The sequence below is a fragment of the Streptomyces huasconensis genome, assembly GCF_021028635.1.
GTDB lineage: Bacteria > Actinomycetota > Actinomycetes > Streptomycetales > Streptomycetaceae > Streptomyces > Streptomyces huasconensis.
In genome coordinates, this window is sequence record NZ_CP086119.1 from 6,757,888 (window position 1) to 6,815,558 (window position 57,671).

The 57,671-nt window shown below is 69.1% G+C and carries 47 protein-coding genes and 5 pseudogenes; 34 read left to right on the forward strand and 18 right to left on the reverse strand.

Annotated features, from left to right (window positions below; translation table 11 throughout):
• Nucleotides 1–48: 48 nt before the first annotated feature.
• From J2N69_RS30140 to J2N69_RS30150, 4 genes are all read left to right on the forward strand, one after another.
• Entirely contained in the window at nucleotides 49–1,518 is a 1,470-nt protein-coding gene (locus J2N69_RS30140; protein WP_230903507.1) for a PP2C family protein-serine/threonine phosphatase, read from the forward strand.
• Nucleotides 1,515–1,883 (forward strand): STAS domain-containing protein, encoded by a 369-nt coding sequence (locus tag J2N69_RS30145; protein ID WP_230903508.1) that lies wholly within the window; start codon nucleotides 1,515–1,517, stop codon nucleotides 1,881–1,883. Before J2N69_RS30140 ends, J2N69_RS30145 begins: the two co-directional genes overlap by 4 nt.
• 228 nt (nucleotides 1,884–2,111) lie before the next feature.
• A complete protein-coding gene (locus tag J2N69_RS36435; RefSeq protein WP_269075644.1) occupies nucleotides 2,112–2,240 on the forward strand; it encodes a hypothetical protein in 129 nt (42 codons plus the stop codon).
• 151 nt (nucleotides 2,241–2,391) lie between these two features.
• Entirely contained in the window at nucleotides 2,392–2,796 is a 405-nt protein-coding gene (locus J2N69_RS30150; protein WP_230903509.1) for a hypothetical protein, read from the forward strand.
• Here J2N69_RS30150 and J2N69_RS36735 read toward each other — a convergent pair.
• Both J2N69_RS36735 and J2N69_RS36740 read right to left on the reverse strand, forming a co-directional pair.
• Entirely contained in the window at nucleotides 2,737–3,015 is a 279-nt protein-coding gene (locus J2N69_RS36735; RefSeq protein WP_408056924.1) for a CGNR zinc finger domain-containing protein, read from the reverse strand. The two genes, J2N69_RS30150 and J2N69_RS36735, sit on opposite strands and share 60 nt — an antisense overlap.
• A gap of 61 nt (nucleotides 3,016–3,076) precedes the next feature.
• Nucleotides 3,077–3,568, reverse strand: a pseudogene (locus J2N69_RS36740) (helix-turn-helix domain-containing protein); the annotation flags it as partial.
• 168 nt (nucleotides 3,569–3,736) lie between these two features.
• On the opposite strand from J2N69_RS36740, the gene J2N69_RS30160 reads away from it, so the two are divergent.
• On the forward strand, nucleotides 3,737–4,366 hold the full coding sequence (locus J2N69_RS30160; RefSeq protein ID WP_230903511.1) for a hypothetical protein: 630 nt from the start codon (nucleotides 3,737–3,739) through the stop codon (nucleotides 4,364–4,366).
• Nucleotides 4,363–4,740 carry a peptidase inhibitor family I36 protein gene (locus tag J2N69_RS30165; protein WP_230903512.1) on the forward strand — a complete coding sequence of 126 codons (378 nt, stop codon included), beginning with the start codon at nucleotides 4,363–4,365 and terminating at the stop codon, nucleotides 4,738–4,740. Before J2N69_RS30160 ends, J2N69_RS30165 begins: the two co-directional genes overlap by 4 nt.
• Before the next feature lie 130 nt (nucleotides 4,741–4,870).
• Here the strand turns inward: J2N69_RS30165 and J2N69_RS30170 are convergent.
• Both J2N69_RS30170 and J2N69_RS30175 read right to left on the reverse strand, forming a co-directional pair.
• Nucleotides 4,871–5,068: pseudogene (locus J2N69_RS30170) on the reverse strand (CorA family divalent cation transporter); the annotation flags it as partial.
• A 1,621-nt stretch (nucleotides 5,069–6,689) separates the two neighbouring features.
• A pseudogene (locus J2N69_RS30175) lies at nucleotides 6,690–7,243 on the reverse strand (IS701 family transposase); the annotation flags it as partial.
• 452 nt (nucleotides 7,244–7,695) lie between these two features.
• Here J2N69_RS30175 and J2N69_RS30180 point away from each other — a divergent pair.
• The gene (locus tag J2N69_RS30180) at nucleotides 7,696–8,583 is read left to right on the forward strand and encodes an endonuclease NucS domain-containing protein (protein ID WP_230903513.1); all 888 of its coding nucleotides are present in this window, start codon (nucleotides 7,696–7,698) and stop codon (nucleotides 8,581–8,583) included.
• 4 nt (nucleotides 8,584–8,587) lie between these two features.
• Here J2N69_RS30180 and J2N69_RS30185 read toward each other — a convergent pair whose 3' ends face one another.
• On the reverse strand, nucleotides 8,588–8,971 hold the full coding sequence (locus J2N69_RS30185) for a hypothetical protein (RefSeq protein ID WP_230903514.1): 384 nt from the start codon (nucleotides 8,969–8,971) through the stop codon (nucleotides 8,588–8,590).
• Between the two features lie 585 nt (nucleotides 8,972–9,556).
• Between J2N69_RS30185 and J2N69_RS30190 the strand changes: the two genes are divergently transcribed.
• The 3 genes from J2N69_RS30190 (at nucleotide 9,557) to J2N69_RS30200 (ending at nucleotide 12,931) form a co-directional block, all read left to right on the forward strand.
• Entirely contained in the window at nucleotides 9,557–11,095 is a 1,539-nt protein-coding gene (locus J2N69_RS30190) for an alanine/glycine:cation symporter family protein (protein WP_230903515.1), read from the forward strand.
• 260 nt (nucleotides 11,096–11,355) lie between these two features.
• Nucleotides 11,356–12,654 carry a Na+/H+ antiporter NhaA gene (nhaA, locus tag J2N69_RS30195; RefSeq protein ID WP_230903516.1) on the forward strand — a complete coding sequence of 433 codons (1,299 nt, stop codon included), beginning with the start codon at nucleotides 11,356–11,358 and terminating at the stop codon, nucleotides 12,652–12,654.
• A gap of 13 nt (nucleotides 12,655–12,667) precedes the next feature.
• The gene (locus J2N69_RS30200; RefSeq protein ID WP_230903517.1) at nucleotides 12,668–12,931 is read left to right on the forward strand and encodes a hypothetical protein; all 264 of its coding nucleotides are present in this window, start codon (nucleotides 12,668–12,670) and stop codon (nucleotides 12,929–12,931) included.
• Between the two features lie 105 nt (nucleotides 12,932–13,036).
• On the opposite strand, the gene J2N69_RS30205 is transcribed toward J2N69_RS30200, so the two are convergent.
• The 3 genes from J2N69_RS30205 to J2N69_RS30215 all read right to left on the reverse strand — a co-directional run bounded on the left by J2N69_RS30205 (nucleotide 13,037) and on the right by J2N69_RS30215 (nucleotide 16,643).
• Complete coding sequence (locus J2N69_RS30205; protein ID WP_230903518.1) at nucleotides 13,037–14,944, reverse strand: NAD-binding protein; 1,908 nt, start codon at nucleotides 14,942–14,944, stop codon at nucleotides 13,037–13,039.
• Between the two features lie 144 nt (nucleotides 14,945–15,088).
• On the reverse strand, nucleotides 15,089–16,330 hold the full coding sequence (locus J2N69_RS30210; RefSeq protein ID WP_230903519.1) for a cation:proton antiporter: 1,242 nt from the start codon (nucleotides 16,328–16,330) through the stop codon (nucleotides 15,089–15,091).
• 175 nt (nucleotides 16,331–16,505) lie between these two features.
• Nucleotides 16,506–16,643: a hypothetical protein gene (locus J2N69_RS30215; protein ID WP_230903520.1), complete on the reverse strand. Its 138-nt coding sequence runs from the start codon at nucleotides 16,641–16,643 to the stop codon at nucleotides 16,506–16,508.
• 40 nt (nucleotides 16,644–16,683) lie between these two features.
• Between J2N69_RS30215 and J2N69_RS30220 the strand changes: the two genes are divergently transcribed.
• The 4 genes from J2N69_RS30220 to J2N69_RS30235 all read left to right on the forward strand — a co-directional run bounded on the left by J2N69_RS30220 (nucleotide 16,684) and on the right by J2N69_RS30235 (nucleotide 24,904).
• Nucleotides 16,684–16,953 (forward strand): hypothetical protein, encoded by a 270-nt coding sequence (locus J2N69_RS30220; protein WP_230903521.1) that lies wholly within the window; start codon nucleotides 16,684–16,686, stop codon nucleotides 16,951–16,953.
• A gap of 276 nt (nucleotides 16,954–17,229) precedes the next feature.
• Nucleotides 17,230–17,859: a hypothetical protein gene (locus tag J2N69_RS30225; protein ID WP_230903522.1), complete on the forward strand. Its 630-nt coding sequence runs from the start codon at nucleotides 17,230–17,232 to the stop codon at nucleotides 17,857–17,859.
• Between the two features lie 70 nt (nucleotides 17,860–17,929).
• On the forward strand, nucleotides 17,930–19,942 hold the full coding sequence (locus J2N69_RS30230; protein WP_230903523.1) for an SPFH domain-containing protein: 2,013 nt from the start codon (nucleotides 17,930–17,932) through the stop codon (nucleotides 19,940–19,942).
• 111 nt (nucleotides 19,943–20,053) lie between these two features.
• Nucleotides 20,054–24,904 carry a DNA repair ATPase gene (locus J2N69_RS30235; protein ID WP_230903524.1) on the forward strand — a complete coding sequence of 1,617 codons (4,851 nt, stop codon included), beginning with the start codon at nucleotides 20,054–20,056 and terminating at the stop codon, nucleotides 24,902–24,904.
• An 11-nt stretch (nucleotides 24,905–24,915) separates the two neighbouring features.
• On the opposite strand, the pseudogene J2N69_RS30240 reads toward J2N69_RS30235, so the two are convergent.
• Nucleotides 24,916–25,359 (reverse strand): annotated as a pseudogene (locus tag J2N69_RS30240) (PP2C family protein-serine/threonine phosphatase); the annotation flags it as partial.
• A gap of 25 nt (nucleotides 25,360–25,384) precedes the next feature.
• On the reverse strand, nucleotides 25,385–26,845 hold the full coding sequence (locus J2N69_RS30245) for an MFS transporter (protein ID WP_230903525.1): 1,461 nt from the start codon (nucleotides 26,843–26,845) through the stop codon (nucleotides 25,385–25,387).
• Nucleotides 26,846–26,907: 62 nt separating this feature from the next.
• Between J2N69_RS30245 and J2N69_RS30250 the strand changes: the two genes are divergently transcribed.
• Nucleotides 26,908–27,603 carry a TetR/AcrR family transcriptional regulator gene (locus tag J2N69_RS30250; protein ID WP_230903526.1) on the forward strand — a complete coding sequence of 232 codons (696 nt, stop codon included), beginning with the start codon at nucleotides 26,908–26,910 and terminating at the stop codon, nucleotides 27,601–27,603.
• On the opposite strand, the gene J2N69_RS30255 is transcribed toward J2N69_RS30250, so the two are convergent.
• On the reverse strand, nucleotides 27,581–27,985 hold the full coding sequence (locus tag J2N69_RS30255) for a MerR family transcriptional regulator (RefSeq protein ID WP_230903527.1): 405 nt from the start codon (nucleotides 27,983–27,985) through the stop codon (nucleotides 27,581–27,583). The genes J2N69_RS30250 and J2N69_RS30255 overlap by 23 nt on opposite strands.
• Before the next feature lie 416 nt (nucleotides 27,986–28,401).
• Between J2N69_RS30255 and J2N69_RS30260 the strand changes: the two genes are divergently transcribed.
• The 5 genes and pseudogenes from J2N69_RS30260 (at nucleotide 28,402) to J2N69_RS30280 (ending at nucleotide 33,216) form a co-directional block, all read left to right on the forward strand.
• Entirely contained in the window at nucleotides 28,402–29,907 is a 1,506-nt protein-coding gene (locus tag J2N69_RS30260) for a SulP family inorganic anion transporter (protein WP_230903528.1), read from the forward strand.
• A gap of 680 nt (nucleotides 29,908–30,587) precedes the next feature.
• A complete protein-coding gene (locus J2N69_RS30265; RefSeq protein ID WP_230903529.1) occupies nucleotides 30,588–31,040 on the forward strand; it encodes a hypothetical protein in 453 nt (150 codons plus the stop codon).
• Between the two features lie 461 nt (nucleotides 31,041–31,501).
• Nucleotides 31,502–31,862 (forward strand): annotated as a pseudogene (locus J2N69_RS30270) (DUF317 domain-containing protein).
• 99 nt (nucleotides 31,863–31,961) lie between these two features.
• Nucleotides 31,962–32,441, forward strand: a complete 480-nt coding sequence (locus J2N69_RS36745) for a hypothetical protein (RefSeq protein WP_408056832.1) — start codon at nucleotides 31,962–31,964, stop codon at nucleotides 32,439–32,441.
• 106 nt (nucleotides 32,442–32,547) lie between these two features.
• Nucleotides 32,548–33,216, forward strand: coding sequence for an SPDY domain-containing protein (locus J2N69_RS30280; protein ID WP_230903530.1), 669 nt, complete (start codon nucleotides 32,548–32,550; stop codon nucleotides 33,214–33,216).
• 350 nt (nucleotides 33,217–33,566) lie between these two features.
• Here J2N69_RS30280 and J2N69_RS30285 read toward each other — a convergent pair whose 3' ends face one another.
• Nucleotides 33,567–34,904 carry a HEAT repeat domain-containing protein gene (locus J2N69_RS30285; RefSeq protein ID WP_330166840.1) on the reverse strand — a complete coding sequence of 446 codons (1,338 nt, stop codon included), beginning with the start codon at nucleotides 34,902–34,904 and terminating at the stop codon, nucleotides 33,567–33,569.
• Nucleotides 34,905–34,982: 78 nt separating this feature from the next.
• Here J2N69_RS30285 and J2N69_RS30290 point away from each other — a divergent pair, with 78 nt between their 5' ends.
• The 5 genes from J2N69_RS30290 (at nucleotide 34,983) to J2N69_RS30310 (ending at nucleotide 39,085) form a co-directional block, all read left to right on the forward strand.
• Nucleotides 34,983–35,930, forward strand: coding sequence for a GlxA family transcriptional regulator (locus J2N69_RS30290; protein WP_230903532.1), 948 nt, complete (start codon nucleotides 34,983–34,985; stop codon nucleotides 35,928–35,930).
• A gap of 145 nt (nucleotides 35,931–36,075) precedes the next feature.
• The gene (locus J2N69_RS30295) at nucleotides 36,076–36,705 is read left to right on the forward strand and encodes a DJ-1/PfpI family protein (protein WP_269075645.1); all 630 of its coding nucleotides are present in this window, start codon (nucleotides 36,076–36,078) and stop codon (nucleotides 36,703–36,705) included.
• Between the two features lie 85 nt (nucleotides 36,706–36,790).
• Nucleotides 36,791–37,399 carry a DJ-1/PfpI family protein gene (locus J2N69_RS30300; RefSeq protein ID WP_230903534.1) on the forward strand — a complete coding sequence of 203 codons (609 nt, stop codon included), beginning with the start codon at nucleotides 36,791–36,793 and terminating at the stop codon, nucleotides 37,397–37,399.
• Nucleotides 37,400–37,440: 41 nt separating this feature from the next.
• A complete protein-coding gene (locus tag J2N69_RS30305; protein ID WP_230903535.1) occupies nucleotides 37,441–38,181 on the forward strand; it encodes a DJ-1/PfpI family protein in 741 nt (246 codons plus the stop codon).
• A 232-nt stretch (nucleotides 38,182–38,413) separates the two neighbouring features.
• Nucleotides 38,414–39,085 (forward strand): hypothetical protein, encoded by a 672-nt coding sequence (locus tag J2N69_RS30310; protein WP_230903536.1) that lies wholly within the window; start codon nucleotides 38,414–38,416, stop codon nucleotides 39,083–39,085.
• A 233-nt stretch (nucleotides 39,086–39,318) separates the two neighbouring features.
• Here the strand turns inward: J2N69_RS30310 and J2N69_RS30315 are convergent, their stop codons facing one another.
• Nucleotides 39,319–39,849 (reverse strand): hypothetical protein, encoded by a 531-nt coding sequence (locus J2N69_RS30315; RefSeq protein ID WP_230903537.1) that lies wholly within the window; start codon nucleotides 39,847–39,849, stop codon nucleotides 39,319–39,321.
• A 700-nt stretch (nucleotides 39,850–40,549) separates the two neighbouring features.
• Between J2N69_RS30315 and J2N69_RS30320 the strand changes: the two genes are divergently transcribed.
• From J2N69_RS30320 to J2N69_RS36750, 3 genes are all read left to right on the forward strand, one after another.
• Entirely contained in the window at nucleotides 40,550–40,723 is a 174-nt protein-coding gene (locus tag J2N69_RS30320; protein WP_230903538.1) for a hypothetical protein, read from the forward strand.
• A 260-nt stretch (nucleotides 40,724–40,983) separates the two neighbouring features.
• Nucleotides 40,984–42,267 carry a serine/threonine-protein kinase gene (locus tag J2N69_RS30325; protein WP_230903539.1) on the forward strand — a complete coding sequence of 428 codons (1,284 nt, stop codon included), beginning with the start codon at nucleotides 40,984–40,986 and terminating at the stop codon, nucleotides 42,265–42,267.
• 218 nt (nucleotides 42,268–42,485) lie between these two features.
• Nucleotides 42,486–42,656 carry a transposase gene (locus tag J2N69_RS36750; RefSeq protein ID WP_408056833.1) on the forward strand — a complete coding sequence of 57 codons (171 nt, stop codon included), beginning with the start codon at nucleotides 42,486–42,488 and terminating at the stop codon, nucleotides 42,654–42,656.
• On the opposite strand, the gene J2N69_RS30335 is transcribed toward J2N69_RS36750, so the two are convergent.
• From J2N69_RS30335 to J2N69_RS30345, 3 genes are all read right to left on the reverse strand, one after another.
• Complete coding sequence (locus J2N69_RS30335; RefSeq protein WP_230903540.1) at nucleotides 42,591–43,082, reverse strand: GNAT family N-acetyltransferase; 492 nt, start codon at nucleotides 43,080–43,082, stop codon at nucleotides 42,591–42,593. The genes J2N69_RS36750 and J2N69_RS30335 overlap by 66 nt on opposite strands.
• A 344-nt stretch (nucleotides 43,083–43,426) precedes the next feature.
• Complete coding sequence (locus J2N69_RS30340) at nucleotides 43,427–43,813, reverse strand: barstar family protein (RefSeq protein ID WP_230903541.1); 387 nt, start codon at nucleotides 43,811–43,813, stop codon at nucleotides 43,427–43,429.
• 525 nt (nucleotides 43,814–44,338) lie between these two features.
• Nucleotides 44,339–45,502 carry a magnesium and cobalt transport protein CorA gene (locus J2N69_RS30345; RefSeq protein ID WP_230903542.1) on the reverse strand — a complete coding sequence of 388 codons (1,164 nt, stop codon included), beginning with the start codon at nucleotides 45,500–45,502 and terminating at the stop codon, nucleotides 44,339–44,341.
• A 268-nt stretch (nucleotides 45,503–45,770) separates the two neighbouring features.
• Between J2N69_RS30345 and J2N69_RS30350 the strand changes: the two genes are divergently transcribed.
• A complete protein-coding gene (locus tag J2N69_RS30350; RefSeq protein WP_230903543.1) occupies nucleotides 45,771–47,000 on the forward strand; it encodes a winged helix DNA-binding domain-containing protein in 1,230 nt (409 codons plus the stop codon).
• A 40-nt stretch (nucleotides 47,001–47,040) separates the two neighbouring features.
• On the opposite strand, the gene J2N69_RS30355 is transcribed toward J2N69_RS30350, so the two are convergent.
• Entirely contained in the window at nucleotides 47,041–47,877 is an 837-nt protein-coding gene (locus J2N69_RS30355; protein ID WP_230903544.1) for a helix-turn-helix transcriptional regulator, read from the reverse strand.
• A 222-nt stretch (nucleotides 47,878–48,099) separates the two neighbouring features.
• Here J2N69_RS30355 and J2N69_RS30360 point away from each other — a divergent pair, with 222 nt between their 5' ends.
• The 5 genes from J2N69_RS30360 (at nucleotide 48,100) to J2N69_RS30380 (ending at nucleotide 56,472) form a co-directional block, all read left to right on the forward strand.
• Nucleotides 48,100–49,641: an AMP-binding protein gene (locus tag J2N69_RS30360; protein WP_230903545.1), complete on the forward strand. Its 1,542-nt coding sequence runs from the start codon at nucleotides 48,100–48,102 to the stop codon at nucleotides 49,639–49,641.
• 428 nt (nucleotides 49,642–50,069) lie between these two features.
• Complete coding sequence (locus tag J2N69_RS30365) at nucleotides 50,070–50,297, forward strand: type A2 lantipeptide (protein WP_127912470.1); 228 nt, start codon at nucleotides 50,070–50,072, stop codon at nucleotides 50,295–50,297.
• Between the two features lie 151 nt (nucleotides 50,298–50,448).
• Nucleotides 50,449–51,255, forward strand: coding sequence for an HlyD family efflux transporter periplasmic adaptor subunit (locus J2N69_RS30370; protein ID WP_230903546.1), 807 nt, complete (start codon nucleotides 50,449–50,451; stop codon nucleotides 51,253–51,255).
• Complete coding sequence (locus tag J2N69_RS30375; RefSeq protein WP_230903547.1) at nucleotides 51,252–53,561, forward strand: NHLP family bacteriocin export ABC transporter peptidase/permease/ATPase subunit; 2,310 nt, start codon at nucleotides 51,252–51,254, stop codon at nucleotides 53,559–53,561. Before J2N69_RS30370 ends, J2N69_RS30375 begins: the two co-directional genes overlap by 4 nt.
• A 64-nt stretch (nucleotides 53,562–53,625) precedes the next feature.
• On the forward strand, nucleotides 53,626–56,472 hold the full coding sequence (locus tag J2N69_RS30380; protein WP_230904938.1) for an NHLP bacteriocin export ABC transporter permease/ATPase subunit: 2,847 nt from the start codon (nucleotides 53,626–53,628) through the stop codon (nucleotides 56,470–56,472).
• Between the two features lie 91 nt (nucleotides 56,473–56,563).
• Here the strand turns inward: J2N69_RS30380 and J2N69_RS30385 are convergent, their stop codons facing one another.
• Nucleotides 56,564–57,583, reverse strand: coding sequence for a DUF5954 family protein (locus tag J2N69_RS30385; RefSeq protein ID WP_230903548.1), 1,020 nt, complete (start codon nucleotides 57,581–57,583; stop codon nucleotides 56,564–56,566).
• Between the last annotated feature and the right edge of the window lie 88 nt (nucleotides 57,584–57,671).

Consider the following 57,671-nt stretch of genomic DNA (forward strand, 5'->3'; position numbering starts at 1 on the left):
GCTGACTGTCTGGTCGGCGCCTATCGGGGGGAAGACGAAGCGAGGAACATGCCGGAACAAGCGAGTCCGCCTGCCATAACACCGAATGCTCCTCGGGTCGCGGCGGCCGAGGCGGCGCGAATGGCGGCGGTGCGCCGTTACGACATTCTCGACACCCCTCCGGACGGCGCCTATGACCGGGTCGCGGCGCTGGCCGCGCGGCTCTTCCAGGTGCCGGTGGCGACAGTGACGATCGTGGATGAGGACCGCATCTGGTTCAAAGCCACACACGGTTTGGAAGGCGTCACCGAGATCGGCCGCGACCCGGGCCTGTGCGCCTCGGCGGTCCTGACCGATGACACCACCGTCATCCCCGACACCCTGCTCGACCCGGTCGCCTGTTCCAACCCGCTGGTCGCCGGCCCGATGGGGGTGCGGTTCTACGCCGCCGCTCCGATCATCACGGCCGACGGGTACCGGCTGGGCACGGTCAACGTTCTGGACACCCGCCCCCGCGAGATAAGCGAGGCGGATTCGGCCACGCTCGCGGACTTGGCCGCGGTGGTGCGTGACCAGCTGGAGCTGCGGCTGTCAGCACTGCACGTGGTACGCGCCGAGCAGGAGCGCCGCAAAGCAGAGGAAGACAGGCGGCAGGCGGAGGCAGAGGCCCGTCGACGTGCGGAGCGGGACAAGGAGGCCATTGCCACTTTCGCCTCCACTCTGCAGCGCACCCTGGTGCCTCCTGCCCTGCCGGCGGTACCGGGGCTGGAGCTGGCCTGCCACTACAAGACCGCCTCCCCCCAGGAAGTGGGCGGTGACTTCTACGATGTCTTTCCCGTCGGCGGGGGCCGGTGGGCGTTCTTCCTGGGCGATGTGTGCGGCAAGGGCGCCGAAGCCGCCTCCGTCACCTCACTGACCCGCTACACGCTGCGGGCGGCAGCTCTCGTCGACGCGGACCCTACGGCCGCGCTGAAGGCGTTGAACACCGCGCTGCTGCTGGACGCGGCTGTGGGTACCCGATTCTGCACCGCCATCTTCGGCCTTCTCGACCCTGCCCGGGACGGCAGTTTCACGGTCACGCTTGCCACCGGCGGCCACCCGCCCGCCTACCATCTCAGCCCCGCCGAGAACGGCGGCGTACGGGTGGAGGCGGTCCGCGCCAAGGGCGGCATGCTGGTCGGCGCGTTCGCCGAAGCCGCCTTCGCCTCACGCACCCTGCGCCTGGCCCCCGGCCAGGGCCTGCTGCTCTACACCGACGGGCTGACCGAGGCCCGCACCGCCGACGGCCACATGCTCGCCGACACGGGCCTGACCGGCTTCCTGGCCCAGCGCTCGGCGCCGGTCAGCGCCGGCACCCTGATCGAGGACACCGTCGCTCTCCTGGACACCCTCCCCGACACCGAACGCGACGACGTCGCCCTGCTGGCCCTCTCGGTACCCACCGCAGATGCCGCTCCCGCCGGCATCACCACCACCGCTCACAGCGCCGCCGCCCCGATCGCCGACGTGTTTGTCGGACAGGAGAACCGACGCCCATGACCGCTGCCTTCCACATCGATGTTCCGCACACCGACGGTGCCCTGGCCGTGATCGCGCTGTCAGGAGAATTCGACATCGCTGCCGCGCCCGCCGTACGGACCCGCGCCCTCGAACTCATCGCCGACGGACACCCCAACCTAATTGCCGACCTGGCAGGCGTCACCTTCTGCGACTCCTCCGGACTAGGCGCCCTCATCGGCATCTGGCGCTGCGCCAAGGACGCCGATGGCTCCCTCACCCTGGCAGCCATCCCCGACCGATTGGGCCGACTGCTCAACGTCACCGGCATGGACACCATCCTGTCGGCCCACCCCAGCGTCGAAGCCGCGCTCTCCACACGTCAGCACAACCGCACCACCGCCTGACTTGCCCGTCAACCGCTGCCGGAGACGAGCAGGCTGAAGAGCTGTCCCTCAACGCTCCATTTCCCCCGCCCGGCGATGGACGCGGATACGCCGGTGTCGGCACACGTCCCACATGTGAGCGTGTGTCGTACCACTGCATCGCGCATGACGCTGATCCGCGCCACGGACGCCTCCGACACGATGGACACGGCGGCCATGCCGATTGCCGCGTACTAGGAGCGCACCGGCATGGCATCGCCCACGCTGCAGAGCTACCTCCAGGTCGGGCAGCAGGCGATCACCGAGGCGTGCCTGCACGGGCTGAACGCTCGGCTGTGTGACGACGCCGACTCACTGAGTCGGTGTGTCCGCGCATGAGGCCCCGCCCCGTCTGCTCGCGCTCGCCCCCGAGCATGCGCACGGTGACAGCGCCGAACCGGCTCATGTGGCTGGTCCTGCCGTTTTTCCAGGCCTCATTCCGGCGCACAGTGGAGTGGAGCCGGTCGGCTCTTCGGTGAGAGGAGGCACCATGTTCCGCGCCCTGCGGCGCGCACCCAGGACCGCGGCCCCTATTCGCGAGAGCTTCGGGCCGTGCACATATTCGACTCCCGTGGTCTGTGCGTTCATGTTCGCGGGGTCAGCGGGGCTGCTGCCCGTGCTGGGCTTGACCGGCGGCCTGCACCACCCGGCGGCCGCCCTGGCCGCCTACTGCGCACTGACAGCCGTCGTGAGCGTGCACGCGCATCTGCACGCGGTACCGCTCGTAGCCGCCGTGTGCTGGCTGTTCTACGACGGCTTCGTGATTCACCAGCAGGGCGAACTGGCATGGGACGGCCTCGCCGATGTGCACCGGATGGGCTTGCTCATCAGCGCCTCACTCCTCGGAACGACAACTGCCCGCCTCCATCGCGCACTGTGCTGCGGACGCGCATAGCAGAGGGTTCTTCCCGCAGCAGGCCATCGAGCACCAACGACGCGTGCCGTTCTTGGAAACGTCGTAGAAGTGCAGGTTGCACTCGAGGTTGCCGCACGGCCGGATCCGTTCGGGCCGGTCCGCGAGCAGCCGCAGTAGTCTTCGGCCGCACGGCGGCCCGCAGGGTGTGGAGCGGCGGGCAGGAGCGGTGCCCCGGCCGGGTCGCGGACGCGCTTGGATACGGGCCCGCGCCCGCCGGAGACGGCGGACCGGGTCGCAGGCGGCCGACCGGGGCCGGGCGAAACCGGGGGCGGGCGACGCGGGCGGCGACGGCTTCGGCGATGTCGTCGGGGGTGCCCTGGAAGCGGGTGATCTGCCGCATGAGGGTGGTCGCGAACGCCGGTATCTGGAGGAAGCCGGGCGGCACGTTGGACGGGTGGACCCGGCAGTGGCGGGTCTGCTCGTGCAGGGTGAGCCAGCCCTCCTGGGCCTGGCGCATGCCGCCCTGGTGCAGGCGGCGCCGCTCCATGTACCTCGGGTCGGCCGCGCGGGCGGTGGCGATGAGGTCGTCGGCCCGGTCGTCCGCGCCGCACGCCGCACACCAGGTGCGGATGTCCGCGTCCGAGGGCGCGGCCGCGCCCTTTCGGGTACGGGTGGTCTTGGCGGGATGCCAGCCGCACCGGGCGGAGAACCCCTTCCCGGGAAGGCCGGCGTCCTTGCGCAGGTGCGTGAGCCGGACGGCCAGCGCCTCGCGGGCAGCCTGAGCACCGGACGAGGGAGAGGCGGTCGTCATGAGGCGTATCGGCTGGGGGCAGCGTCGCAAACGCTGGACGCGATGACGCGTCCCACCCCAACTGCGGGCCCAGTTGACTGCGCCACGTCAGTGGTCGGCTCTTGCTGGACACCGTGCCCTCGACACCAGGTGATCGTTTGAAACGGTGTGACGATCAACGTTCGTCCGGTGCGCACTGCGGGGCGGGCCGTGGTGGCCGCCGCGCTGACGGTGCTGCTCGCCGCGGCCTGTACGAGACAGCCGCGACCGGAGCTGCCTCGCTCGGAGCAGGGCCGTGGTGCCCTGATCGCGACCGCTCAGCAGGTCCTGGTGAACGAGTGCCTGCGCGCCCGGGGCGCCGCCGGGCCGCCCCCGCGGCAAAAGGTGCTCTTCGGGTCCGGCCCTGCCGAGCTGTCGATCACGCTCGCCACCGGTCACACCGTCCGCGCCCACACCGACGGCTGCCTGGCCGAAGCCCACCGCTACCTCTACGGCAACCAGAAACGCTGGTTCGACGCCCAAGTCACCGTCGATAACCTGCGCCCCGAGGCCCAGGCCCTCCTCCGCGAAAATCCCGCCTACCGGACCGCTCACGCCCGCCGGGCCGCCTGCGACGACCACGACACCGCCTGCATCCGGGCGAGCGGCCTCGATGCGCTGCGGGCCCGGCTGGAGCCGTCCCGGCTCGCACAGGTCCGCGCCGCGCACCGTGACGACCTCATCACCTACGACCGCCTGCGCGACCGCGCAGTGCGGCGCGCGGCCGGCCTCCTGGCCGACCGCCCCACCACCGAAGGGAAAGGCAACCCATCCTCATGACCGTAAGCAAGCTGTTCACGTCCGCCGCCGCGGCCTTCCTCGTCCTCACCGGCAGTCTCGCCGCAGCGACTCCGGCCGGCGCGGCCGACTGTCCCAGCGGCCATTTCTGCGCCTGGGAACACACCGACTACCAGGGGCAGCGGGCGAACTGGCACGGTGACGACGGCTGGTGGGAGGGGCACATCGCCGACGCTGACTCCTCCTGGGCCAACCACGGCATCGTGGGACCGGGGGTCCCGTCCTTCGTGCAGGTCTACGAGGACGCGTGGCAGGGCGGCTCCATGACCATCTGCCTCGCCGCAGGCCAGGAAGTCCACTACAACGGCGTCGCCAGCGACCGCGGCGACTCCCACCGATGGGCCCACAGCTGCTGAGAGCCGGCACCGACGTCGAGCAGCGCGCAAGGACGGCGCGGCCGCGCGGCGGATTCTCCCCAGAGGGCCGGAACGGCCAGCCGGTAGCGTTCGCCTACGCGAATCGTGGGCGGAGTGTCCGGCGGGGCTTCTACAGCCAGTCTCGCTTCTTGAAGATCACGTACAGGCTCGAACACACCACTGCCATCAGCAGAATGGCGAAGGGGTAGCCGTACACCCAGTGCAGTTCCGGCATGTGGTCGAAGTTCATGCCGTAGATCGTTCCCACGAGTGTGGGTGCAAACAGGATGGCCGCCCACGAGGAGATCTTCTTGAAGTCTTCGCCCTGGAGGTTCTGACCTGGGGTTATGCGCCCGGCGGGCCCTCTGGCCTGGGCGGGAGCACCTTTCAGGCGCTTTCAGGGTTCGCCAGCTTTACGTGGTCGGTTCTCCCCCGGCGCTCCCCAGGGCAGTCCAAACTCCCCAGATTCTCCCCAGGCGTGGTCCCTCGCTGAGGGTGCAAACGGAGTGCAAACATTGCTCACCGGTTAGGCGCCGGTTCCGCGCGCCCTTCACTGTACGTGCTCGCTGAACGGGTGTGGCCTGAGTCCGTGACAGTTCATCGGCCGACTGCTTGCGGTCGACGATCTGGTCTCGGCGACAGAGCTTTCCGGACATTGCGCGTCATGAACCGGGCGGGCCGGAGGGCCGATGATGGCGTGCGGGGCGGGGCAAGCATTCGGTGGCAACGACATTCCGTCGGCTATGGCACGCCATCGGCACCCACAGGTGCGGCGTTCGTCCTCCCGCAGTTCAAGGAGGAGCAGAAGCCCGGAGGCGCGGTGCTGTTCCGGTCTCCTATCACCTGCATCGCCGACGGCGAGACGGCGACCTGACCGGTCCGCGGCACAGCAACAAGCGTGACGCCCGGGGCGTGGTCGCATTGCGCGTTCTGGGTGATCTCGCCGGTCTGCCCGTCGAGGTTCCCATGCCGAGGCAGCGGCCGACCTCTCTCCGGCGGTGGAGACGGGTTCTTCCGGCCCGCAGGCACGAACCGGCCCTGTCGCCGGCGGTCTCGCGCTGCTCACCGAGCTTGTCCCACCGCGCCTCGCGCTCGCTGGGACTCGCATAGGCCGGGGAGCGGTGCCCTCGTTGCTGTTCTGGCGCTGTATCGACAGACCCTGGCTGCGCCCAAGCTCGTAGGTTTCGCGCACCCGCTCCAGGTGCTTGGCTCGCTGCTCCCCCTCTGTGGATTTGTCGCTCTCGCGCGAGCAGCCGACGACCGCAACAGAGTGATCGCGACACCGGATACAACTCTGGTCCAGTTCCCCCTGTTCCCCGTGATCGAGAGGCCAGCGGTGGGCTCGTTGGGTCGTTTCCTTACCAGGCCGTTTCGACAGGGCTACCCACAGGGCGATGGATGTCCGCAACTCCCTTCGCGGCAGCCGTGGTTCTCGTATGGTTGCTCCGCGAGAGCATCAACTCCCTTGCCTCCTCGGCTTATTCATCGACAGGCACACCAGCCGAGGGTGCCGTGGAAGTGAGGGACTGTGGTGAACTCGCGAGGGTCCGGCGAGCCCAGGCAATCCGACCCGCCGCACAGGGGAAAGTGGGGCCAACTGGCCGCTTCGGTAACGATCCAGGTGTTGTTCTGGATGATTGACCGCTGGACCAGCTGACCACTCACCCACCCGGACAGGCGAGACAAGGCTATGGCGGCAAGGTCTCGGCTATCCATCGGCGTCGGGCTGCTGGTTGACCAGCAGTTCGGCGCCAAACTCCTCTGTTCGTGGTCGTGAGCGGTTGCTCTCCGCTCTGCACTCTCACATTCCAACTTTGAGGTGTGCGTGGCCCTCACGGTAGCAACCGGTTGACATTAGTAGGGCGTGATTGACCCTTTTAATTGTCAGCCGGGTACCGCCCGAAGCAACTCTAAGTGTGTTACCTCAGCCGTGTTGCCTGGTCAAGGGCAGCCAGCCGGTCCAGCACGCCCAGGGCCAGACGGGCCTTGGACACGTGCGCGACATCGTCGGGCACCCCGGCCCGTCGCCTGTGCTGGTGATCATCTGCCTGTTCCCCGGGGGACAAGTCCCATTCCAGTGGGCAGGACGCAGCATCGGTGGCAGCATGCACGCTGACCGCGACCTGGCAGTTGGCCCGCTTGCCCAATGCTCCGCGGTACTGCCGTGACACCCTCACCGATGCTCGCCCGCACTTGGGAAACGACACATCATCGACCGCCCACACCTCCGGCTGGATCACCTGGCACAGTCGCTTGGTGATCCGCCGGCGTACCGGCGTCCAGTCCCACGGAGGCTGGATGATGGACTGCTGCAGGGCTTGCGTATCGCCGTCCGGCAGCCGTTCAGTCATCGGCTGGATCGACTCGCGTCGGCCGGCCAGCATCAGGCCCCGCAGATAGCATTCGCCCTTGGCCAGCTGATCCTTGCGTGGCACCGAGGCGAACACATCGGCTACGACCAGCCCCGACGCAGCCCGCAAACGGTTACTTCATGCGCGTCCACACATCCAACATGCGCCTGATCAGCACCAACGGAAAGACCTACCGAAGCACTGCTAGTGCACGCACGGCCGCAGCTCACTGCTGGCGCAGAGCCAACTGATACAGAAACCGCTCAATGGTGAACCCCGCGTGTGAGTGGACAATAGAACCTCTCGGCCTGGAGGCGGATGTGCGATGCCCAGCCGCGAAGATGTGCAGAGTAGGTGCTAGAAGGCACGTGCTCTATCCACTGAGCTACGGGGGCTGACCTGCGTAAACGCAGCTTCCAGGCGCTGTCCCCCGGAGCGTGGGGGACACATGGGGGAACCTTAGATCCCTGGTGGCTGGGGGACGCGAGCTGCCTCCAGCCAGGCCGTACGCAGGATCTCACACTATCTTCACGCCTCCGAAGCCTTGCGCGGAAACAACCTGCACCTTCTCGGCGTTGGTGATCTCCGAGCCGAGGAGGGGAAGGTGTCGGGCCTGAAGCTGTTCCACACGACAAATAGCAGCGTGACCGAGGTCACGCCGCATCTTGCTGAGGTTGAGGCGGATGTGCAGGACCTCGTCGAGGCGCACATGGAGACGATGCTGGGCGTCACCTTCTTGGCGAGCGAGTACGTCATCGATTGCGTCGATGGCGGGCGGATCGACTCGTTGGGCCTCGATGAGAACGGGGCACCCGTGATCGTCGAGTACAAGCGCGGCACCGACGCAGGCGTGATCAACCAGGGCCTTTACTACATGGCCTGGCTGACGAATCACAAGGACGCCTTCCGGAACCTGGTCCGCGACCGTCTCGGGGTGACAGCCGCCTCCCAGATCCTGTGGAGCGCACCCCGGCTGATCTGTGTGGCCGGCGACTTCACCCGCTACGACGCGCATGCCGTACGCGAGCACCGACGCTCGATCGACCTGGTCCGCTATCGGTACCTCGGCAGCGACCACTTCGGCCTGGAGACCGTAGCCTCCGTCACGGGGCACTCGGCTCTGGCCAAGCGGGTACGCCGACGAGCGGCCGGGGTGCTGGCCCGGAGCCAGGGCGGTGCGATGGCCGAGCTGGCCCGGGCGGTCGACGAGGTCTTGGTCGGACTCGGGGACGGCGTCACTCGGGTACAGCGCAAGCAGTACCGCGCCTACCGACGGCTGCGGAATTTCGCCAGCGTCTGCCCGCCCCAGCAGACCAAGCTTCTCGTCTACCTCAAGGCCGACCCGAAGGAGGTCGACCTCGTTCCCGGCTTCACCCGAGACGTGACGGGGCTCGGCCACCACGGCACGGGAGACCTGGAACTGCAGCTGCGTACGGAGCGCGATCTGGAGCGCGCTGAAGACCTTCTCCGCCTCAGCTACGCCGCGGCATAGACACTCAACCGCTTCGTGGGCCGCCTGAAGCTCGCTCCCTTCCGCACAGCAACTTCACAAGGTGATACAAGGCGCCACTGTCGCCAGCCTTGGCGCGGCGGTGCAGCGCTGTGTCCATCCCGCGTTCGTGAAGCGATCTGTTGAGTCGTCGGCGCGCGTGGACGTCTGTGAGCGCGAGTTCGGTGAGCTCGTCGAATCGCTCCGCACGAACGAGCAGATCCATGTGCCACAGATGGTTGTCGTGCGCGAGAAACTCGGTGGAGTAGCACTCGGCGCGAGCGCTTACCAGCGAAATGGCTGCATCCCAATCACCGATCTGTTCTGCCGCTTCTACCTGCTCGCGCCATTCCACAGGGCGAGTATCGCGCAGCGCTTCCCACAGAGACACCGAGAAGTGGTACCCGAAGCATCATGCTCCGCTTGCGGCCCACGATCCGTTTGCCCCGTCAGTGCCCTGTGCACGAAGGGGGTAATGGTCGAGGTCTTCACGCTCTGCGCGTCGATCACGAAGCCGGTCGACTCCGCGTTGCGGTCCTCTTCCTCGCGGACCCGGCGCCGCAGCAGTGCATTGAGGTGCTCGAAGATCCGTCGCGTTCTCGAGCCGGGTGCTGGTGCGGCGGGATGGAAGGGTGCATGCGGCACCCGGATGAGTGTCCGATGAACGGACCAGCCTGTCTGAATAACGGTCTGGTTGCGTTCGCTGGGGGTTTCGAATATTACACATGGTGATGTGACTTGCGTCACTAAAGGATTCGTAAAAGTCGTGGTAGAACTGCGCAACTCCGCAGGTGGCACCACCCCTCGCCGCAACTCGGAGTGGCCGGCACGCACCGGCAGTACGACCAGGGTGATCACGTTCCGAGTCCGCGGTACGTGAGCCCAGGGTCGCCGATCGGACAACGGCGTTCGCTCAAAGACCGCACATCTTCCGGCGCCATCCCAGCGCCGGTCCTGCGCCATCGAGGTAGCCACCGTGTCACTCGACTCCATCACCACCTCCGTCGACGAGGCCGTCAGCGGCTTCTTCGAGCCCATAGCCACCTGGCTCGGGGACGTCGTTTTCTACTCCGTCCCCGTCGCCGGTACGGAGCTGCCGCTCATCGTTGCCTGGCTTGTCATCGCAGGTCTTGTCTTCACCGCCTGGTTCGGCCTTGTGCAGGTCAGGAAGTTCAAGCTCGCCGTCGACGTGGTGCGCGGGAAGTACGACGAGAAGGGGTCGGCCGGTGAGGTCAACCACTTCCAGGCGCTGACCGCCGCCGTCTCCGGCACCGTCGGCCTGGGGAACATCGCCGGCGTGGCCGTCGCCGTCTCCATCGGCGGCCCCGGCGCCACCTTCTGGATGATCCTGTGCGGCCTGCTGGGTATGGCCACCAAGTTCGTCGAGGTCACCCTGGGCGTGAAGTACCGCGAGGTGCACGCCGACGGCACCGTCTCCGGCGGCCCGATGCACTACCTGCCCAAGGGGCTGGCCGACCGCTTCGGCAAGAACGGCAAGACCCTCGGCAAGGTCCTCGGCGTCCTCGCCTCCTTCATGATCCTGTTCTTCGGCCTCTTCGGCGGCAACCTCTTCCAGGTCAACCAGTCCTACGCCCAGCTCGTCTCCGTCACCGGCGGCGAGAACGGCGTGACGGGCTCCTCCGCCGGCGCGCTGTTCTTCGGCATCCTCATCGCCGCCCTCGTCGGCATCGTGCTCCTCGGCGGCATCCGCTCGATCGCCAGCGTGACCAGCAGGCTCGTGCCCGCCATGGCCGGCATCTACATCGCGGCCTGCCTGGTCGTCATCCTGACCCACGTCACCGCGCTCCCGGCCGCGATCGGCACGATCCTCGAGGGTGCGTTCAACCCCCAGGGTGTCGCAGGTGGTGTCCTCGGTGCACTGATCATCGGGTTCAAGCGGGCCGCCTTCTCCAACGAGGCCGGCCTGGGCTCCGCGCCGATCGCCCACTCGGCAGTCAAGACCAAGCACCCCGCCAGTGAGGGCCTGGTCGCTCTGCTGGAGCCGTTCATCGACACCGTCGTCATCTGCACGATGACGGCCCTGACGATCGTCATCGCCAACCCCGCCAGCTGGGCCGAGGCCCGCAAGGACCCGGATTCCATCGGCGGCGTCACCATCACGTCGGACGCCTTCGGCACGGTCATGCCCTGGTTCCCGTACATCCTCACTGTCGCGGTGCTGCTGTTCGCCATCTCCACCGTGCTGACATGGGGCTACTACGGCCTCAAGGCGTGGACGCACCTGTTCGGCCGCAGCGCGGCCAGCGAGCTGACGTACAAAGTCGTCTACACCCTGTTCGCGATCGCCGGATCGCTCCTGACGCTGCAGACCCTGATCGACATGGCCGACGCCGTGCTCTTCATGCTCGCCGTCATCAACATCATCGGCCTGTACCTTCTCGGCCCGGTCGTCAAGCGCGAGCTGCACTCTTTCCTGGAGTTCGTCCGCGCTCGCAAAGCCGGCGAGGTCACCGAGGCCGACGAAGACCAGGAGTCGGTGAAGACCACCGTCTGACCGCCCCCGCGGCCCGGCTCCTGAGCGGGCCCGCCCACACCTTGACGCCTGGTGTGGACGGGCCCGCTCGCCATGCCCCGGCATGCCGTCTCAGCAGGGAAAATGCGGCCTGGCGAGGGGCGGGTGGGCCCGTTAGGGTGTAAAGAACGCGTCAACGGTCCGCCTTAAGCGGCCATGTTCGGCGCGCGGTGTGCCGGGAAGTCTGGTCGGCGTCCTAGGGCCCTCATGCCCTCATGTCGATGCCCAGGAGGATTTCCCCGATGTCTGCCGCGCCCGGTGAGCGTTCCCCCTTCCTCGGCCTCCTGCCGCTGCCTGAGCGCAACGCGGTAGTGCAGGCGTTGAGGACGGAAACGGTTGGTGGTCTGGTCCTCCTCGCGGCTGCTGTGGTGGCGCTGGTGTGGGCGAACACCCCGTGGAGCGGGATATACGAGCAGATACGCGACTTCCACTTCGGCATACCCGCCCTGGGCCTGGACCTGTCCGTGGAGCATTGGACCGCCGACGGACTGCTGGCCATCTTCTTCCTTGTCGCCGGCATCGAGCTCAAACGTGAACTGGTCGTCGGTGAACTCCGCACCCCCGCCACCGCGGCGCTGCCGGTCGTCGCCGCCCTCTGCGGCATGATCGTGCCCGCCGCCGTCTACGCGGTCACGGTCACGGCGGGCGGAGGCAGCCTGGAGGGCTGGGCCGTGCCCATGGCCACCGACATCGCCTTCGCACTGGCCGTCCTCGCCGTCCTCAGCACCCACCTGCCCGCCTCGCTCCGCGCCTTCCTGCTCACCCTCGCCGTCGTCGACGACCTCGGCGCTATCCTGATCATCGCGATCTTCTTCACCAGCGACCTCGACTTCGCCGCTCTCGGCGGCGCCTTCGCCGGGCTGGGGGTCATCTACCTCCTCCAGCGCTTCCGCGTGCACGGCTGGTGGTGGTATGTCCCACTCGGCGTCGTCATCTGGGCGCTGATGTACAACGGCGGCGTCCACGCCACCGTCGCTGGCGTCGCCATCGGCCTGATCCTGCGCACCACCCGCGACAAGGGCGAGACAGCTTCCCCCGCCGAACGGGCCTCCCACCTGCTGCATCCCGTCTCCGCGGGCGTGGCGGTTCCCCTGTTCGCGCTCTTCGCCGCCGGCGTCGGCATTTCAGGCGCGGCCCTGGGGGAGGTGTTCACCCGGCCGGAGCCGCTGGGCGTGGTCCTCGGCCTTGTCATCGGCAAGACCTTCGGCATCTTCCTCGGCACCTACCTGGCTGTGCGCTTCACTCGGGCCAAGCTGAACCCGGATCTCGCCTGGGCGGACGTCTTCGCACTCGCGGTGCTGGCCGGGATCGGTTTCACAGTCGCCCTTCTCATCGGCGAACTGGCCTTCCCCACCCCGGCCGTCGTCGAGCACATCAAGGCCGCGGTGCTGGCCGGCTCCCTCATCGCCGCAGCCTTCGCGGCTCTCCTCATCAAGCGGCGCAACGGCGTGTACCGGCGCCTGCATGACGAGGAGACCCGCGACGACGACCACGACGGCATCCCCGACATCTACCAGCGGGCCGATACCGCCGAACGCTGACAGAAAGCCCTTCATGGACACCTCTCTGCTGCCCGCGGCGGTCATCGCCGCCGCTCTGGTCATCAGAACGGCCTTGCACGAAATCAGGATCCCGGGCAGCGCTCGCCAGGAGTGGGGCTTCCTCAATCAACGCAAGGCCGTGCTCTCCGGTGCGGTGACGGCCTTGTGTCTGGTTGTCATGGGCTGGTCCTACGCCGGACACGGCACACTCGCGTGGGCGGGACTCGTAGGCGTGCTTGTGGCCTACCTGGTCGGGCGACAGGGCCCGGGTGCCTGACCCGGTGAAGCGCGACGGAAGCAGGAAAACCGGGATCATGCGATGGCCAGCGGTGCGCGGTCGCGGGCCCGCTGGTGCAGCGTTCGTAAAGGGGGCCAGGGGCGTCTATGGCTGGTGGGCTCGGTGGTCCCATCGGAGGAGGTCGGCAAGGCCCTGGCGGGTCGCGGCGATGACGACCCGGTCCTGCGGCTGAAGGACGTAGCCGGGGTGTGGGTCCCAGAGCAGGCCGGTGGAGTGTTCGCCTTCGTCGGCGGGAGCGGATGCCAAGTCCGGGAGGCGTTCGTCGGGTGCGGCGGAGTCCAGGGCCAGGACGCGCCACGCCCCGGCCCTGAAGGACTCGGCAACCGTGCGCCCTTCGAGCCGGGGGTGCCCGGCCACATCGAGAGCGGCGAAAAGCAGGACTCTGCGCTCCACGGGGATAGCGCCAAGGACTTGACGTCCCATCATCGCGCCCGCGAAAGCCGGCGCGGCGAGAGTGGAGACGCTGCGGCTGCGGGTGAGGGCCTGAGGATGCGCGGCGCGCAGAGTGCGGTACACGGCGGTGGCGAACGCGTCGTCGTACAGGCGCAGCGCCACGCGGAGGTCGGGCTTGACCGAGCGTGCGTAGAGGGCCGCTTCGAGGTTGGTGGTGTCGCTGCTGGTGAGGGCGAGCAGTGCGTGCGCGCGGTGGATCTTCGCGGATTCCAGGACGCCTTCGTCGGTGACGTCGCCGATGACGGTGGGCACCCTCAGGCGTCGGGCCAGGGGGATGCCGCGGGCCTCGGGGTCCTCCTCCACGCACACCACGGGGATGCCGAGTTCGTGCAGCCGCGCGAGCACGCGAGTGCCGATTTTCCCGAGGCCGAGCAGGACGACGTGGCCGGAGAGACCGCGCGGCGGACGTCTCAGTGCGGCCGCGCTGCGGAATGTGCCCAGGGCTTCCAGAACGGCGGCCAGGAGAACGGGCAGGAGGAGCAGGCCCGCGAGGCCGGCCAGGAGTTGGAGGATCTGGCGGGAGGTGGCTTCGCCGAGGGCGGGGTCGTCGATGGCGAAGAGGTCGAGCAGGGTGAGGTAGCCGGCGTGCAGCGGATGGGTACCCGGGACCGTCAGCCAGTTCGCCACCGCCAGGCCGAGGACGCAGGCCACGAGCCCCGCGAGTGACCAGCGCAGGCGTGCTGAGAACAACGAGCTGAAGGGAAGGGCCCGGCCTGCGAGGCGTCCCGGTGGCAGCGTGGGCCCGACGTGGGAGACGGCCTCAAGGACGACTGTGCCCCGCCCTGTCGCGGCGGTCACCGTGCGGTCGTCGGGCAGCAGCAGGGGCCCCTGTCCTTGATCGCTTTCGTCGGAGCCCTCTTGTCCTGCCGGGTCGCTGGTGGTGGCCGACAGCAGGGCGAGGGTGCACAGGCCAGGATCGGCGATCTCGTCCCGGCCCGGCGGGGTGCGCTCCACCGCGCGCAACAGGAGTCCGTCGGCTTGGACGACTTTGCTGGTCCCGGCGACGGCGGTGGCCGCGAGGGCCGGGGCGACGGTGTCGGCGTCGGACAGGACGGTGGTGGAGGTGTCCAGTGCCGCCAGGTCGAGGCCGGGGGCAGCGACCGCTGCGGCTTGGTCGAGGAGCTCCTCCAAGTACTGGCCGAGCTTGCGGTTGTAGAGCCGGATCACCAGACGGAGACGGGGGTTGAGGCGGCGGGCGGCGAGCGCGGCGTGAATGTTCCTCTCGTCGTCGTCGTAGACGAGCGCCAACGCGGCGGCCCCACGCACCCCCGCCTCGGTCAGTGTCGCTTCGTCGGGTTCCGGAGCTTCAAACACTCGCGGTTCTCGCGTCCCTTCTTCGGGACCGGGGCCGCGGGGGGATCGGTTCATCATGGCTTGGACCCGGCCCAGTAGAGCGGTGGCGGGGCGACCGACCGAACCTGTCCGCGAGCCGCCGTCTGCCTGTGCGGAGGGCACGACAACAGTGACGTCTTTGCGGTAGACGGTGTGCAGTTCCGCGGCCAGCCGTTCGGCGAGCGCGTCGTCGCCGCAGACAATCATGTGGCCTGTCGGTGGGCGTTGAGGCGTCTGGCGGGGAAGAGCGGACGCACCACGTGGAGCGCGAGGGGCCGCCTGCTGGTTCCCTTCGTTCACCACTCGTTTCCTCTCCCACGGCGACGGACGGACGGGCAGGGCTGGGCATCGTCACGTGCCACCGGGGCTGTCCTTGGTGGTCGAGGACTCGCCGGAGCGGGCGGCGGGCACGGCCTCGTCGGTGGGCTCGTCGATGTCGAAGAGGCGCGCGATGGGTACGTCGGTGCTGCTGTGCGCCACGATGGAAAAGGCGATGCACACGGCGATGACGGTGTACGCCTCCTCGCCCTCGGGGATTCCGGCCTGCAGGACCAGTAGTCCGTAGACGACCGAGGCGAAGCCTTTGGGCCCGAACCAGGCAGCCACCAGTTTCTCTTGACGTGTGAACCGGGTGCCGATCAGGGAGAGCAGCAGCGAGGCGGGACGGATCAACACGATGGCCAGGACCACGGCGACGTACCCGCCGAGGGACAGGTCTCCAAAGAGGCTCGGGGTGAGCAGCGCGCCGAACACGAGCAGTGCTGCGAACTTCGCCAGTTCGGCAAGTGACTCGCCCAGGGGCTCGAATGCTTCCTTCGCCTCGATGGAGCGGGCCGTGAGGACCGCGCCCGCCGAGAACGCGGCGAGGTAGGGGTTGGCATGGGTGAGGTGGCACAGCGCGTAAAGGATCACGCCGATGGCCAGCGGCAGCAAGGGCTGCAGTTTGGGTTCGGCGCCGAGGACGCGGAAGCGGACCAGGGCGATGACAAACATCGGCAGGGCGACACCGAAGACGAGGCCGAGCAGCAGCTCCAGGCCGATCTTCCCCAGTGATGACTCGGCATGACCCGAGGTGGGGCCGGCCGCCGCGATGAGGATGAGGACGACAGGCAGCGCCAGACCGTCGTTGATACCGCTCTCCACATTCAGCAATTGCCGTAGCTTGGCAGGGACTTCCTTTCGGCCCACGATCGCCGAGGCGAACACCGGGTCGGTCGGCGCAAGTACCGCCCCGACCAGGAACGACGTCGTCCAGTCCAGGCCGACCAGGTAGTGGGAGACCAGGGCCATGGCGATGAATGCCAGCGGCATGCCGAGTGCCAGGGCTCGTGCCGGGTTCTTCCAGTTGGCGCGGAGCTTGGGGAAGGAGACGTGCATGCCGTCGGTGAACAGCACCGCGAACAGGGCGAGATCGGCCGTCACCGACACGATCTCGCTGTCCGGGGTGATGTGGATCAGGCCGAGGAAGCCGTCGCTGACAAGAGCACCGCCGACGAGAAAGAGGAAGGAGGTGGAAAGCACCGTGCGGGCGGCGAGACCCGACAGCAGCACTGCGATGAGCAGTGCGACTCCGAAGACGATGATGAGCACCATGGCCGGAATTCCCCGATCTGCGAAGAGACTTGTCTCAAGACGCCGACCAGGCTTCCCGGCACACCGAGGGGAACCCTACACGTTCTTTACGCGGCTTTGACAAGTTCTTGATGGGCGCCGGGGCGGCATCGGTTCCGGGCGTCGTACCGCGTGCGCCAGGTGTCGATCAGGGCGGTCACTTCGCGCCGCAGAAGTCGTGGAAGTCTCGCATCTCGTGCAGGCGCTGTCCGGCGATGCTGGCTTCCCTCGCCGCCTTGATGCCCTCGGCGGCCGAGGCGCACATGACCGCGGGCATCGCGTTCTGATTGCTCATCAGGGTGGCCCATGCGTGGCCGCGAACTGCGGGCGACGAGGTGGCCTGTCAACCCGACCTGCTCCTCGCCCATCCGATCACCCGAACCGGACTCGTCCTCCATCGCTTCGGCGCACTGGCCACTGGCCGGGGGGCTTGCCTTGGGCCGTCGTGCCGTCCTGCCATCGTCCTCACCGTCACCGCGGCGATCCGTGTCCTCGAGTACGGGGCCCACACCTTCGCCACGCAGCTCAGCACCGGCTGGCTCGCCAACCTCTCGCTCTTCCACTACTACAGCGGCCGTGAACCCCTCAAGTACGGCTTCCAGTGAGCGGATGCTGCCGTCCTAGTGGCCGTTGGCGCGGTCCGTGTCAACCACCGTGACCTCAACAACTGGCATCCGGGTGCACCACGCCACGGACGGCGACCGGGCTTCCGTGCCCGGCATCAATAGCGCGTAAAGATTGCCGGAACGCGGCAGTGAACTGATACGGGATGCCAGGTCAGTATGAGTCCGGCAGGAACGGGGGCCTGGCCCCGATGCCGGGTTACGGAAGCGTGATCCGCATTGGGGTCGGAGCTGCGGAGGCGTGAGGGAGATGGACGGATGCCGGAGTTTCTGGAGGCAGCCACAGGTTTTCCGGCCGTCATCTTCAGTTCTGCCCTAGTGGTCGTCCTCGGCTTCTGGCTGCTGGTCGTGCTCGGCGGGGCTGAAGCGGGCAGCTTCGACTCCGACGCGGACCTCGGCATGGTGGGGCTCGGCGGGGTGCCGGTGACCGTGGTGGTCTCGATGACGGTCGTGGTGGCGTGGTTCAGCGCCTTTGCCGGGTCGGTGCTCATCGGCAGGGCCGAACTGACCGGGCTCGCCCGCGCCGCGGCTGGCCTTGTGCTGCTGCTCCTGTCCCTGCCGGTGGCTTGGGGGGTGGCACGCGTACTCGTACGTCCCTTGGCGAAGCTCTTCCCCGATGAACCCGGGCCGTCCCGGCAGGACTTCATCGGGTCGGTCTGCACCATCCGCACGGGGTGGGTGGACGCGGGCTTCGGCCAAGCCGAGGTCGCGTCCAAGGACGGCGCCGTCGCCCTCGTGCAGGTCAGGCAGAACCCGCAGGCCCGCGAGAGCGTGCTGACCGCAGGCTGCAGTGCGCTGCTGTACGCGTACGACGACACCGGCGAGTTTTTCTGGGCCACGCCCTACGCGGCGTCGCTGGATCCCGGTCACCCGCGCGCCGGTCGCTGACGGGCCGCCCCGCACGCTCCACTCGTCGCTCACTGGGCATCGACGCCCCAGGAACCTTGAGGACTTCACCATGGACGCCATCACCCTGGGCATCGGCGTGTCCGTCGCCGCTGTCCTGCTCATCGTCATCGTCCTGCTGTTCACGGTCACCCGCTTGTTCCGCAAGGTCGAGCAGGGCAAGGCGCTGATCGTCTCGAAGATGCGGAAGGTCGACGTCACTTTCACCGGGCAGGTCGTCCTGCCGGTACTGCACAAGGCCGAGGTCATGGACATCTCGGTGAAGACCATCGACATCATGCGGACCGGTCGTGACGGCCTCATCTGCCGGGACAACATCCGGGCCGACATACGCATTTCGTTCTTCGTGCGGGTCAACAAGACGGTCGAGGACGTGATCCGGGTCGCGCAGGCCATCGGTACGGCGCGCGCCAGCGACCAGAACACGCTGCAGGAGCTGTTCAACGCGAAGTTCTCCGAAGCGCTGAAGACCGTCGGCAAGCAGATGGACTTCGCGGACCTGTACACCAAGCGCGACGAGCTGCGGGACCGCATCATCCAGGTCATCGGCACCGACCTGAATGGCTACAGCCTGGAGGACGCGGCGATCGACCACCTGGAGCAGACGCCGCTGAACCAGCTCGACCCGTCCAACATCCTGGACGCCCAGGGCATCCGGAAGATCACGGAACTGACGGCCGTCGAGCACGTGCGCACCAACGAATACACGCGGCACGAGGAGAAGGAGATCACCCGGCAGAACGTCGACGCCCGCGAAGCGATCCTGGAGCTGGAGCGCCGCCAGGCCGACGCGGAGATCAAGCAGAAGCGCGAGGTCGACACCGTACGGGCCCGGGAGGAGGCCGAGACCGCGCGGGTGATGGAGGAGGAGCGGCTGCGCGCGCAGAGCGCGTTCCTCGCCACCGAGGAGAAGCTCGGCGTGCAGCGGGAGAACCAGGCCCGTGAGGTGGCCGTCGCGCAGAAGAATCGTGAGCGGGTCATCGCCATCGAGAACGAGCGCATCGAGAAGGACCGGCTCCTCGAGGTCATCGCCCGGGACCGGGAGACCGAACTGACCCGCATCGCCGCCGAGAAGGAAGTCGAGGCGGAGAAGCGGGAGATCGCAGAAGTCGTACGCGAGCGCGTCGCCGTGGACCGCACGGTCGCCGAGCAGGAGGAGTCCATCAAGAAGCTGCGCACCGTGGAGGAGGCGGAGCGCGAGCGGCAGGCCGTCGTCATCGCCGCTGAGGCGGAGGCGCAGGAGGGCTTGGTCAAGAGCATCAAGGCGGCGGAGGCCGCGGAGCAGGCCGCCACCCATCGGGCGGCAGAGGAAATCACGCTTGCCGAGGCCCGGTTGAAGGCCTCTGATCTGGACGCCCAGGCCAAGCTGCGGCTCGCGGAGGGCGTGCAGGCCGAGTGCGCGGCGGAGGGGCTCGCGGCCGTACAGGTCCGGGAGAAGGAGGCCGACGCCATCGAGAAGGCGGGCCGCGCCGAAGCCGAGGCCACCGGAGCCCGGATGCGCGCGGAGGCCGAGGGCGTGGAGGCCAAGCTGAAGGCCGAGGCCGCGGGCCTGACCGAGAAGGCCGCCGCGATGGCGGCGCTGGACGAGGCATCCCGCGCCCACGAGGAGTACCGGCTCCGCCTGGAGGCGGAGAAGGACATCCGCCTGGCGGGGATCGACGTGCAGCGGCAGGTCGCCGAGGCGCAGGCGACGGTTCTGGCCACCGGCCTGGAGAACGCCGACATCAGCATCGTCGGCGGCGAGTCCGTCTTCTTCGACAGGCTTGTCTCCTCCATCTCGCTCGGCAAGAGCATCGACGGATTCGTCCAGAACTCCGAGACCGCGCAGGCCCTCGCCGGACCGTGGCTGGACGGCACGGCGAGCTTCACCGACGACCTGTCCCGGCTGCTCGGCTCCGTCTCCACGGCCGACGTGCAGAACCTCACCGTCTCCGCCCTGCTGGTGAAGCTCATGAAGGGCGGCGGCGAACAGTCCGGGCCCGTGCGCGAACTGTTGGAGAAGGCACGGCAGCTGGGGCTCGCCGACATGCCGGTCGCCGAGCTGAACGGCTCCCTCAAGAGCTGACACAGACCGGCCGGGGACGCTCCACGGGGGTGAGCGGCCCCGGCCTTCTCACACGCGAGAACACGGAACGCAAGAACACGGAACGCAGGAACACGGCAAGGGGAGTCGGACATGGAGAGCGGGACCGGTCTGGACGCGGGAACGTACGACGTGCTGCGCGACCGCCTGGTGGCGCAGGCCCGGCAACTGGCCGAGCGCGCCACCGCTCTCAACGACCGCCGCGTGGCCGCTTTCGGCTCCACCGAGCTCACGCTCACGGGCACGGAGAGCATCCGCACCCAACAGCCGTGCGTGCCGCGCGACATCATCGCCATCGGCGACACCCTGCTCCTCGGCCACCACGTCCACGTCGGCCGGAAGCCCGAGACCGCCGTCGGCGACGTCCTCGCGCTGTACGACCGAGAGCTGAACCGCCTCCCCGACGACGCGGTTCCCGGGCTCCTCGACGATCCGGACTTCGTTCGCGAATTCGTCGCGCTCTTCCGCTACTACCGCGACGCCAGACTCCTCCAGCTCCGGCATGTCGACGGCAAGGTCCTCGCCGTCTTCCGGACCGGTGAGAAGGCCGACGACATCAGGGTCCTTCGCTGGGCGCTGCCGGCCGACGGGCGGGTCGAGTTCCTGGACGCGCGCGGCGAGCGCGACCACGTCTTCCCACCCGTGCACGACTTCACCTGGACGGAGACGACCCGCGAGGACCACGTCCTGGGCCGCCACCCTCACCTCTCCATCGAAGGTGACGTCTTCGTGGGGACGGCCGGCGGCACTCTCACCGTCAAGGTCGAGAACGACACCGAGACAGGGGAAGGCGTCTACGAGGAGCCGGTCGAGGAACCACTGCAGTCCCTCGCCGACGCGGACGTGGCCCACGCGCGCGTGGGCCCGCTCATCCTGCTGCGCGTGCGCCCCTACAAGGAGGACGCCTGGCGCCACCTCGTCTTCAACACCCTCACCCGGCACGTCATACGCCTCGACGGCATCGGGCAGGCGTGCCGTCGCCTCCCCGACGACCAGGGCATCGTCTTCCCCGGGGGCTACTACCTGGCCACGGGCGCGTACAAGACCTTCGACGCCTTGGACACCGACGACCTGGAGTTCGAGCGCGCGGTGCGCTCCCCCAACGGTGAGGACATCCTCTTCACGTTCCACGCGCGCGTGGAGGGGCGCACACTGCTCCTGCCGTACAACATGATCCGCAAGGAGATCGCCACCCCGCTGTCCTGCCACGGGTACGCGCTCTTCGACGACGGACTGCTGGCTGTCCTGCGCGCTGACCCCGCGGAACCCGCACGTGTCCACTCGCTGCAACTGTGGCAGTCCCCCTACGTCTCCGACACGTACGCCGCAGCCCGCCCGGCGGGGGAGGGCCCGCTGGCGCGCATCGGCAACGCGGACCTCGTCCGGGGCATCTCCGACTGCCTCTCCATCGCCCGAGCCGTCACCGAGACGACCCCGACTTCCGAGGTGTACGAGGCGCTCGCCGCGGCCTGCGTACAGGCCGCCGACTCCTACCACTGGCTCGGTGACAGCGAGGTGGGAGATCTGGGCGCGTCGTTGGGCGACGTGCGCGGAACAGCCGGGCAGGTCGTCGCCGAGTTCGACACCGTGCAGACCCTGACGCGGCAGGCCGCTGACGCGCTCGCCGACTCGGCCGCACGCATCGACTCGCTCGTCCGCCGCATTCGCGGGGAGGCCCCGCGCGACACCTCCGCGTGGGTGGAGCGGATCACGGAACTGCGTCGCGCTCAGGGACACCTGCTGACCCTGAAGGACATGCGTTACGCGGACGGGGAACGCATCGACGCGCTGGCCGAAGATCTGGTCGCCGACATCGCCTCGGCCGGCCGGCGCGCCGCCGCCTTCCTGGAGCGCCCCGACGGCTTCGCTGCCCACCACGCCGAGATCGAACGCCTGACCGTCGAAGCCGGCGCACTCGCCACCGCCGCCGAGGCGGCCCCCCTCACGAGCCGACTCCAGGAGCTGACCGAGCAGCTCCAGACCCTCACCGAGGTCATCGCCGGACTCGACATCGGCGACACGACCGTCCGTACCGGCATCCTGGAGCGCGTCGCGGAGGTACTCGCGGGCATCAACAGGGCTCGCGCCACGCTGGACGCTCGCCGCCGCGAACTGACCGCGCACGAGGGACGTGCCGAGTTCGCCGCCGAGTTCTCCCTGCTCGGCCAAGCCGTCACCGGTGCCCTCGCCGCCGCCACGACCCCCGACTCCTGCGACGACCAACTCGCGCGGATTCTCCTCCAACTGGAGAACCTGGAGGGGAGGTTCACTGATTCGGACGAGTTCCTGACCGAGCTCGACAACAGACGCACCGAGGTGTACGTCGCGTTCGCCTCCCGCAAACAAACGCTCGCCGACACCCGCGCCTGGCACGCCGAACGCCTGGCCACCTCCGCCACCCGCGTACTGGACACCGTCGCGCGCCGCCTGGCCGCGCTCGCCTCCGCCGACGAGATCAACACGTACTTCGCCTCCGACCCGATGGTCGGCAAGGTGCGGCACACCATCGACGAACTGCGCGAACTCGACGACCCGGTGCGGGCCGAGGAGCTGGAAGGCCACCTGAAGGCGGCCCGTCAGGAGGCCGCCCGCTCGCTGCGCGACCGCACCGAGCTGTACGCGGACGGCGGCGACACCATCCGCCTGGGCCGCCACCACTTCGCGGTCAACACTCAGCCCCTCGACCTGACGCTCGTCCCTACGGCGGACGGTGACAGCATGGCTTTCACGCTCACCGGCACCGACTACCGTTCGCCGATCACCGACCCGTCCTTCGCCGAACTGCGCCCCTACTGGCACCAGCTCCTGCCGTCCGAGACCCCCGAGGTCTACCGCGCCGAACACCTCGCCGCCCGACTCCTCGCCGAGCACGGCCCCGAGGCGCTCCGAGCAGCCGCCGACCTGCCCGCCCTCATCCGCGCGGCCGCGGAGGCGGCATGCGACGAAGGGTACGAGCGCGGCGTCCACGACCACGACGCGACCCTGATCCTCGGCGCCCTGCTGCGCCTCCACGAGGACGCAGGCCTCCTGCGTCACACACCCGAGGCGCGTGCGGCGGCGCAACTGTTCTGGGCGTACGAAACGGAGCCAGAAGAGCGGCAGCTCTGGACACGGCGCGCGGTGTCGCTCGCCCGGGCACGCGACACCTTCGGCCACGCGCCCGCCATCGACGACCTCCGCGCGGAACTCGCCGAGCGGATCGGCGTACCGGCCGCCGCCTACCTCCTCGAGGAACTCACCACCGCGCCCACCGGGTTCGTCATCAATGAGTCCACCCGCGCCTTTCTCGACAAGTTCCACCGTGCCGTGGCCAGTTCGGCCTACGAGGAGGACCTGGCAGGCATCTCCCGCCTTGACGCGCGGCGGCAGCTGGTCGAGGCGTGGCTGTCCTCGTACATGACCGCGACCGGCGCGAGCGGCGACGACCTGGCAGAGGCGGTCGCCGTCGAACTCTGCCCCGACCTGCGGCGCTACGACCACACGGCGCCGCTCACCGAGACTGTCGACGGACTCCTCGGCATCCACCCCCGCGTCGAGGGCCGCCGCCTTACGATCCGCATCGACGAGTTCCTTGTCCGCACCCACGACTTCCGCGCCGAGACCGTCCCCGGTTTCCGCGCCTACCAGGCCCGGCGAACCGAGCTCGTCGCGGCCGAACGGGCCCGTCTGCGGCTGGACGAGTACCGGCCCCGCGTCATGGCCGACTTCGTCCGCAACCGCCTCATCGACGAGGTGTACCTGCCGCTCATCGGCGACAGCCTCGACAAACAACTGGGCACAGCAGGTGGCCTGCTGCTGCTCATCTCCCCGCCCGGCTACGGCAAGACGACCCTCATGGAGTACGTCGCCGACCGCCTCGGCATGGTCTTGGTGAAGGTGAACGGCCCGGCGCTCGGCCACGGCGTCACCTCGCTCGACCCCGCCGAGGCACCGAACGCCACGGCCCGCCAGGAGATCGAGAAGGTCAACTTCGCGCTCGAGGCCGGCAACAACATCTTCCTGTACGTGGACGACATCCAGCACACCTCACCCGAACTGCTGCAGAAGTTCATCTCTCTGTGCGATGCTCAGCGCCGCATGGAGGGCGTGTGGAACAGCACTTCACGCACGTACGACCTGCGCGGCAAACGATTCGCGGTCTGTATGGCGGGCAACCCCTACACCGAGTCCGGCGCCCGCTTCCGTATCCCCGACATGCTCGCCAACCGCGCCGACGTCTGGAACCTCGGTGACATCCTCACCGGCAAGCAGGACGCGTTCGCCGTCAGCTTCGTCGAGAACGCCCTCACCGCCAACCCGGTCCTCGCCCCACTCGCCGGGCGCGACCGCACCGACCTGGACCTGCTGATCCGACTCGCGGAGAACGACCCCACCGCGCGCACCGACAGGCTCACGCACCCGTACGCCCCCACCGAAGTGGAACGCATCGTCACCGTGCTCCGGCACCTGCTCACCGCCCGCGCAACGGTCCTCGCGGTCAACGCCGCCTACATCGCATCCGCCGGCCGGTCCGAGGACACCCGCACCGAGCCGCCCTTCCGACTCCAGGGCTCCTACCGCGACATGAACAAGATCGCCGCGAGGATCGACCCCGTCATGAACGACGCCGAACTCGCCGCCCTCATCGACGACCACTACACCGGCGAGGCCCAGACCCTCACCACCGGTGCGGAGGCCAACCTCCTCAAGCTCGCGGAGCTGCGCGGCACACTCACTCCGCAACAGTCCGACCGCTGGGCCGACATCAAGGCCGCCCAGGTCCGTGCCCGTACGCTCGGCGGCCCCGACGACGACCCGCTGGTCCGGGCCGTGGCCGCCCTCGGCCTCCTCGCCGACCGCGTCGCCTCGGTCGAGACCGCCATCAGCAGAGCCGCCGACCCACGTCACACACTCGCCAACCCGAAGGCGCGGCACGCCGCTGGGCCTCGAGGCAACTCCGGCTGACCGGTCGCTTCTCAGTGCTCCCGGTAGCGCAGCAGAAGCATTGCGGCGTCATCGTGCAGTGGCCCTCGGGCATGCCGTACAAGATCCGTCCGGATTGCCTGCAGAGCGGTCCTCGGATCCGCGTCCTTGAGGAAAGAGGAGTGATCTCCGAGAGGGTAGAAGCTGCCGGCGTGGTCACGGGCCTCGCTGACGCCGTCGGTGTAGAGCAGAACCTGGTCACCCGGCACGAAGTCCACCTCGTATGGTGCGGGACCGGCGACGTCAGGCAGTCCCAAGCCCAGCGGCGGCGCGTACTGCGGCGGTTCCGGGAAACAGGTGGTGCCGTCCGGTCGTACGACCATCGGGGTGGGGTGACCGTAGTTGAGCAGTGCGATCGTGTGCCGGTCTGCCACTTCGGCGAGGATCGCCGTGACGAACTTCTCTCCCTGCAGCTCGCGGTCGACCGCGCGCTGCACTGGGTAAGCAGCCGGCGCTCCGAGCTCACTGGTCCGGTGCACTGGAGGCTTCTCGCCGGGGTGGGGCGGGCAGAGCGAAGGCGAGGGCGGCAACGGCCGTGCACACGGCCGCGATGACCAGGAACACCGCGCGGTAGGAGGCGGGCGCATCGGTCGTCGGCGAGGCGAGGGTGACCAGCGCGGCTAGGCCGACCACGCCGCCGATCTGCCGGGTGGTGTTCATCAGCCCCGACGCCGCGCCCGCGTCCTTCTCGGCGATACCGGAGGTGACGGTGGTGGTGATCGGGGTGATCAGCAGGCCCATCCCGGCCGACAACACGATCGCGGGCCCCAACAGGCCCTCCCAGTAGGTGCTGTCGGCGCCGATCCGGCTCTGCCACACGAACCCCGCCGCAGCGAGCAGCGCGGCCAGCACGATCAGAGCCCGAGGCCCGGTGCGGCGCATCACGGCGGGGGCCAGGCGGGCTCCGGCGATACCGACCAGGGTGTGCGGCAGGAAGGCGACGCCGGTGGCCAGCGCTCCGTAGCGCAGCACGTTCTGCATATAGAGGGAGAGGAAGTACCACATCGGGATGAAGCAGGCCCCGGCCAGCAGCATCACCGCGTTACCCGCCCAGATGGGCCGCATCCGCACCAGGTGCGGCGGCATGAGCGGTGCCGCGGCGTACCGCACTTCGGTCACCGCCAAGGCGGCCAAGGCAAGGGCGCCGACGGCAAGACCAGTCAGGGTGGTTGGCCCGCTCCAGCTGTGATGCTGGGCCTGGGTGACACCGTAGACGAGGGCGGTGACACCGAGAGTGGCGAGCACCGCCCCCGGCAGATCCAGCTTCGCGGACTGTGTACGGGAGCGGTCGGCAGGCAGCAGCCGCAGAGCCGCGAGCACGGCTACGGCGCCGATGGGCACGTTGATAAGCAGGATCCACCGCCAGGACAGCGACTGGGTGAGCACCCCGCCGATCAGATTGCCCGCCGCCCCGCCCGCCGAGCTGGCCGCCGTCCAAATCGCCAACGCCCGTGTGCGAACAGGCCCTTCGGTGAACGTCGTGGTCAGGATCGTCAGCGTGGCCGGGGCCAGAACCGCGGCACCCAGGCCCTGCACCGCCCGCATCGCAACCAGCACGCCGGGAGTGGCGGCCAGCCCGCCCACCAGGCTGGAGGCGGCGAACAGCACCAGCCCCCACACGAAGACCCGGCGCCGTCCGCAGACGTCTGCCAGGCGGCCCCCGAGCAGCAGAAACCCGGCGAAGACCAGCGCATAGCCGCCCACCACCCACTGCAGGCCGACGGCGCTGAAGCCCAACGCGGACTGGATCGAAGGCAGAGCGACGTTCACCACCGAAACGTCGAGCACCACCATGAACTGCGCCGCGCACGCCAGCCACAACACCGCCGCCCGCCCCGCGCTCTCGACCACCGGTTCCGTGTCCGCGTGGCTGCCGGTGTCGTGCGCTTCGCGAAACCCCATGGCCCTCCCGTCGTCGCCCACCGGTTTTTCATCGTACAGCGGTACTATGAAAGCGGATGGGCAACGGAAGAGAAGGAGTCAGGGTGCCGAAACGGGTGGACCACGCCCAGCGCCGGGCGCACGTCATCGACGCTCTGGTGCGCGTGGCCGCGGTCGAGGGCCTGCACGCGGTGACGCTGCGCGCGGTCGCCGCCGAGGCGGGCATGTCGCTGAATCTGGTGCAGTACTACTTCCAGACGAAGGCCCAGCTGCTGCACGCCGCCCTGGAGCGCCTGCAGCAGCAGAGCCGCGCACGGTGGTCGGACCGCCTGGACGGCCTGCCACACCCGGTGACCGCGCACGCCTTCATGGAGGCGTTCCTGGCCGAGGCACTGCCCACCGACGAGGCCAGCCGCGCCTTCCACCTGGTGTGGACCTCGTATGCGGTCCTGGCGATGACCGACCCCGAACTGGCCGCGCAGCCCTTCGTCGCCGGCCCCGACCGCCTGGAAGGACAGCTGACCGCAGTGCTGCGACAGGCCCAGCGAGAAGGCGCACTGGATCGGCAGCGGGACGCGGCGACCGAGGCCGCCCACCTGCTCTCGCTGAGCCACGGTCTGGGCACCAGCGTCCTGGTCGGCCAGCGCACCGCGGATGCGGCCATGAAGATCCTGCGCGCCCATCTCGAGCGACTGTTCCCAGACCCGGCGCCGAGCCCGGAATCCGCGGCCGGCCAGGCCAACTGCCCCACCGAGTCGCGGCCTCGGGGGAAAGAGGTCAGAGGGCGGGGGCGCGGGTGAGGCGTTCACGCAAGGTGGCGGCGAACTCTTCCGCCCGCGCCAGCTGCGTACGCAGCTTCTCCACCTGCTCGGACGCGTCCTGCTCGTAGCCGCGTACGCGCTCCAGCAGGGCCTCGCGCTCGTCCGCGGTCAGCTCTTCGTCGGAGTCGAGGCGGTCCGTGGCCTCCAGCAGGTCGCGCATCTGGTCCAGGGTGAAGCCGAGCGGCTTCATGCGGCGGATGACCATCAGGCGGGCCACGTCAGACTCGGTGTAGAGGCGGAATCCGCCGTGCGAGCGGGCCGAGGGCATGACCAGGCCGGTCTCCTCGTAGTGCCGGATGGTGCGCAGCGACAGCTCGGTCCGCGTGGCGACCTCGCCGATCTGCATGTGCTCGCTGCTCACGCGGGCGCCTTTCCTCTTCTGTCGCCAAGGCCACAGGCGGCCGACGTCGATCTCTACCGTAACGTCAGGGTAGAGTAAGTGATCGTGGGGGTCGGCTCCAAGCCGCCCCCGCTCCCATGGTGCGGGATCGTTCCCGTGACCGTCAGCCGTGTCGGGGCCGACGATGCCCCCGGCGAAGACCGATGCCTGCAGGAGAGAGCGTGCGCATGTCCATGATGCTCAGCGCCGCCGCCTGCCCGCCGTGACCCTTCGCCCTTGAAGCAGCGCCCGGTGCCCTCGCTCGTACCCGCTGCTGCGTTTTGAACTTCAGCCCGCCGCCGTACGCGGGCTCCGCGGATGGCCGCCCGGCCCTCCGGCGCCTTCCCGCACGCCCCGCACCACGGCCGGGTGTGCCCGAGAACGACAGGTATCTGTTCTTGTCTACGTCTGCACTGTCCCCGGCCGCACGGCTGCGCGGCCTCAAGCCCGACTGGTTGAACGACCCGAAGGTCTGGCGCACCGAGGTCCTGGCTGGCCTCGTCGTCGCCCTCGCGCTGATCCCCGAGGCGATCTCGTTCTCGATCATCGCCGGAGTGGATCCGGCGATCGGCTTGTTCGCCTCGTTCACGATGGCCGTGGTCATCTCGATCGTCGGCGGGCGCCGCGCGATGATCTCCGCCGCCACCGGCGCTATCGCCCTGGTCATCGCCCCGCTCAACCGCGAACACGGCCTGGGCTACCTCATCGCCGCAGTCATCCTGGCCGGCGTTTTCCAGATCATTCTCGGCGCGCTCGGCGTCGCGAAGCTGATGCGGTTCGTGCCGCGCAGCGTGATGGTCGGCTTCGTCAACGCCCTCGCCATCCTGATCTTCATGGCCCAGGTACCCGAAATGCACGACGTGCCCTGGCCCGTCTACCCGCTGATCATCGGCGGGCTCGCGCTCATGGTGTTCTTCCCGAAGGTCACCAAGGTGATCCCGGCCCCGCTCGTCTCCATCGTCATCCTCACGGTCATCACCGTCGCCGCCGGGATCGCGGTGCCGACCGTCGGGGACAAGGGCGAACTGCCCTCCTCTCTGCCGGTGCCGGGCCTGCCCGACGTGCCCTTCACCATGGACACCCTGACCACCATCGCCCCCTACGCCTTCGCGATGGCACTGGTCGGCCTGATGGAGTCCCTGATGACCGCGAAGCTGGTCGACGACATCACCGACACCCACTCGTCCAAGACCCGCGAGTCCATCGGCCAGGGCATCGCCAACATCGTCACCGGCTTCTTCGGCGGCATGGGCGGCTGCGCCATGATCGGCCAGACCATGATCAACGTGAAGGTGTCCGGCGCCCGTACCCGCCTGTCCACGTTCCTCGCCGGATCCTTCCTGATGGTCCTGTGCATCGTCTTCGGCCCGGTCGTCTCCGACATCCCCATGGCCGCCCTGGTCGCGGTGATGGTGATGGTGTCCTTCGCGACCTTCGACTGGCACTCCATCGCCCCGAAGACGCTGAAGCGGATGCCCGCCGGCGAGATCGCCGTCATGGTCATCACCGTGATCTGCGTGGTCGCCACCGACAACCTCGCCATCGGTGTCGTCGTCGGGTCCGTCACCGCCATGGTCATCTTCGCCAAACGCGTCGCCCATCTCGCCGATGTCACCTCGGTCACCGACCCCGACGGCAGCAGCGTGGTCTACGCCGTGACCGGTGAGCTGTTCTTCGCCTCCTCGAACGACCTCGTCGGCCAGTTCAACTACGCGACCGACCCGGACAAGGTCGTCATCGACCTGACGGCCGCGCACATCTGGGACGCCTCCTCGGTCGCCGCTCTCGACGCGATCGAGACGAAGTACGCCCAGCGCGGCAAGACCGTCGACATCATCGGCCTGAACAAGCCGAGTGCCCAGATCCACGAGAAGCTCAGCGGTGAACTCGCCGGGAGCCACTGACCGATCACCCCGCCTGCGAGGGCCGCCCGGACCCGACAGGTCCGGGCGGCCCTCGCTGCGTCTGCTGCCGAGTTCCCGCATGCAGAACGCTCCGATACCAGCCGGGCCTTGTCAGGGCAGGCGCGGCGGCTGGCGGGGCATGGTCCGAACGTTCGCCGCTTCTGCGTCTCGTCCGGACAGAGCGGCGTTCTCAAGGGAGACCAGGTTGAGAGCGGTTGCGTAGACCTGGAGCCGTGCTTCCAGGAACCGGCAGTGCGCCTGAAGACGGCGTGCTTCTTCTTGAGCGCCTCGAAGGCGTCTGCGGACGGACATGCGCCGCTCTCTCGGCCTCCGCTTGGACAGCTTGGGCCTGGAAGAGGTCTTTGAGATCGGGGTGCTGATGGGTCAGGTGCCATCGCTTGACGTCGGCCTCGATGGCGAGTTGGGAGACATTGAGCCGGCCGTTGGATCGTTGTGGCGTACCGGCGAAGAGGCGGTTCATCGCGGTGACGATCGCCCGCCGGACGGGGTCTGTCTCATGTTCGATCGACAACGCGGTCATCGGTCGCCAGCTCCTTCCTCGTGAACGCGAATGATCTTCCTCAGCCGGGCCAGTTCGTGCCGTTCGCGCTCGTGCCGGATGGGTGGTGCGAGCGGGTCGTCAACGGCCAACAGTCACTGGATACCGAACCTTCTGGTCCATGGAGGAGGAGTCCGAGGAGCTGTACGAGACCGCCCAGGTGCTCCTCGATCCCGAGACAGGCTCGTTCACCGGCGAGGTCAGCGAGCGTCTGGAGTACGTCGGTTCCACGCTGCTCATCATGGACCGGGTGACGCTGGATCCTGCGTGGCGTGGGCACGGCCTGGCGGCCGTACTCGCCTGCGAAGTGATCCACCGGCTCATGATCGGCTGCCGGGCCATTGCCTGCTCGCCCGGAGTCACCGACCTCAGCAGCCAGCGGCTGACGGATCAGTCCGAGTGGGATCGCGTAAACGCCAAGATCGCCCAGGGATGGGAGAGCCTCGGGTTGCGCCTCTACCGAGACAACGTCTATCTCCTCTCGCCTGCGTCGCAAGAACTGGAAGAGCAGCGCGCAGTACTTCGAGGGCGGCTTGCGGAACTCGGTGCGTCGTGGCGGACCGGGACCTCCTGAGAGGCGTCCCGCTGCGCTCGTCGTGTGCCGGTTTTCGGCGATGCTGTTCTGTGTGCAGCCCGGCGGAGTGGTGACCACTCAGGGTCGGTAGCACGATCGTTCTGTGCCGCCTGGGCAGTGTGTGTGCGCTGATGTTGCCAGCGCTGCACTGCATTGGTGGTTGCGGTCTCGCATCCGCCGGGCCTACAGGAACGATATGGGTTGGCTGAAGGCGGGCGGCGTACCGAAGGGGGAGTTCATCCATTCGGGGATGGGTTACTACTCGGCATGGGGATGACCCTGTCAAGCGCTTTGTCGTGCAGTGACCGCGGCGCGATTTGGTGGCGACGTTGGGTCCCCATGCGGCGTAGGAGGAGTAGTTCGCCGGGAGCAGACAGGAAAGATCGCGAAAGGACTGGTGGAAGCCGCCAGGGGCATGTCAACGTAGACGACCTTCCCCGAAACCCCAGGTCAGAGAGGTGATGCCCGTGACCGTGGACGCGTCCACACCCGGATTCTCCACCACCACCGAGGCGCTGCGGCTGCGTTCGTGGCAGCTGGGGCCAGGCCAGCCGACGATGGTCACCGACCTGTTCAAGGCGGAGTTCTTCCACCTCGTTGTGGACGACCGGGCCGATGTCCATGAACAGCAGCAAGGACGGCCGCTTCTACTTCGGATGGTTCCCGCTGGGGCGCCCCGGCACCGACGGCGACGGCTGGACGCTCGCCGTCACCGGCACCACCAAGGTCCCCGGCTACCGGATCCGCTTCGACACCGAAACGCCGGCGGAGATCGTCGCGGCCACGGTCCAGCGCGTGCTGGCCACCTCCCGGCCGCTGTGAGTCCACTGCCACCGCGCGGCTCGGAGCTGCCGCCCAGGTATGGCACGTACCCTGCCTTCGGCCCCTGGTGGGGCGCCCGTTACTGCAAGGAGATGCGTCTTGGCCCCGGAGCTGACCGTCGGAGACCTGCTGGAGAGCCTGTCCGCCAGCGACCGCGACGTGGTGGTCCGTCTGTGGATCAACCCCTTCGCCCGCTCGGCCCGCCGCCTGGGCGGCGTGGTCCCCACCCGTGACGCAGGCCGGCCGGTGGTGTTCATCGCCGAAACCAAGGACGCCAAGCCGCTCGGCACACTGCCCGAGCCGACCGTCGGCGACCTGCTCGACCAACTGTCGGCCTGCGACCGCACCGCCGTCGTGCAGCTCGCCCTCAACCCCGACTTCCCGATGGCCCACCGTGCGGGCACCGTGGCCGCTGCCCGCGACGAGCAGGGCAGACCCGTGTTGTTCCTCACCGAGCCGGAGGAGGCCGAGCAGTTTGGCCCCCTGCCGCCCGATGTCGCGGTCGCGCTGACCTGGCACGAACCGACCGAGGCCCCGCCGCGCCGACGGCGCGGCACCCGCCCCACTGGCGGGCAGTGAACCACCCCCCGAGCCCACGGAGGCGCCCCTGCACCCGCACCATCCCTCCGACTCCTCCTACCCCGCCGCCTCGCCGGACCCGGTGCGCTGGGTCACCCCGCGCCATTTGGCCGGCGACGACGACGCCCTCGCTGAGCGAATCGGCGACACCCTGACCGCTCTGGGCTGGCGCATGTGGCCGACCGCCCGCGACACCCTGCTGTATGTGAGCCCGGACGAGCTGCGCGGCGCCGAATGGACCCTGGTCAGCAGCCCGTTCACGCTCGGCGGCCTGCGGGTGGCCCTACAGATCTCCGCCCGCCCGGACACTGCCAGCGCCCTGGTGCAGTGGAACGCCTACTTCACCACCGGCGTGCCGCACGAGGCACTGCACGACTTCCTCGCCGCGCTCGACGCCAGCGCGGTACCCGACAGCGGCTTCGAGGAGCCCGAGGCGGTGGTCACGGCGCTGAGCGCACAGGGCTGGATCCGTGACGTGGACCGCCCCCGCCCCCGCACCGCGGCCACGGACCCCGGCTTCGCCTCGCACGTCTCGCTCGAGATGCTGCCGGACCTGATCGCGGACGCCGACCTGCGGGAGGACCTAATGGGCTGGCAAGCGTGGGCCGAGCCCACGTTCGGCGCCCCCTATCTGTGGTGCGCGAACTTCAGCCCGAGCGTCCCCAACGAGCTGGTCGCCATCTTCGCTTCCTCGCTCGCGTCCCCGGTCCCGGTGGCACGCCACCGGTTGCCTCAGAGCGCGGAGAAGCGCCTCACGATCGTCCACCGCAGCTGACTGGGGGCCCGGCACGCGAACGACGCCCTGCCGTTCGCGTGTCGCGTTCCCGCTTCAACCTTTGAAGGTGTCCTTCACGAACCCCCTTTCTGCTTCCGGCGCGCAGTGCTGCGAGCGCTGCGGCTCCGTCGGCTTCCTCGCCCGCAACCGCGACGTCGCCCATGCGCCTGGATGGGGCATCAGCTGTCACGAACGGGCCGACACCACCTGGGCCCGCTCGGGTCACCTGCATCCCACTGCACTCGGACGGACAGTTCACCATCAACTGGCTCTAACAAAATTCGTTGATCACCGGAGAGCACGGTAGTAGTCCGACTCGAAGCCGGCCGGCGTGATCTGGTGACCTACGCTCAGCGGCCCCAGGTGCGGTGTCGGTGTACGTCGTATAGGAGCCAGTGGTACGGGGAGTTCCTGTCCGTGGCGTCCAGGCCATCCAGGACTGCGTCACCCCGGGGATCGTCGCGCAGCGCAAGCCGGACTGCGGCCTCTACCCGGACGTTTTCGTCCGTGTCGGTGAGGCAGGAGGCGAGCGCCTCAGAGGCGCCCTCAGCATGTGGTGGTGCGTCGGCGATGGCCCTGCACGCCGCCTGTCGGACGGCTGCGCACTCGTCTTTGGTGCCCTGTGTGAGAGCGGCCAGCGCCTTGGAATCCTCCGTCTCGGCCGCATGGTGCAATCCGCTGACCGCCCACTGCCGGACCTTGCTGTCGCTGTGGCGGGCCAGCATTGTCAGCGGTTCTTCGGCGCGGGAGTCCAGGGCGTCGGCCAGGCCGGCGGTGAGGGCCCCGGCCACACGGGGATCCGGTTCCTGCGCCACCCAGGGCACGAACAGGTCGACGAGCGGTGCGTCGAACGGCAAGTCGTCGCTCTCGTCGAGCAAGTTGATCACGCGAAGGACTTCCGCGCCGAAGTACCGCTCCAACGGGTCCGCTCGGTCACGCAATGCGGCGGCCGCGTCCCAGATGGCGGGGTCGTGGCGCTGCTGGAGCACGAGAGTCGTCGCCTCCCACACTTCGTGGTCGACATCCGGTTCTTCCAGGGCGCGGGACAGCAGTTCCTCGAAGGACGGAAGGATTCCGTACCTCGGTTCCAGCATGGTGAGGATCGCAGTGTGCCCGGTACGGACCGTCAGGCCGCCCAGCGACAGTTCCTCACACGTCGCTCCCGATGCAGAGCGGACGGCACCGCGCTGGATCGGTCCAGGCCGTCCGCTTCTACGGCGCAGCTCGTTTGCGGCACCTGTCCGGTGCCAATGCCGAGCCAGTGCCAGAGCGTCGCGTCCTTCGCCATCCTGGACCGACAGTGATGCCCCATGACGGATCAGGGTTTCGGTGATGTCACAGGCGCCGCGGTCGATCGCCCGCAGCAGGGGGGAATGTCCGTCGGCAGCGGTGTGGTGCAGCCGCGACGACGCCAGCAAGGCCTCGACGGTGTTCAGGTCGAAGGCGTCCACAGCCAGGCGCAAAGCGGAGGTGCCGCACGCGTCCGCGGAGTCGGGGTCGGCACCTGCCTCCAGCAGTACATCCACCGCCTGCGCGTCCCCCCTCCGCACGGCTTCTATGAGTGACTCCCCGCTCACGCCTCTCCCTTCGTACCCCGCTGTGCGCCATCGCCCAGCCATCTGGCAGGAAGCACCCATCCTGCCGCACATGCGCGGCTGGATGACGAGGGCGGCTCCGGCCTGCCGCATGACAGCGTCCGTGACGACGATTCGCTCCCCGGCATCCGCCTTACCGGGACGAGGTGGCCTCGGCGTAGCCTCAAGCGCATGCACGTGGTTGCGGTTCTCGCGCTCGACAGCGTTTCGGCTTTCGATCTCGCCATCCCCTGTCAGGTGTTCGCGCTCGTTACCGGTTCCGACGGGACCCCCGCCTACGATGTCCGCGTGTGCGTCAATCGCGACACAGCGGCGACAGCCGGCCCCACGGCGCCCTTCCGGGTGTCCTCCTCGTACCACTGGGACGACGCACTCTGTGCGGACACGGTGATCGTGCCGGGCATTCCGGCCGAACGCTCTCCGGACCCTCGTGCGGTACGACTGCTGCGGGAGGCGGCGAACAACGGGGCGCGGATCGCTTCCATCTGCACCGGGGCCTTCGCCCTGGCGCACGCGGGTCTTCTGGACGGACGCAGGGTGACGACCCACTGGCGGTTCGCCGACGCGCTGGCCGAGCAGTTCCCGGACATCGACGTGGACCCGTCCGTGCTGTACGTCGACGAGGGACAGGTGCTCACCTCGGCGGGCATCGCCGCGGGCCTGGACCTGTGCCTGCACATGGTGCGCCGCGACCACGGCGCGGCCGCCGCCTCGAACGCCGCACGGGTGCTGGTGATGCCACCTCAACGCACGGGCGGCCAAGCGCAGTTCATCGAGTACCGCGCGCCCGAGACCGATTCCGCCGATCTCGGCGAGACGTTGCAGTGGATGCGCGGCAAGCTCGGCGAACCGCTCTCGTTGGCCGATATCGCGTCGCACGCGATGATGAGCAGGCGCAGTCTGGCGCGGCACTTCCGCGCCCAGACGGGCACCACGCCACTGCGCTGGCTGCTCGCGCAGCGCGTTGAGCGCGCCAGAGAGCTGCTGGAGACGACGGAACTGCCGCTGACGCGGATCGCGGAGGCCACGGGCTTCGGGGCCGTTGAGACGCTCCGCCACCACTTCGTCCGGCACGTCGGTACGACACCGTCGGCCTACAGGGGCGCTTTCCGCCGGTGACGGCGTTCCCCGTGTCCAGGCCTGGCCGTATCTTGCGCACCGTGGGCACGCGTGCCGGTGTCGCCGGGGGGCGGCCGTCGGAAGACTGAGCGTGTTCTCGCCGACTCGTTCCGGGAACCACGCCACCTCTTCACGGAGCCCCTTCATGCCTGGTCCACCTGCACGTTCTCGCCGTCCCGCACGCCCGCTGCGTGTCCACACCGTTCTCTATGACGGCGTGGAGGAGCAGGATTTCGCCGGTCACATCGAGGTGTTCGGCATCGTCGGCGAGAAACTCCTTGCGCAGTCCTTCGTCACCGTGGACGGAGCCCGCCGAGTGACGACGTCCGCCGGCATGGAGATCGTCTGCCGTGACCCGTGGGCGCCGCACTCCGCCGACGTGATCATCGTCCCCGGCGGAGGCTACGGCGAAGGCTCCGGGCTGCAGCGGGAGATCCGCCGCGGTCGCCTGCCCCGAGCACTCGCGGCCGCCCAGCGGGACGGTCTGGTGCTGGGTGCGGTGTGCTCGGGCACCATGCTGCTGTCCGCCGCCGGTCTGACGGACGGCCGCCGCTGCACCACCCATCACATCGCTCAGGAGGACCTCCGGGCCCAGGGCGGTCGCGTAGTGGAAGGCCGCGTCGTCGACGACGGCGATCTGGTCACCTGCGGGGGCGTCACCTCGGGCATCGACCTGGGGATCTGGCTCATCGAGCGGTTCTTCGGCCCTGACAAGGCCCTGTTCGCCGAGGAAGTCCTCGAATACGAGCGCCGCGGCACTGTGAACACCGCATGACCGGCGCCGCGCTCCGTACCACCCCGCCCATGCCCACGCTCTCCTGTCGCGTGCCCGCACCGCACCCCACACGAACGGCCTCCGCATGACCACCTATGGCATCCTCCTCTTCGACACCGCCGAGGAACTCGACTTCGTCGGCCCCTGGGAAGTGTTCACCACCTCCGCCGCCCTACGGGAAGGGCGCGACAGCGCCCTGCTCCTCGCCGAACGCCCCGAGCCCGTCCGCTGCGCCAAGGGCATGCGCGTCCTGCCGGACCACACCCTGGACGGCCACCCTCCGATCGACGTGCTCCTCGTCCCCGGAGGGTCCGGCGCCCGAGAGACCGAACCCCACAATCCCCGCGTCACCGGATGGATCGATGCGCAGGCCGCTCGGGCCGAGTGGGTCGTCGGTGTCTGCACGGGCGCCTTCCTGCTGCACGCCGCGGGCCCGGCGCGCGGCCGTCGGGTCGCCACCCACCGGCACTACGAGCAGGCGCTGACGGCGCGCGGCGACGTCACCGTGGTGTCCGACGCCCGCTACGTCGTGGACTGCAACTTGCTGACCAGTCAGGGAGTGTCCGCCGGCATCGACAGCACGCTCTGGCTCGTAGGGCGTCTGCACGGCCGCGAGCACGCCCGCGCAGTACGCCGGGAGATCCAGTACGACCCCGCTCCGCCCTACCTCGCGGACGAACCACTCGCCCTCTGACCACTCCGACCACCCCCCGAAGACGAACAAAGGAGTTTCGCGTGAACCGACGCACCGTTCTGCGTACCGCGACCGCCCTCGGTGCCGCGGGCATCGCGACCGGCATTCCCGCCCACACGGCCGCCGCCGCACATGCGACGGGAGCCACCTCGGCGTCCAAACCTGACCGCCGCTCACCCTTGCGTGTCCAGGTCGTGCTCTTCCCAGGCGTGGAGGAACTCGACCTCGCCGCCCCCTACGAAGTCCTTGCCGCCTCCGACCACTTCACCGACCGCGACGTCGACGTGCGCTACGTCGCCCTCGACGGCCCCCGCACCATCACCGCCGCCTTCGGCACCCAGCTCCGCGCCGACCACCGCTGGGCACCCGAGAAGGCGGACCTCCTCATCGTGCCCGGCGGCGGATACGCGCGCCGCGAGGACCCGGGCGTCTGGGCCGAGATCCGCAGGGGCGCCCTGCCGCGAGCCCTGGCCGCCGCCCAACGGCCCGGGCTGACCCTAGCGGCCCTGTGCACCGGCGTGATGCTCCTCTCCGCGGCCGGCGTCACCCGGGGCCGTCCCTGTACCACTCACCACAGAGCGCAGTCCGACCTCGTCGAGCAGGGCGGTGTGCTGAAGAAGGCCCGTGTCGTAGACGACGGCGACCTGGTCACCGCCGGCGGCGTCACCTCCGGCCTGGACCTCGCCCTGTGGCTGGTCCGCCGCGAACTCGGCGTCGACGCCGCACTCGGCCTGGAGAGCATGCTGGAGTACGAAGCCCGCGGCACCGTCTGGACTTCCTGACGGGCGTCAAAGCCGACGCATAGCCGGTACGGACATACAAGTCTCGATTGGCATCGTGGTCACGCTGCGGACATGGCCGGATGCGTTCCGGTCTCCGGCAAAGAGTCGGGCAGACGGGGTCCTCCGTATCCCCAGCACACGTTGACGCTCATGTGGCCGGGCGCGAACTGTCACACCTGGCCTTCTTGCACCCGGCTTACCCTGCGCAATGTCGCGTAGGATACGGCGTTCTGTGCACGCCTTCGTGAAGGATCCTGTGATGGCCCTGGCGCCCTTCCGGCTCGTCTGGCTGGCCCTATGGGTGGAAGCCTCGCCCGAGGAGAACGCGGCAATCACCGAACATCTTCGTACGGCCCTCATGCGCCACGGCGACGTTGCCGTACACGCCCGAGGGCCGTTCCACCGAACTCCGGAGATGTTGCACTTCGAGGTCGACCTGAAACCCCACACCACCACCTCCGAATGCCTTCGGGCCCTGGGGTTCACGTGGGACGAGGACTTCGGCTGGAGCGAGTGGGAGCGCCCGGTCAACGGCGGAGCATTTCTCCATCCCGCCGTCTACGGTGCTCAGGCCGGCGAAATGGAGGCGGCCGCAGCTCCCCGCTTCGAAACGGGAGACATCGTGCGGGTCAAAAACTCCGATGAAGCTCGCAGGCTGGGCCTGGCAGGCAGGAAAGTAGCCGTGCTGCATCCGCATACCGACGAAGAAGCCGACCCTTCCCACAGGCCGTGGCGCTACTCCGTGCACATCGAAGGGCAGGAAGAGACCGGCGACCTCGGTGAGAGCAGCCTGGAACCGATCGGTCGACGCGTACAGCTGTACAACACCGTCATTAGCGTCAACGGCGAAGGCGTGCTGGAGAGATCAGCTGACAGGCACGGCGCCTACAGCAATGGCGCATAGAGCCACAGCCGATTGCTGCGGCTGGATCGCTCCCGGAGTGCGCCACTAATCACCATGGAGACTGGTCTGCACTGGGACAGCTGGCTGCTATGAGCACGCGATCGCCCTGGCCGACAGGTCCCCGTCCTTCTCCGGTTTCCCATGGCCTCTTCGCTCGTTGCGCTCCCACGACGCCAACGTGATCGACGACCAGGCGATTACGTCTGGCTGCCCGTCAGCCTTGCAGCGACAGATCAGGCGGCACCGTGTCTCCTGGCGGTAAGACGGATCTCCTGTGCCGCGCCTGGCCCCTCCAGCAACAAGGTGCCGATCTCTTGCCCTTGATGGTGTACGCGCAGTCGGGCGCCGTCGGCGATCACCCGCAGCTCGGGCCACGAGTGCCGCCAAAGCAGGACAGAACGCTCCCACATCTGTACGCCGCTTGTGGTCAGGCGCAGTTGGTACTGCGGGCCCTCATGCGCCGCGGGCGGTGTGTGCTCGGTGAATGGGGGCTGGACGTTGTAGGTGGCGACCACCTTTTCCCCCGGCGCCAGGACCGCGTCGCGCACGCCCTCGCGACGCCCGATCACGGACCCGACCCAGCCGGCGAACCCCGCTGTAAGCAAGCCCACGGCCAGCACGACCCACCAAGGAAGACCGGATTTAACGCCAAAGCCGATGACCGCCGTCACGGCGAGCAGAGCCGTTGCCGCAGCACTTGTCAGTTCCGCGCTGCGAGGGCGCTTCCCCTGGCCGCTGCCCTCCACAGCCTGCGTCTTTGCCACCGTTCCCTCGTTTTCCCTGGTACTGGATTCCGTCAGCTCGCGGGTTCCCCTGCTGCCAGTGTCCGCCGCAACGATACGCGAGGGTTGTCAACCAGTCGGCGAGCCATCGATGAGGCCGAGGGAGACCGGAACCGGCGCGTGCCTGTTTGTCTGCTCGCCGAGTGCGCTTACGGATTCCACGGCGCTGGACTGCGCCTTCCAGATCGCCGACCACGGCTAAGGAATGGCACGCCACTGGCCGCAGTTCGCCCCGGTCGGCTGCTTCATATGATCGACAACGACCGCCTGTGAGAACACTACGGGCGGTCACTTCGGGAGACGTGGGCGGCGGGACGGAGAGGGAGAACTCATGGCGCAGTACCTGGGGCCGCTGGAGCTGAGGGGAAACCAGTGGGTCATAGGCGACCCGACGCGGGGGGACGGCTTGTCCGTCGTACTTCGGCCGGAGGGTTTGGAGCAACGTCGCCGCAGCGAGGCGGCCCCCCTACCCGCCATCAAGTGGGCGGACTTCACGGTGCTGTGGGTACGGGCTGCCTACCGGAGGTGGCAAGTCACTGCTGGTGGAGGCCTCGTCGGAGCATTTCAGCCTGGGGTCAACATGGGTCGCGACGGCTGCTCTGTGCACGGCATCCTGCATCGTTCCCACGAGCCATGGTCCGTGCGTTACACGCATCACGAGCGTCGTTACACGGGAGGCCACGTGATTGCGCTGAAGGCGCTGTTCAGCGAGCTGACCGCGGCGAAGAAGCTGGACCGGCTCGGCGATCGAGAGTGGTTGGGCATGGCGGTCGCCGAACTGTCCTCGCACAGTTCGTGGAGCAGGTCCAAGGGCAGTCTTCTGGTCAAGGAGACAATCCAGAGTCTCGGCACCTGAGCGGCCCCAGCAACGTCCTCAAAGTGCGGTACGTGAAGTAGAGCCCGCTTCGCGGTTGGGTCTGGGTGACGAGCTCTGGTTGGCGGGGCGCGTGGACGGTTAGGGGCGGGTCTGAGCAAACAGGTCGGACTCGGGTTCGTGAGGACGCCATGGGTAGCCGTGTATTCGCCGAGGCCACTCACTTCATTGGCGCCTCACGCGACCTGCAGCCCTGGCAACATCGTCAGCACTGTCGACCGGTAACGGAGCGAGGGGGCGTCGTGACGCAGGGGACTCGGGGGTTACTGATAGGTGGGCGGTACCGGCTTGACCGCATCCTGGGCTCCGGCGGCTTCGGGCGGGTCTGGGCAGCCCGCGACCAAATGCTTCGAATCGACGTCGCAGTAAAGGAGTTGGTCTTGAGAGAGAGCCTTTCCAAGACCGACCGCAAAGACCTCCTCCTCCGCGCCACGCGCGAGGCGCGCAACGCCGCCAAGCTGCGCGATCACCCCAACATCGTCAGCGTCCACGACGTCGTCATGGTGGACGACGCCCCCTGGATCGTGATGCAGTTCGTGGAGGGCGGCACCCTGCAGGACAGGCTGACCGGAAAGAGGGGGTGCCTCTCAGTGGGCACCACCGCGAGGGTCGTTAAGGCACTCCTACGCGCCCTCGATGCGGCTCATCAGCAGGGCATCGTGCACCGGGATATCAAGCCGGCCAACGTCATGGTGACCACGGAGCGCCGGATCCTTCTGACCGACTTCGGCATCGCCGTCAACCAGAGCGATGCCACACTGACCCAGACCGGGCTGATCGTCGGCTCCGTGTCCTACCTTTCCCCGGAGCGGGCCCAGGGCGAGAAGGGGGGCCCGGCTGGTGACCTCTTCTCCCTGGGTGCCACGCTGTACGAGGCGGTGGAGGGGATCAGTCCGTTCCAGCGCGGCAACCCAGCCCGGACGCTCCATGCGGTGGCCTTCGAAGACCCACCCCCGATGCGCCGGGCCGGCCGCCTCGAGCCGCTCATCGAAGCCCTCCTGCGGAAAGACCCGACCGACCGCCCGTCAGCCACCGAGGCATTGCTGCTGCTCGACTCCCCGGCAGAGAGGGAGGAGACGACAGCGAAAACGATGGAGAACGCCTCCTCGGCTGCTTCTCCAAGCACGACCAAGCCCACCGGCTCAGGCGAGAACACCCTTGACGGGGGTTCGATCCTGAAAGGCCTCGGTGCCGCCCTCGTGGCATTCTTTGTCTACATCGGGATGTACGTCTTCGTGATCGGGGACGATGTAAAGGATGCGAAGGTGGGCGACTGCCTCTGGTTCGACACGAACGCGGATCGCGCGAAGCGCGGGCACACGTACGCGGACGTGACCAAGACCGAGCCCTGCGGCATGCCTTTTCGGTTTTTCTGGAACCACCACTACGTGGTGGTAAAATGCATCGCCGGAACCACCGACTACACCCAGTGCAAAAGCGTGCCTGGGGCGGTTGTCGACGACGACACTTCGATCTTGAGGTCCACTTCACCGCCGCACTGGGTACTGTGTGTCAAACCCAAGTAAGGGTCCGGTTATGCGAGCTTGCGTCCGGCTTGCCCTCGCTCGATGGTGTGACGTCGGAGTATCGCTGCCGGTCAGTCATTCGGGTTCGGCTCGGTTATGGCATGGACATACGCAAGCCGTATCCGAGCGTTTTCACCGACAAGCAGTCGATCGAACCCGTCATCACGACGTGAAAGGCGCGGCACCCCTCGGCCAGCGGGCACCTGGGCAAGTATGCAATGCGGGAGGTCGTGAACGCGATCCTGCACCAGAGCCGCAGCGGCTGCCAGTGGGACCTGCTGCCTCACGACCTGCCGCCCGCCTGGGTAGTGAAGTACTACTTTTTACAGGTGGTTAGACGACGGCAGCGCGATCTTGAAACCTTCGTGACTACAGGCGAAGCCCAGTGAGGCATAGAAGCGGTGTGCGTTTTTGCGCTCTTTGTTACTGGTCAGCTGCATCAACTCGCAGCCGCGCGAGCGTGCTCGGGTGATCGCATGCACCATCAGAGTTCGGCCGAGTCCGCCCCCACGCCGGTCCGCGCGAATCCGCACCGCCTCTATCAGGGCGCGCTCGGCTCCGCCCTTGCCGAGGCCCGGAATGTAGGTCACTTGCAGGCACCCCACCACCGTGCCATCGTCGTCCAGAACCAGCATTTCGTTGCGCGGGTCCGTATCGATCTCCCTAAAGGCGCGTTCATACGCCTCCGTCACAGCAATTGTTCCGGGGTCCACCACCCTCTCCTCGTCGGCGAGCAAAGCCAACATCGCGGGCAGATCGGAACGGGTCGCAGGGCGCAAGGTATAGCCAGGCGTGGGCTCAGTAGCAGCAGACATGCAGCAGACCTTAACTGGATCTTGTCGTGGACCGGTGTGCAAGGGATGCGGCTCGGTCCGTCGTGCTGACCTGGCGGCCGCGATGTCGTAGAGAGCTGATAGGGAGCCACCGAGGTACACCCAATGCACTCATGACAGGTGAGGGGTCAGCGAGCCCTGCGTACGAAGTGCTCGCTTGTCCGCCGAAGCTGAGCGAGTGCCTGTTCGCGGTGCCGGCGCGAGACGAGGAGAGCTATAGCCCGGTCTTCAAGAGACCGGCACGCGAGGTGCGGCTCACCCACCAAACACGCCGCTCCTCGCTGCACCTTCCCGGAGGAACGGCCTCAACAGGGACTGGCGATCTGTCACCGGAGTCGCAGGACGCCAGGAGCGCGATCGTCGAAGATCTCGACCAGCCAGTCAAAGACAGTGGGCCCGCGCTCCTCTCTTGCTGCGGCAAGGTCGGCGCCGACAGAAGGACGGTTCGTGGGGTGACAGCGTGACAACCGGATCTCCAACTGGCGAGCTGTCTCTGGGTAGCCGAATTGCTCGCGAGACAGCTGGTGGTGGCGCCACTCAACCACGTAGTCATCATCTTCGGGTGCCCCGAAGCCACCGCTGAGGCAGTCGGCGAAGGCGTCGAGGTTTCGACCGAAGTAGCCTCCGGGACCGTTGATCGCCTCGCCGATGACTCGCCAGAACTCTTCCAGCGTTCTGATCTGCCTGCCATCCAGCACATATATCGGTGTCATGGCTCGGAGGATACGTGTGGCTCCGCGACTGCCTCCCCTCGATTCTTACCGCCTCCGCTCACTGACTACGACACCTTTTAAGTGGCTGCAGGCTCGCGGCGAGGCGCTGCCCCTTGACAACTATGTGTTCAGCCTGGTCTTTCCACCTGTCGCTGCGTCACTCATCTTCCTTCTGGCGACGCGCCCTCGCCGGAGATTGGCCGGGCTGGTGCCAGCAGGGGTGCCGTATACGCTGGCCAGGCCGGACTGCGTACTTATTAACCGAAGGCGGCTGGGGCGCAGCGAATGCTGCGCCCCAGCCGCCTTCGGCGTATCGCCAATGACTACTCTGAGTCACTCTGTCGGAGGCTGGCCCAGTCCGGTGGGACGCAGTGACACCTGCAGCTTCAGGTCCGTGGCGGCGACTGCACGCCGGCGCGGCTCCTGCCGATTCTCCCCAGATTCTCCCCAGAGGGCTCCAGGGGTGCCTGAGAGCGGCGGATCCGCATCTTGCGCACGGACGATCCCCATTGTTGACATAGTTACTCAGAGCCAATCTCGACGCTTGAACACAAGGTACAAAGTGACGCAAACAATCCCCATCAGGGCAACGGCGAAGGGGTATCCGAACACCCAGCGTAGTTCTGGCATGACCTCGAAGTTCATGCCGTAGATCGTTCCCACCAACGTGGGAGCGAACAGAATCGCCGCCCACGACGAGATCTTCTTGATCTCCTCGTTCTGTTCGAAGCCCGCCTCCGCCAGCGCGCGCATCTCCGCGTTCTGCTGCTGTGTCACCAGGGTCGTGTTGACCGTGAGGATGTCGGTCAGGGCCTGGCGGAAGCCGTCGACGCGTTCGCTGGTGTGGGTGACGTGGTCGGCCACGTCGCGCAGGTAGCGCTGGAGTTCCTCGTCCGTGCCGTACTTCGCGAAGCCCGCCATCAGGGCGTGCAGCATGCCGACCAGGGGGCGGGTGGCGCGCTGGAACTCGACCATCTCGCGGGAGAGTTCGTAGATGCGGCGGGAGACCTCGGGGTCGCCGCTGAAGACCTCGGTCTCGATCTCGTCGATGTCGTTCTGGACACCGGCCACGACCGGGGCGTAGCCGTCCACCACCGCGTCGAGGATGGCGTAGAGCACCGCTTCGGGGCCGAGCCGCAGGAGTTCGGGGGTCGCCTCCATGCGGCGGCGGACGGCCGAGAGGTCGGGGGCCGCGCCGTGCCGCACGGTGATGACGAAGTCGGGGCCGACGAAGACGTGCAGCTCGCCGAAGTCGACCTCCTCGGGGGCGTCGAGGTAGCGGGCCGCGCGCAGGACGACGAAGAGCGTCTCGCCGTACCGCTCCAGCTTCGGGCGCTGGTGGGCCTCCATCGCGTCCTCGACGGCCAGCTCGTGCAGGTCGAACTCGGCGGCCAGGGAGAGCAGTTCGTCCTCCGTCGGCCGGGCGAGGCCGATCCAGGCCATGCCGTCCCGCTGCTCGCACAGCTCCCGGAAGGTGTCCGCGAGGGAGGACGGCGTCGCCACGCGGACTCCGCCCTGGTACAGCGCCGCCTGGATGACGCTGTCCGCCTCCCGCTGGTCCGCTGCGGCCCCGGTGGCGGGTGCGGCCGTCCCGGTCCTCGCGGGGGGAGGGGTCGCCGGGGGCCGTGTCGTGCGTCGCCACGTGTGCTTCTTCGCGGTCGATGCCGGACGGACTCGGCGCTCCGCCATGCTGGCCGCCTCCAGGTCGTGTCGAACGTATGTCTAGATGGCCACGGAGCAGGATATACGTCCCAAAAGGCCCAGGCGTGGCGGCGCCGCGGCCGGTCGGTGGATCGTGCCCCCGGGTCAGTGGATCATGCGGGCGGTCGGTGCGGGAGGTGAGGGGTGCCTCGAAGCGGGGCCGGCAGTCCGGGGGCCGCCCTTTCCCCTGCGCGCCCGGCCGGGCTCCATGCGTTGCGGACCGTACGTGTCCGCAAGGCCCGCTAGCGTCGGGCCCATGACCAAGACGACCAGGACCCGGGACCTGACCGGCGGCTCCGCCCCCGTACTGGGAAGGCGCGCGCTCAACCGCGCCACGCTCGACCGGCAGCTCCTCCTGCGCCGCTCCCGCGAACTGTCCGTCAAGGACGCCGTCACCCACCTCGTCGGGCTCCAGGCGCAGAACGTCAAGCCGCCCTACTACGCCCTCGCCGCGCGCCTGGCGGACTTCGACCCGCGCGAGCTGTCCGCGCTCCTGGAGTCGCGCGAACTGGTCCGCATGGTCACGCTGCGCTCCACCATCCACCTGCACACCGCCGCCGACGCCCGCACCCTGCGGCCGTTCGTGCAGGACGCGCTCGAACGCGAGCTGGGCGTGTTCCGGGCCGGTCTCACCGGCGTCGACCTGCGGGAACTCGCCGAGATCGCCCGCGAGGCCGTCGAGGCGGAGCCCCGCACCATGAAGCAGCTCCGCGAGGCCCTGCTCGTCCGGTGGCCCGACGCCGACCCGCAGGCCCTCGCGATCGCCGCCCGCTGCACGCTGCCGCTGGTCCAGGTGACCCCGCGCGGGCTGTGGCGGCGCAGCGGACAGGTCGCGCTCACCACCGTCGAGAAGTGGCTCGGCCCCGACACGGGAGCGGACGCGGAGACGGGGACGGACGGGGGCGTGGGAGCGGGTGTCGCGGGCCGGTCGGTGCCCGAAGACGTCGTGCTGCGGTACCTCGCCGCCTTCGGGCCCGCCTCCGTCAAGGACATGCAGACCTGGGCGCGGCTCACCCGCATGCGGGAGGTCTTCGAGCGCCTGCGGCCCCGGCTGCGGACGTTCCGCGACGAGAACGGCGTCGAGCTGTTCGACCTGCCCGACGCGCCGCGCCCCGACGAGGACACCCCGGCCCCGCCCCGCTTCCTCCCCGAGTTCGACAACCTCCTCCTCTCCCACGCGGACCGGACCCGCGTCGTGCCCGCCGAGTACAAGGGGCGCACCTGGCAGGGGAACTTCGCCTACAGCGTCTTCCTGCTCGACGGCTTCCTCGCCGGGGTGTGGCGCCTGGTGGAGGACGCCGGGCGCGGGGAGGCCGTGCTGACCATCGAGCCGTTCGGGGACCCGGGGCGCGCCGAGCGGGCGGAGCTGACGCGGGAGGCCGAGCGGATGCTGACGAGGATGACCTCTTCTTCGGATTCCTCGGATTCCTCGGATTCCTCGGTTTCCTCGTACGACATCCGGTTCGGGGCCGTCATCGGCAGCTGACGCCCCGCGGCAACAACCCACCCGCCCCACGCCACCCCCCCTACGGCAACACCCCAGCCCGCCGCGCCGCCACCACCGCCTCCAGGCGCGTGTGCGCCCCCAGCTTCCGCATGGCCGAGCGGAGGTAGCCCTTCACCGTCTCGGGCCGCAGGCCGAGCCGCTGTGCCGCCACCGCGTTCGTCGCTCCCGCGGCCACGCAGGTGAGGACGTCCACCTCACGCGGGGTGAGGCAGGCCGGGCGCTCGCGGTCGTGCGCCGGGAGCGTGGTCGCCGACGCCAACGTGCCGCAAACGGAGAGGATTTCGGCGCGCAGTCCGGGGTCCACGATGCGCGGGGCCAGCGCCCGCAGCGCGCCGTGCGCCTCCCGGACCTGCTCCCACGCCCCGGGGCCCGCGACCGGCTCGCGGACCGCCGCCAGCAGCGCCCGCACCTCATCGCGTACGACCAGAGCCTGCTCCACGTCCCGCGCCGCGGCCACCGCCGTCGACAGGACCCGGTCGCCGAGCGGCTGGGCCGCGCGCAGCGCGCCGTACAGCACGCCCCGCACCCGGCGGCGCACCACCACCGGCACCGCGAGCACCGACCGCAGGCCCTCGGCCTCGACCGCCGCGTCGTACTCGTGGCTGATGTGCCGCGAGACGCTGTAGTCCGTGACCGCGCACGGCCGGGAGAGGGCGAGCGCCTTGCCGCCGAGGCCGTTGCCCGACGAGACGGCGAGCCCGTGCAGCGCGGGCGTCCGCGCGCCGCTCAGCTCGTCGATCCGCAGTCGGCGCTGCCCTTCGAGGAGGCCTCCGAAGGCGATCGGCAGCCCCGTGCCGCGGCGCAGCCGCAGCAGAGCGGTGCGCATCTCGACCGCCTCGCTGCCGTCCGCCGACACGTGTTCCTCCCTCCGGTTCCGCACATCTCTTCGGCCTTGGGCTCTTGCGTTCCTCCGCTTGCGGCACCCCCGTCCGGGGGTAGTGAGACCCGCATCACGAATTACACGATGCTACGGAGCGTCCGGCAATGAGTGCGGCAGTACTGCGGTGAGGCAGTACGGCGTCATGCGGTACGTCCGGGCCGGCCCGAGCAGTGGTTCCCGATGTCAGGAGAGAGCGCAATGCGGACACCTATGACCGTCACGGACTTCCTCGACCGGGCGGAGCTGGGCTTCGCCTCCAGCCCCGGCGTGATCGACGAACCGCTCCAACCCGCCCCCGTGGTGCCGGAGTCGACGTACGGGCGCCTCGGGGAGCGGGTCCGGGCGTGGCAGGCGGGGCTTGACGCGCTGGGTGTCGGCGAGGGCGAGCGGGTGGCGGTCGTCAGCCACAACTCCGCCCGGCTCCTTGAACTGCTGTTCGCCGTGCCGATGAGCGGGCGGATCTGTGTGCCCGTCAACTTCCGGCTCAAGCCGGAGGAGGTCGAGTACGTCGTACGGCAGAGCGGCGCCTCGGTCCTGCTCGTGGACCCGGAGCTGGACGAGGCCCTGTCGGGTGTGAAGGCGCGCCACCGCTTCGTGCTCGGCGAGCAGACCGAGACGGAGCTGATGCGCTTCGGCGTGCAGCCGCGCCCGTGGGCGAACCCGGACGAGGGCGCCACCGCGACCATCAACTACACGTCGGGGACCACGGCCCGGCCCAAGGGCGTGCAGCTGACCCACCGCAACATCTGGGTCAACGGCCTGACGTTCGGCCTGCACACCCGCGTCTGGGAGCGGGACGTCTATCTGCACACCCTGCCGATGTTCCACTGCAACGGCTGGGGCATGCCGTTCGTGATGGCCGGGCTCGGCGTCAAGCAGGTCGTGCTGCGCAAGGTGGACGGCACGGAGATCCTGCGCCGCGTGGAGGAGCACGGCGTCACGCTCATGTGCGGCGCGCCCGCGGTGTGGAACGCGGTCCTCGACGCGGCGGCGGCCTGGTCCGGCGAGGTGCCCGGCCGGAACCGGGTGCGGATCGTGTGCGCGGGCGCCCCGCCGCCGAGCAGGATGATCCAGCGCGTGGAGGCCGAGCTGGGCTGGGAGTTCACCCAGATCTACGGGCTCACCGAGACGTCCCCGCTGCTCACCTTCAACCGGGCCGCGCCCGCGGACCTGGAGCTGCCCGCCGAGGAGCGGGCCCACAGACTCGCCCGTGCCGGACTGCCCGCGCTCGGCGTCAAGTTGAAGGTGTCCGACGCGGGGGAGGTCCTGGCCCGGTCCAACGTCGTGCTCGAAGGGTATTGGGAGAAGCCGGAGGAGACCGCCGCGGCGCTGGAGGACGGCTGGTTCCACACCGGGGACGGGGGCACGTTCGACGAGGCGGACGGCCATCTGACCATCTCCGACCGGAAGAAGGACGTGATCATCACGGGCGGCGAGAACGTCTCGTCGATCGAGGTGGAGGACACCATCTTCAGCCACCCCGCGGTCGCCGAGGTCGCCGTCATCGGGGTGCCGCACGAGAAGTGGGGAGAGACGGTCAAGGCTCTGGTGGTCCTCGCGGAGGGGGCGACGGCGCGGGAGGCGGACATCATCGCCCACTGCAAGGAGCGGATGGCCGGCTACAAGGCCCCGACCACCGTCGAGTTCCGCGACGCCATCCCGCGCACCGCCACCGGCAAGATCCAGAAGTTCAAGCTGCGGGAGCCGTACTGGGCGGGGCGGGAGCGCGGCGTGAACTGACCGCCGGGCGAGGCCACCGCCCCCTCCGTGTCCCTTTCGGCCACCATTCGGCACGCCTTCAATGAACCTGCACACCGAATGCGCACCCCGGTCACGCCATTCACCGGGTACCCCCCATGAATTCCCGCTCAGCGGGTACGGGGTGTGCTTTTCGCCGTACCCGTGTCCGTTTTGTTGAAGGGAGTCCCGCCGTGCCCTCGATTTCCTTCTGTGAATCTTGTGAAGGAGCTGCCCCCGCGCGGTGAAACCGCCTGCACGCAGCGGCGATGCGTTGTCACAACCGCGGTCGGGCGGTGCCCGGGCGATTGGATGTGCGAGCTGCGAACGTGCTTTGATCCTGGCCGACGCGGAATTCGCACCCCGGATTCCGCACCGCTGGAAACACCTTTGCGACATTCATGACTTTCATGAGAAGGGCAGCTCACACCATGAACAACACCCCGCAGGTCGAGACCCTCGAGATTTCCGACGCCGACCTCGACAACGTCTCCGGCGGCCTCGTCGCCACGGTCGCGGGCAACGTCACGGGCACCGTCGACTCCATCGCCCCGGTCTCCGGCGTCGTGGCCGGTGTCGTCGGCACCGTCGAGAGCGCCACCGGCGTGAACACCGGCGTCGTCACGGGCCTGGCCTCGGGCCTGACCGCCGGTCTCTGAGCCTTCGCTCACCGAGACGCGTGAATCCATGAGCCCCGGGGCCCCTCGCCCCGGGGCTCACGGACGCCACAGGCAGGCAGAACGGATGCCACAGGCAGGCAGACGCGAGTGCAGACGTGAGTCAAGGAAACGTGAGTAAGGGAAGCGTTCCGTGCAGTTCCGCCAACAGGCCCTGTCCAAGCTGCAGTCGCCCGAGGAACTCGACCTTCCGGTGCGCTACGCCCGCCCCCAGGGCCTGCTCGTCCTCGCCGTCACCCTCGTCGTCATGGCCGCCGCGAGCCTCTGGGCGGTGACCGGCTCGGTCGCCTCGACGCTGCGGGCGCCCGGCATCCTCACCCACGGGCAGGGCAGTTACGTCCTCCAGAGCCCCGTCACCGGACAGGTCACCGGCGTCTACGCCAAGGAGGGCGAACGGCTCGCCGCGGGCGCCCCCGTGCTGAAGGTCCGTACGGAGCATGGCGACAAGGCCGTCCGGGCGATCGCCGCCGGCCGTGTGACCACCCTCCTCGCGCGGATCGGCACCGTCGTCACCACCGGCGCCGACGTCGCCGCCCTGGAGCGCGTGGCGGGCGCCGACGACCCGCTCCTCGCCATGCTCTACGTGCCCGCCGACAGCGCGGCCACCGTGCCCGTCGGCGCCTCGGTCGACCTCACGGTCCAGTCCGTGCCCACCCAGCGGTACGGGACGCTGCGCGGCCACGTGAAGGCGGTCGGCCGGGCCGCGCAGACCCGGCAGAAGATCACCGGCTTCCTCGGCGACAAGGAACTGGCGGGGCAGTTCACGCAGGACGGCCCGCCCGTCGCCGTCCTCGTACGCCTCGACACGTCCCCCGGCACCACGTCCGGCTACGTCTGGTCGACCGCCGGCGGTCCGCCCTTCGCGCCGGACTCCATGACCCTGGCCACCGGCGCCGTCCACCTCGCCGAGCAGCGCCCGATCGATTGGCTGCTTCCGTGACCGCACCCCACGCCTCCCCGGCCGCACCGTCCCCCTCCCCGGCGCACCAGCGGCAGCTGCCACCCCCCGGCGGCCGCCGCGGGCACCGCCCCGAGCCCCCGCGCCGGGGCCGCCGCCGCGCCGCGCCGCCGCGTCCTGCGCCGAAGGCCGGGCGGCCCAGGACCGTCCGTACGCCCACTGTGCTCCAGATGGAGGCCGTGGAGTGCGGCGCCGCCGCCCTCGCCATGGTCCTCGCCCACCACGGACGGCACGTGCCCCTGGAGGAGCTGCGCATCGCGTGCGGCGTCTCCCGCGACGGCTCACGGGCCAGCAACGTCCTGAAGGCCGCGCGCGGTTACGGCCTCACCGCCAAGGGCATGCAGATGGAGCCCGCCGCGCTCGCCGAGGTGAAGGCGCCCGCCATCCTCTTCTGGGAGTTCAACCACTACGTCGTCTACGACGGCATGGGGCGCCGCCTCGGCCGCCGGGGCGTCTACATCAACGACCCCGACAAGGGCCGCCGCTTCGTGCCCTCCGAGGACTTCGACACCAGCTTCACCGGCGTCGTCCTCGTCCTCGAACCGGGGGAGGAGTTCCGCCCGGGAGGCCGCAGACCCGGCGTCCTCAAGGCGCTCCCGGCGCGGCTGCGCGGCACCACGGGCACGATGCTCGCCGCGCTCCTGGCCAGCCTGCTGCTCGTCGCGGTCGGCGCCGCGCTGCCCGCGCTCAGCCGCACGTACATCGACCTGTTCCTGATCGGCCATCAGACGTCACTCCTTGGCGCCCTGTTCGCGTCCATGGGCGCAATGGTGGCGCTCACCGTGGTGCTGACCTGGCTGCAACAGGCGAACCTGCTGCGCGGCCGCATCATCTCCTCGACCCTCGGCAGCGCCCGCTTCTTCCGCCATCTGCTGCGGCTGCCCGTCACGTTCTACGCCCAGCGCAGCCCCGCCGACCTCGTACAGCGCCTCGCCTCCAACGACGCGGTCGCCGAGACCCTGGCCCGCGACCTCACGGCCGCCGGGGTCGACGGCATCGTCGTACTCCTCTACGCGGCCCTGCTGTGGACGTACGACCCGCAGCTCACCCTCGTCGGCGTCGGCATCGCCCTGCTGAACGTCGTGGCGATGCGCGTCGTGGTCCGGCTGCGCGCCACCGGCACCCAGAAGCTGCGCGCCGACACCGCCAAGCTGACCAACACCTCGTACACCGGCCTGCAGTTGATCGAGACCATGAAGGCCACCGGAGGCGAGAGCGGCTACTTCCGGCGCTGGGCCGGCCAGCACGCCACCACCCTGGAGGAACAGCAGCGGCTCGGCGTGCCGAGCGCCTGGCTCGGTGTCGTCGCGCCGACGCTCGCGACCCTCAACAGCGCGCTGATCCTGTGGATCGGCGGCCTGCGCGCCGTCGAGGGACACCTGTCGATCGGGCTGCTCGTCGCCTTCCAGGCGCTCGTCACCCGCTTCACCGCGCCCATCACCCGCCTCAACGGCGTCGCGGGCCGCATCCAGGACTTCGCCGCCGACGTCGCCCGCCTCAAGGACGTCGAGAACTTCCCCGCCGACCCGCTCTACGCCCGCCCCGAACCGGCCGCGAGCACCCGCCGCCTCAAGGGGCACGTCACCCTCGAAGACGTCACCTTCGGCTACAGCCCCCTCGACAAGCCGCTCCTGACGGGTTTCTCCCTCTCGGTCGGGCCGGGACAGCAGGTCGCGCTCGTCGGCGGCTCGGGCAGCGGCAAGTCGACCGTCTCGCGGCTCCTCTCGGGCCTCTACAGCCCGTGGGAGGGCACGATCCGCATCGACGGACAGCGCCTGGAGGACATCCCGCGCGGCGCGCTCACCGCCTCCGTGTCCTTCGTCGACCAGGACGTCTTCCTCTTCGAGGGCACGATCCGCGACAACGTCGCGCTGTGGGACCCCTCCATCCCCGACGACGACGTCGTCACCGCCCTCAAGGACGCCTGCCTGTACGAGGTCGTGGCCCGCAGGCCCGGCGGCATCCACGGCCGCGTCGAGCAGGACGGGCGGAACTTCTCCGGCGGCCAGCGCCAGCGCCTGGAGATCGCGCGGGCCCTGGTCCGCCGCCCCAGCGTCCTCGTGCTCGACGAGGTGACCAGCGCCCTGGACGCCGAAACCGAACAGGTCATCATCGACAACCTGCGCCGCCGCGGCTGCGCCTGCGTCGTCATCGCCCACCGCCTGAGCACCGTGCGCGACAGCGACGAGATCGTCGTCCTCGACCACGGCCAGGTCGTGGAACGGGGCCGCCACGAACACCTGGTCGCCGCCGGTGGTGCCTACGCCGACCTGGTCAGGGAGCACTGAGGTGACTCCGGAGCACTACACGTATACACAGGGCACGCCTACGCACGGCACACATGCGCACGACGTGCACACGTACGACACGCACACGCAGGGCCCGGTCGCCGCCTCCTTCGGCGCCCTCGGCACACCCGTCGACTGCGCGGGCCTGCGCAGCGTGCACCTGGAGGGCCCGCAGGTGCTGTGGCTCGTGGTGGCGGGCGCCCTCGACCTGTTCGCCGTCGATGCCGCGCAGCAGGGCCACTGGCACTACCTCGGCCGCCTGGAGCCCGGCGCGCTGCTCCTCGGCCCCGTCGAGGGTCCCCGGCACACCCTCGTCGGCCGCCCCCTGGCGGGCTGCGCGCTGCGCCGGGTTCCGCTGCGCGAGCTGTACCGCCCGGACCTCGGCGCCCCCTGGCCCCACGAGCAGCAGTACCCCACTCACTACGACACCCAGGACACCGCGCTCAGCCTCCTGGAACACGCCTTCGCGCTCGGCATCGGACGCGGCCACCGCGTCCTGTTCGAGGCGCCGCTCGACGGCCGCACCATGGGCGACGAGGTGGCGACGGACGACGACATCCTCTGGATGCCGGTCGCGCCGGGCAGCGTGCAGTACGGCGCCGCCTACAGCGCCGAGGCCGCGGGCGACCTGCTCGTCGACGCCGCGCTGTGGCAGCGCATGGTCAACCAGCAGCACCGGCTGCTCGCCGCCCTCGACCGCTGGATCGAACGCCTGGAGCGGGCCCACGAGGACCGCGCGGCGGCCGGCATCAAGGCCGGTGAGAGCGTCCGCGAGCAGGCCGACCGCACCCTGATCGCCTCCATCGGCCGCACGCGCGGGGGCGCCGCGCGCCGCACCGGCTCGCGAGGCGGTGACGACGCCACGTACGCCGCCTGCCGGCTGGTCGCCGAAGCGGCGGGCATCACCCTGGCCGATCCCGCGGACGGCGGCGCGGTGAGCGAGCGGATCGACCCGGTGGAGCGGATCGCGGTGGCCTCGCGCGTGCGCACCCGCGCCGTCCGCCTCGACGGACGGTGGTGGCGCGAGAACGCGGGCCCGCTGGTGGGCCACCGCGCGGCGAGCGGCGCGCCGGTCGCCCTGCTGTGGCGGCGCGGCGGCTACGAAGCGGTGCACCCCACGTCCGGGCGGCGCACCCGGGTCGGCAAGAGCAACGCGGACGAGTTCGAACCCCATGGCGTCATGTTCTACCGGCCGCTGCCCGACCGGCCGTTGACGCCGTGGCGGCTGTTCCGCTTCAGCCTGCGGGGGACCCGCGGCGATGTCCGCAACCTCGCGCTCGCCGGCCTGGTGACGGTCGTGATCGGCGCTCTCGTGCCGATCGCCACGGGCCAGGTGCTCGGCGTCCTCGTCCCGAACGGCGAGAAGAGCCTCATCGCCCAGGTGTCCCTGGCCCTCATGATCACCAGCGTCGTCTCGGCGGCGTTCATGCTGCTCCAGAACCTCACCGTCCTGCGGATGGAGGGCCGCATGGAGAGCACGCTCCAACCCGCCGTCTGGGACCGCCTGTTGAGACTGCCCACGCGCTTCTTCGCCGCGCGGTCCACCGGTGAGCTGGCGAGCGCGGCCATGGGCGTCAGCGCCATCCGCCGCGTCCTGTCGGGCATCGGCCCCGTCGCCCTGCAGGCGGGCACGGTCGGCGCGATGAACCTGGCCCTGCTGCTCTTCTACAGCGTGCCCCTCGCCCTGGCCGCACTCGCCATGCTGGCCGTCATCGCCGCCGTGTTCCTGGCGCTCGGCCTCGCCGAACTGCGCTGGCAGCGGCGCCTGGTGGAGCTGGGCAACAAGCTCAACAACCAGGCGTTCCAGACCCTGCGCGGCCTGCCCAAACTCCGCGTGGCCGGCGCGGAGAGCTTCGCGTACGCGGCCTGGGCCGGGGAGTTCGCGCGCAGCCGAGAGCTGCAACGGCGGGCGGGCCGCGTCAAGAACGCGACCACGGTCCTCAACTCCGTTTACCTCCCGCTCTGTACGCTCGTCATGTTCGTCCTCCTCGCGGGCCCGGCCCGCGGCAGCCTCACCGCGGGGGAGTTCCTCACCTTCAGCACCGCCGTGACGATGCTGCTGACCTCCGTCACCCAGCTGACGGGTGCCCTGATCTCGGCGGCCGCGGTGCTCCCCATGTTCGAGCAGATCAAGCCGGTCCTCGACGAGGCGCCGGAGGTGCGCGCCGGAAGCACGCAGCCGGGGGAACTGCAGGGCGCCATCGAGGCGCGCGGCCTGTCCTTCCGCTACACCGACGACGGCCCGCTCGTCCTGGACGACGTGTCCCTGACGATCCGGCCCGGCGAGTTCGTGGCCGTCGTCGGCCCGAGCGGCTGCGGCAAGTCGACGCTGCTGCGCCTCCTGATCGGCTTCGACGAGCCGCTCACCGGCAGCGTGCTCTACGACGGCCAGGACCTCGCCGCCCTGGACCAGGCGGCCGTGCGCCGCCAGTGCGGTGTCGTCCTGCAGAACGCCCTGCCGCTCACCGGCTCCATCCTGGAGTGCATCTGCGGCGCCGAGTCGTACACCCAGGAGGAGGCGTGGGAGGCTGCCGCCATGGCGGGCCTCGCCGAGGACATCAAGCGCATGCCGATGGGCCTGCACACGATGATCTCCGGCGGCGGGGCGGTCTCCGGCGGTCAGCGCCAGCGGCTCATGATCGCCCAGGCACTGATCCGCCGCCCCCGCGTGCTCTTCTTCGACGAGGCCACGAGCGCCCTGGACAACGAGACGCAGCGCACGGTCATCGACAGCACCCGCGCCCTCAACGCCACCCGGGTCGTCATCGCCCACCGCCTCTCCACCGTCATGGACGCCGACCGGGTCCTCGTCATGTCGGAGGGACGCGTCGTGGAACAGGGCCCGCCCGCACAGCTGCTGGCGGACCCGGACGGACGGCTGCGGGAACTGGTACGGCGCCAGATGCGCTGAGCCGGTCCCCGGACTGATCAGGTGCGCCGAACCAGTCCTCGAACTGCTCAGACACGTTGACCCAGTCGTCGAACCGCTCAGACGCGCCGAGTCAGTCGTCGTAGTGGAGCGTGCCGTCCTCGTCCATCGTGGGGTGCATCTTCATGGGGCCGTAGGAGTCCACGTCCGAGGGGCGGGGCGGCTCAGGGCCGTCGGGGCCAAAGCGGACCAGCCGTTCCGTACGGCAGATCCGGTACAGAGTGTCACCCACGCGCACCTCGTTGGCGTGCGCGGTGGCCTTGAACTCCTCGGCGGCCCGCGCGTGCGCCGCCTTCTCCTCCTCGTCGAACCCGTGGAACAGCGGCCAGGACTCCGTCATCGCGTCGTACAGCATCCGGCGGGCGTCGTGCGGGGTCGGCATCAGGGCCGAGCGCGGCCGCCAGCCCTTCTCGCCGCGCTCGGCCACGCCGAAGCCGACGGGCAGGAGCGCGATGTCGGGATGGGTGGTGACGGCCCGCTCGGAGTCCGCGCGGACGTCGGCGGGGAACCGCGCGCCGCTGTAGGCGAAGTCCCGCAGCCCCAGCTTCAGGGCGCTCGTCATCAGCCCCGGGGTGTCCACGGCCGGGTCGAGCGTGAACCCCACGTCCTTGGACGGGGCGTCGTGCCGCCCGGTCCACGAACGGTCGGCCGGTTCCGGGTCCGTCGGCCGGGGCGGCTCCAGGCCGTCGGCGCCGGTGCGGGCGAACTCGTCGCCGCGCACCACGCGGTAGCGCACACCGCGGACCTCCAGCTCGTCGACCGGCTCGCGTTCGAGGACGGCGACCGCCGCCAGCAGATCGCGGCGCACGGCGGGATCGTCGGTGTCGTCCTTGGCCCTGAACCACAGCGTCGAGTTCAGCGCGTCCCTGGCCTGCTGCGGCATGCCGTCCACGATCGGCTTCAGCACCCGCCATTCGGGCCCCGCCGCGGCATCCTGCACCGCGACGCCGAAGACGGGCCCGCGGACCGCGAGATGCGGATAGCGGTACGACGCGTCGACGGCGTCGGCCTCGGTCACCAGCTCGGCGGGATCATCCCGTTGCACCAAACCGGCGTGGAGCTGGTTCAGTCGTTGCTTCCAGTCATCGCCCATGCGCACATTGTGGTGGCTTCGGGGGAGGGAACGGCCTGAAATGCCACAAGTGATCTCACGTGACGGAGTGCGGGCCGACGTGTGAGCC

Excerpts from the sequence above, each read along its gene's own strand:
- J2N69_RS30340 (WP_230903541.1), bottom strand. The coding sequence starts at position 43,813 with ATGACACCGATATATGTGCTGGATGGCAGGCAGATCAGAACGCTGGAA.
- J2N69_RS30350 (WP_230903543.1), top strand. The coding sequence starts at position 45,771 with ATGACCAAGACGACCAGGACCCGGGACCTGACCGGCGGCTCCGCCCCC.
- J2N69_RS30385 (WP_230903548.1), bottom strand. The coding sequence starts at position 57,583 with ATGGGCGATGACTGGAAGCAACGACTGAACCAGCTCCACGCCGGTTTG.
- J2N69_RS30200 (WP_230903517.1), top strand. The coding sequence starts at position 12,668 with ATGGACACCTCTCTGCTGCCCGCGGCGGTCATCGCCGCCGCTCTGGTC.
- J2N69_RS30165 (WP_230903512.1), top strand. The coding sequence starts at position 4,363 with ATGACCGTAAGCAAGCTGTTCACGTCCGCCGCCGCGGCCTTCCTCGTC.
- J2N69_RS30360 (WP_230903545.1), top strand. The coding sequence starts at position 48,100 with ATGCGGACACCTATGACCGTCACGGACTTCCTCGACCGGGCGGAGCTG.
- J2N69_RS30365 (WP_127912470.1), top strand. The coding sequence starts at position 50,070 with ATGAACAACACCCCGCAGGTCGAGACCCTCGAGATTTCCGACGCCGAC.
- J2N69_RS30230 (WP_230903523.1), top strand. The coding sequence starts at position 17,930 with ATGGACGCCATCACCCTGGGCATCGGCGTGTCCGTCGCCGCTGTCCTG.
- J2N69_RS30140 (WP_230903507.1), top strand. The coding sequence starts at position 49 with ATGCCGGAACAAGCGAGTCCGCCTGCCATAACACCGAATGCTCCTCGG.
- J2N69_RS30235 (WP_230903524.1), top strand. The coding sequence starts at position 20,054 with ATGGAGAGCGGGACCGGTCTGGACGCGGGAACGTACGACGTGCTGCGC.
- J2N69_RS30285 (WP_330166840.1), bottom strand. The coding sequence starts at position 34,904 with ATGCGGCAGGCCGGAGCCGCCCTCGTCATCCAGCCGCGCATGTGCGGC.
- J2N69_RS36750 (WP_408056833.1), top strand. The coding sequence starts at position 42,486 with ATGCGGGAGGTCGTGAACGCGATCCTGCACCAGAGCCGCAGCGGCTGC.
- J2N69_RS30345 (WP_230903542.1), bottom strand. The coding sequence starts at position 45,502 with ATGGCGGAGCGCCGAGTCCGTCCGGCATCGACCGCGAAGAAGCACACG.
- J2N69_RS30265 (WP_230903529.1), top strand. The coding sequence starts at position 30,588 with ATGGAGGAGGAGTCCGAGGAGCTGTACGAGACCGCCCAGGTGCTCCTC.
- J2N69_RS30210 (WP_230903519.1), bottom strand. The coding sequence starts at position 16,330 with ATGGTGCTCATCATCGTCTTCGGAGTCGCACTGCTCATCGCAGTGCTG.
- J2N69_RS30205 (WP_230903518.1), bottom strand. The coding sequence starts at position 14,944 with ATGATTGTCTGCGGCGACGACGCGCTCGCCGAACGGCTGGCCGCGGAA.
- J2N69_RS30290 (WP_230903532.1), top strand. The coding sequence starts at position 34,983 with ATGCACGTGGTTGCGGTTCTCGCGCTCGACAGCGTTTCGGCTTTCGAT.
- J2N69_RS30335 (WP_230903540.1), bottom strand. The coding sequence starts at position 43,082 with ATGTCTGCTGCTACTGAGCCCACGCCTGGCTATACCTTGCGCCCTGCG.
- J2N69_RS30300 (WP_230903534.1), top strand. The coding sequence starts at position 36,791 with ATGACCACCTATGGCATCCTCCTCTTCGACACCGCCGAGGAACTCGAC.
- J2N69_RS30215 (WP_230903520.1), bottom strand. The coding sequence starts at position 16,643 with ATGAGCAATCAGAACGCGATGCCCGCGGTCATGTGCGCCTCGGCCGCC.
- J2N69_RS30145 (WP_230903508.1), top strand. The coding sequence starts at position 1,515 with ATGACCGCTGCCTTCCACATCGATGTTCCGCACACCGACGGTGCCCTG.
- nhaA (WP_230903516.1), top strand. The coding sequence starts at position 11,356 with ATGTCTGCCGCGCCCGGTGAGCGTTCCCCCTTCCTCGGCCTCCTGCCG.
- J2N69_RS30225 (WP_230903522.1), top strand. The coding sequence starts at position 17,230 with ATGCCGGAGTTTCTGGAGGCAGCCACAGGTTTTCCGGCCGTCATCTTC.
- J2N69_RS30295 (WP_269075645.1), top strand. The coding sequence starts at position 36,076 with ATGCCTGGTCCACCTGCACGTTCTCGCCGTCCCGCACGCCCGCTGCGT.
- J2N69_RS30150 (WP_230903509.1), top strand. The coding sequence starts at position 2,392 with ATGTTCCGCGCCCTGCGGCGCGCACCCAGGACCGCGGCCCCTATTCGC.
- J2N69_RS36435 (WP_269075644.1), top strand. The coding sequence starts at position 2,112 with ATGGCATCGCCCACGCTGCAGAGCTACCTCCAGGTCGGGCAGCAGGCG.